Source organism: Acidovorax sp. MR-S7 (assembly GCF_000400995.2).
In the GTDB taxonomy this organism is placed as follows: Bacteria; Pseudomonadota; Gammaproteobacteria; order Burkholderiales; family Burkholderiaceae_C; genus MR-S7.
On sequence record NZ_DF238929.1, the window covers coordinates 1 to 56,511 of the forward strand.

The following is a 56,511-nucleotide window of genomic DNA, read 5'->3' on the forward strand; positions in this document are numbered from 1 at the left end:
GCAAAGCCGCGCCAGCTCTTGCTCGACGCCATCGGAGTGCCGGTCATCAACACAGATTTGTGACAGAGCCAAATAAAAACCGAAAACGGCCGTAGCCTTGCAGCGACGGCGCAAATCATAGTGGGGCCGCGCCCGGCGCGAGGCACCCTACGGCACGAACACCAGCCCCTTGCCGAACACCGCCCGCACCGGTAGCGCCATGCCGGTGGCCTCCAGCGTCTTGCGCCGCAAGCGGGTGAGCTGCGATTCGATGCGGTGAAAGCCGTCCTCCACATCCCCCGCGCCCATTGCATCCACCAGCCCCTGCTTGGTCACCAGGCTGCCCTTGGCCGCAATCAGGTGCCCCACCAGTTCCAGTTCACGGGTAGTGAGTGCAACAGTGCGTAAATTCGGAGCAACCAATTGTGCCGCCATGGCATCCAGGCGCCAAGGAACAACATGACCGGCCGGTGCTGGCGCCTGCGTTGCCTCGCCCCGGCGCAATTGCGAGCGGATCCCGGCCACCAGCTCATGCAGGTCGGTGGGCTTGACGAAATACTGCAGCGCGCCGGCATCCAGCCCGGCGATGCGGCTTTCCAGATCGCCCCGGGCGGTGAGCACCACGGCGGGCACGCCTTGCTGCGCCAGGCGGCGCACCAGGCTCAGGCCGCTTTCACCGGGCAGTCCCAAATCGACGACGACCAGGTCGGCACGCTGCCGCAGCAGGCTTACATAGAAGTCTTCGGCGGATTCGGCACCCCAAGCCTGCATTCCGCTTTTTTCCAGAAAACGGCAGACGTTGGAGCGGATGTCCTCGTCGTCCTCGACCACGGCGACTATGAAATGGGTAGGGGACTGCTGGTGCATGATGGGTTTCAATGACGTCGGGGATTGTCATAGCCGCCCATCTGTAACGCCATGTACAAAAACTCACCAGGACTCACTAAACGGCTGGATTCACCTTTGTTGTCAATGCTGGCCCCGCTGCCTTTGTGGGTGGTGATGTCGGTTTGCGTAGTGGCCCTCTTCCTGCTGGGTCCCACGTTTTTCGTGCAACCCATGCCGAACCTGAAGCTGGGCACGGACTGGCCCATGCAGGTGCTGGAAGACGCCCACGGGCGTATGACGGTGGACGACGTGGCGGCCCTGCCGGACAGCGCCTTCAAAACGCAGCACGCTCCGCTGAACGAGGGCTACAGCCACAAGGTGTATTGGGTGGAGGTGGCTGCGCCTCCCATCCTGCCAGCCGCTGCGGATCCGCTCTGGCTGGAGGTGATGCCTGCCTATCTGGACAAGGTGACGCTCTACCAGCGCCTGGGAGAAACGTGGCGCGCATACGACAGTGGCGACACGGTGCCCCTGTCGCAGCGCGTGCGAGTGCGCCAACTGGTGTTTCCCTTGGTGGCGGATACGTCGTTCATCCTGCGGGTACAGACCCTGAGCGCCACCCAGGTGCATGCCGTGGTGCGGCGCAGCACGGGGCTGATGGCATGGTTGGCCGGAACGGAGTGGGCTGCGGGCGTGCACCTGGGCATCAACCTGCTGCTGTCCCTGCTGATCATTGGCGCGGCACTGGCACTGCGTACGCGCAGCCTCGTGGCCATGGCCGCTTTTTCCACGACGGTACTGCTGCACGGCTTCAATGTGCAGGGCTATGCGCACCTGTGGCTGCCCGATCATCTGTCGCACTGGTCCGACCTGCTGGTGAGTGTGGGAGTGTTCATCCTGCCTGCCACCTTTGCGTGGCAGGTACGTGAGCTGCTGACGCGCGGCACGCGCTGGCGCCGCGTGGATACGGCGCTGCTCGCACTGGCCATAGCCCCGCTGCTGGCGATCGCCAGCATCCCCCTGAATCGCTATCCGCCTTTCGCGGCTTTCGCCATCACGGTGCCGTGGCTCGCCAGCATGCTGGGCACCTGGGTGGCGTGGAACAACCTGCGTCAAAGCGGCCCGTCGGCTGTGCACCTGTTGCTGGCAACGCCCTACAGCCTGTACGCCGTGGTGGGCAGCTATGTGACGGCAACCGCCATGGGCCTGCTGCCCGCCCAGGTCGATACGCGCACTTACTGGCAGCTCATGGCCCTGCTGCTGAACATCCTGATCGCGGTCGCCGTCGGGGCCGACCTGCTGGAACGCTTCCGCCAGTCGATGGCGCAGCGCGCCCAGTTGGTCAAGTCGCTGGAGCAATCGGAGCAATCGCTGGAGGAACGGGTGCGAGAGCGCACCGCCGAACTGCTGCGCACCCAGAATGCGCTGCAGGCGGCACTGCACAGCGAGCGCGAGATGCGCCAGGACCAGCGCCAGTTCTTCAACATGGTGAATCACGAATTCCGCACGCCCCTGGCGGTGATCGACAGCGCGGCCACGGAACAATGGTCCTTCCCCTCCCCCGACCTCGACCCGCAAGTCGAGCGCGCCGCGCAGATCCGCCGTGCGTGCCGGCGCCTGACGACCCTGGTGGACAACTGCCTGGTCAGCGAGCGACTGGACGCCGCGGGCTTCGGGCTGCAGCAAGGCATGGCCTCGGTGCCGGGCCTGGCCGAGGAAGCCGCCCAGCTCGTGCGCTGGTCGCCGCGGCACCACCTGCGGCTGCGCACCCAGGACGCGCCAGCGCAGTGGCCGTGCGATCCCACGCTGGTGCATATCGCCTTGTCCAACCTGGTGGACAACGCGGTCAAGTACGCACAGGCAGGCCAGATCCTCGTAGCCGCAACGCTCAACGCACAAGGCTCGCTGGAGCTGTCGGTTACCGACGAAGGCCCTGGACTGCCCCCCGATGCGGTGCAGCGCATCTTCGACCAGTTCGAACGCGGCCACCGCACCGACCAGGCCCGGGGCTTCGGCCTGAGGCTCTGGGTGGCGCGGCGCGTGGCCCGGCTGCATGGGGGTGACGTGCGCGTGCATTCGGCCCCGGGCCGCGGCACATGTTTCACGCTCACGCTGCCTTAGCAAACTGAAATGGTTTTCAGCTCAACAGCCGCGACGACTTGGGCACATGCGCCATCAGGAACTCCATCTGGTCGGCCAGGATGCGCCGGTTGCGCAGGATGAAGTCCTCCCACAGGCTGGGCACGTAGGGGGTGTACAGCAGCGGCATGTGCGCCTGCTCGGGCGTGCGCGGGCCCTTGCGGTGGTTGCAGGGGCGGCAGGCCGTGACCACGTTCATCCAGTGGTCCACGCCATTGCGGGCGAAGGGCACGATGTGCTCGCGCGTTAGGTCCTGCTCCTGGAAGTGGCCGCCGCAGTAGGCGCAGACGTTGCGGTCGCGCGCGAACAGCTTGCTGTTGGTCAGGCTGGGGCGCAGGTCGAAGGGGTTGATGCCGCACACGCCGCGCGTGCCGATGATGCTGCTCACCGCGACCTGCGACTGCTCGCCGGTGATGGCGTTGTGCCCGCCGCGAAACAGAGCCACCCGTGCGCCCAGCTCCCAGCGCACCTCGCCCGCGGCGTAGTGCGTGACCGCCTGCTCCAGTGAAATCCACGATTGCGGCAGCCCTTGGGCCGACAGCTTCAAGACCTTCACGACACGCCTCCTCTGAGTGGAACGCTGGCGCACAATATACTCTTTTCATGTGAAATAAGCCTCCAGCGCTTGTGCATCAAGCGCTGGCAGCTATAAAACAAGAAGCATTCCATGAAGATATTCCGAGGCCTGCACCACCCTGACGTGGCCCCCGCCTGCGCCCTGACCATCGGCAACTTCGATGGCGTGCACCGCGGCCACCAGGCGATGCTGGCGCTGCTGAACAACGAGGCACGACACCGCGGGGTGCCCAGCTGCGTGCTGACCTTCGAGCCGCACCCGCGCGACTACTTCGCGGGCGCACACAAGCGCCCCGAACTGGCCCCTGCGCGCATCGGCACGCTGCGCGACAAGCTGGCCGAGCTGGCCGGCTGCGGCGTGCAGCAGGCGGTGGTGCTGCCGTTCAACGAGAAGCTGGCGCGGCTGTCGCCCGAGTCCTTCATCGACGACGTGCTGCTGCGCGGCCTGGGCGCGCGCTACGTGCTCGTGGGCGACGACTTCCGCTTCGGGGCGCAGCGCGCGGGCGACTACCGGCTGCTGGACGAGGCCGGGCGCGCGCGTGGCTTCGACGTGGCGCGCATGAACAGCTACGAGGTGCACGGCCTGCGCGTCTCCAGCTCCGCCGTGCGCGAGGCGCTGGGCGCGGGCCGCATGGAGGATGCCGCGGCGCTGCTGGGCCGGCCCTACGCCATCTCTGGCCACGTGGTGCACGGGCGCAAGCTGGGGCGCACGCTGGGCCGCTCGGCCGCCAGCGGCACGCACCAGGACGGCTTTCGCACGCTCAACCTGCGTTTTGCGCACTGGAAGCCTGCCGCCAGCGGCATCTTCGCGGTGCTAGTCCACGGGCTGGATGGCGAGCCCCTGCCCGGCGTGGCCAACCTGGGCGTGCGCCCCTCTCTCGACCCCGACGACGTGAACGGCGGGCGCGTGCTGCTGGAGACGCACTGCCTGGAGTGGCCGGCCCATCTGGGCGCCGAGGGGGCCTACGGTAAAATCGTGCGCGTGGAACTGCTGCACAAACTGCACGACGAGCTGAAATACGACAGCCTGGACGCCCTCACCGCCGGCATTGCCAAGGACTGCGATGACGCGCGTGCGTATTTCGCGGCCACCCGTCGCCAGACCACCCGCGACCGAATTTGACGGGGCTGCCTTCGCCCCCCTCGCCCGCTTTCTGCACCGTTCGCCCCCTTCCAGGTTGTGCGCCTGGAACGCCCTTGATTTGAAGGTTTCCCCATGTCCGACCCAACGCCCAAGAACACCAGCGCCTACCGCGGCACGCTGAACATGCCCGACACATCCTTCCCCATGCGCGGCGACCTGCCCAAACGCGAGCCGGGCTGGGCCAAGGAGTGGGATGAGAAGGGCATCTACAAGCAGCTGCGCGCCGCGCGCCAGGGGGCGACCAAGTTCATCCTGCACGACGGCCCGCCGTACGCGAACGGCCAGCTGCATATCGGCCACGCGGTGAACAAGATCCTCAAGGACATGATCGTCAAGGCGCGCCAGCTCGAAGGCTTCGACGCGCTCTACACCCCCGGCTGGGATTGCCACGGCCTGCCGATCGAGAACGCCATCGAGAAGCTGCACGGCCGCAACCTGCCGCGCGACGAGATGCAGGCCAAGGGCCGCGCCTTCGCCACCGAGCAGATCGCGCAGCAGATGGCGGACTTCAAGCGCCTGGGCGTGCTGGGCGAATGGGACAACCCCTACAAGACCATGAACTACGCGAGCGAGGCCGGCGAGCTGCGCGCGCTGAAAAAAGTGATGGAACGCGGCTTCGTCTACCGCGGCCTCAAGCCCGTGTACTGGTGCTTCGACTGCGCCTCGTCGCTGGCCGAGTTCGAGATCGAGTACCAGGACAAGCAGAGCCAGACGCTGGACGTGATGTTCCCCGCCGCCGATCCGGCCCGGCTCGCCGCCGCCTTCGGCCTGCAGCAACTGGACAAGCCCGCGTTCGTCGTGATCTGGACGACGACCGCGTGGACCATTCCCGCCAACCAGGCGCTCAACGTCAACCCCGAGCTGGAATACAGCCTGGTGGACACCGAGCGCGGCCTGCTCATCGTGGCCAGCGCCCTCGTGGAGCAATGCCTGGAGCGCTGGGGCATCGCGGGCCAGGTCGTCGCCACCGCCAAGGGCGAGAAGCTCGACCACATACCGTTCAAGCACCCGCTGGCCGACATGGACAAGGGCTACGACCGCATCTCGCCCGTGTACCTGGCCGACTACGCCACGGCCGACGACGGCACGGGTATCGTGCACAGCTCGCCCGCCTATGGCGTGGACGACTTCAACTCCTGCGTGGCCAACGGCCTGAAGTACGAGGACATCCTGAACCCCGTGCAGGGCAACGGCACGTATGCGGCCGACTTCCCGCTGTTCGGCGGCCAGCACATCTGGAAAGCCGTGCCGGTCATCATCGACGCGCTCAAGGTCGCGGGCCGCCTGATGGGCACCAAGACCATCACCCACAGCTACCCGCACTGCTGGCGCCACAAGACGCCCGTGATCTACCGCGCCGCCGCGCAATGGTTCGTGCGCATGGACGAGGGTGAAGGCGTGTTCACCGACCCGGCGCAGAAGCCCGCGCAGACGCTGCGCCAGATCGCGCTCGAAGCCATCGAACACACCAGCTTCTATCCCGAGAACGGCAAGTCACGCCTGCGCGACATGATCGCCGGGCGGCCCGACTGGTGCATCTCGCGCCAGCGCTCGTGGGGCGTGCCCATCCCGTTCTTCCTGCACACCGACTCGGGCGAGCTGCACCCGCGCACGATGGAAATCATCGACCAGGCAGCGGAGATTGTCGAAAAGGGCGGCATCGAAGCCTGGAGCCGCGTGACGGCGGAAGAAATCCTGGGCGCAGAAGACGCGAGGCACTACACCAAGAGCACCGACATCCTCGAAGTGTGGTTCGACTCCGGCTCCACCTTCTGGCACGTGATGCGCGGCACGCACGCAGGCATGCACCACGACACGGGCCCCGAGGCCGACCTGTACCTGGAAGGCCACGACCAGCACCGCGGCTGGTTCCACTCCTCGCTGCTGCTGGCCTCGGCCATCTTCGGCCGCGCGCCGTACCGCGGCCTGCTCACGCACGGCTTCACAGTGGACGGCCAGGGCAAGAAGATGAGCAAGTCGCTGGGCAACACCGTCTCGCCGCAGGAGGTGAGCGGCAAGCTGGGAGCGGAGATCATCCGCCTGTGGTGCGCATCGACCGACTATTCGGGCGACCTCGCCATCGACGACAAGATCCTCGCGCGCGTGGTGGACAGCTACCGCCGCATCCGCAACACGCTGCGCTTCCTGCTGGCCAACGTGAGCGACTTCGATCCCGCCAAGGACGCCGTGCCGTTCGAGCAGATGCTGGAGATCGACCGCTACGCGCTCTCGCGCGCCGCGCAGCTCCAGCAGGACATCCTGGCGCACTACAAGGTGTACGAATTCCACCCCGTGGTCGCCAAGCTGCAGCTCTACTGCTCGGAAGACCTGGGCGGCTTCTACCTCGACGTGCTCAAGGACCGCCTCTACACCACCGCGCCCAAGAGCCTCGCGCGCCGCAGCGCCCAGACCGCGCTGCACCAGATCACGCATGCCATGCTGCGCTGGATGGCGCCCTTCCTCTCGTTCACGGCCGAAGAGGCATGGAAGGTGTTCGGCCACTCCAGCTCCATCTACCTGGAAACCTACCAGACCATCCCGACGGAGGGCGATGGGCTGGCCGCCAAGTGGGAGCGCCTGCGCGAGATCCGCGACGCGGTGAACAAGGAGATCGAGGCCGTGCGCACCGCGGGCGCGATCGGCTCGTCGCTGCAGGCCGTGGTGACCCTCGCCGCCGCACCCGAAGACCATGCGCTGCTCGCCAGCCTGGGCGACGACCTGAAGTTCGTGTTCATCGTTTCCGCTATCACATTGGTAGCTGGCAGCGCTCTCCAGATCAGCGTCGCACCCAGTTCCGACACCAAATGCGAGCGCTGCTGGCACTACCGCGCCGACGTGGGTGCGAACACCGAGCACCCCACGCTGTGCGGCCGCTGCGTGAGCAACCTCTACGGCACCGGCGAAAGCCGGGCGCACGCCTGATGGCGCGCGCGGGCAAGGCGGGCAGCATCTGGCCCTGGCTCGGCTGGGCGGTGCTGCTGTTCATCGCGGACCAGTTCACCAAGACGCTGATCCTGGGCTACTACCGCCTGGGCGACGCCACCTACGTCACCAGCTTCTTCAACATCGTGCGCGCCCACAACACGGGCGCGGCGTTCTCGTTCCTGGCCGACGCGGGGGGCTGGCAGCGCTGGCTGTTCACGGCCATCGGCCTGGCAGCGGCTGCGTTCATCCTCTGGCAGCTGCGCGCGCACCCGGGGCAGAAGCTCTTTTGCTTCTCGCTGTCGAGCATCCTCGGCGGCGCCATCGGCAACGTGGTGGACCGGCTGCAGCACGGCTACGTGGTGGACTTCCTGGACTTCCACCTGCGCGGCTGGCACTTCCCCGCCTTCAACGTGGCCGACAGCGCCATCACCGTGGGCGCGGCCTGCCTCATCATCGACGAACTGCTGCGGGTGCGCAGGGCGGGCTAGCCGCCCGCAGGGGGCGATTCAGGGGTATGCTGCAATGTTCTGCGCCGCCAGAGCGGCGCCTCCTCTGAACGCCGTCCATGAAGCATCTGCTCAACCTGCTGGCCGCCATCGCCCTCCTGGTGTGGGGAACCCACTTGGTGCGCACCGGCGTGCTGCGCGTGTTCGGCGCCAACCTGCGCACCATGCTCGCGCGCAGCATGGGCAACCGCTTCACGGCGGCGCTCTCGGGCATGGGGGTGACGGCACTGGTGCAGTCGAGCACGGCCACCTCGCTCATGACCTCGTCGTTCGTGGGCCAGGGGCTCATCACGCTGCCCGCCGCGCTGGCGGTAATGCGCGGGGCCGATGTGGGCACGGCGCTGATGGCGGTGCTGTTCTCGTTCGACCTGTCGTGGCTGTCGCCGCTGTTCATCTTCGTGGGCGTGGTGCTGTTCATCTCGCGCCAGGGCAGCGCCGCCGGGCGCGTGGGAGAGGCCCTCATCGGCCTGGGGCTGATGCTGCTGGCGCTGGAGATGGTGGTGCAGGCCAGCGGCCCCATGCTCGCCTCGCCCGTCATCAAGGCCATGCTGGGCTCGGTGAGCAGCGACATCGTGATGGAGATCATCCTGGGCGCCGCGCTCGCCGTGCTGGCCTATTCCAGCCTGGCCATCGTGCTGCTGATCGCCGCCATGGCGGCCTCCAGCGTGGTACCCCTGGACGTGGCCCTGGGCCTGGTGCTCGGTGCCAACCTGGGCAGCGGCCTGGTGGCGGTGTTCACCACCGCCAAGTCGGCCGTGGAAGTGCGCCAGGTGACGGTGGGCAATCTGGCCTTCAAGGTGATGGGCATCGCCTGCGTGGCGCCGTTCATCGGGCTGTGGCTGACCTACGTGCAGCCGCGCATCCCCAGCACCGCGCATGGCGTGGTGCTGTTCCACCTGGTCTACAACGTGGTCATCAGCGTGGGCTTCATCGGCTTCACGCAGTGGGTGGCGCACGGCGTGGCGCGCCTGCTGCCCCGGCCCGAGGGCGCGCAGGGCCGCCGGCCGCACCACCTGGACCTGTCGGCCCTGTCCACCCCGTCGCTGGCCATCTCGTGCGCGGCGCGCGAGGCGCTCTACCAGGCCGACGTGGTGGAGACCATGCTGACCGGCATGCTCGACGTGATCCGCAAGAACGACCAGCAGCTCGCCGAGCGCCTGCGCAAGATGGACGACGAGGTGGACGAGCTGTACTCCTCCATCAAGTACTACCTCACCAAGATCTCGCGCGAGGCGCTGGGCGAGGAGGAAAGCCGCCGCTGGGCCGACATCATCAGCTTCACCATCAACATGGAGCAGGTGGGCGACATCATCGAGCGCGTGCTGCAGGACATCGAGGAAAAGAAGATCCGCAAGGGCCGCGAATTCTCCGAAGCCGGCATGGCCGAGATCACCGAGCTGCACGAGCGCCTGGTGGGCAACCTGCGGCTGGGCATGAGCGTGTTCCTCAACGGCAGCGTGCGCGACGCGCAGCGCCTGCTGGAGGAGAAGGTGCGCTTCCGCGAGCTGGAGCGCGCCTACGCCGCCACGCACCTGGCGCGCCTGTCGGACAAGACGGTGCAGAGCATGGAAACCAGCTCGCTGCACATCGACCTGATCAGCGACCTCAAGCGCATCAACTCGCACATCAGCTCCATCGCCTACCCCATCCTGGAGACGGCCGGCGTGCTGGCGCCCAGCCGCCTCAAGACGCAGCGCCCGGCATCTCCCGAGCCGCTGGGCGACCACCCCTGAAACGGCGCCTCACGGGCGCTTGGCGTAGCGCTGCGCCAGCACGGCGCAGACCATGAGCTGCATCTGGTGGAAGATCATCAGCGGCAGCACGATCATGCCGGCCGCCTGCGAGGCGAACAGCACCTTGGCCATGGGCACGCCGCTCAGCAGGCTCTTCTTGGAGCCGCAGAAGACGATGGTGATCTCGTCCTCCTTGGAAAAGCCCAGACGCCGCGACACCCAGGTGGTGAAGCCCAGCACCGCCGCCAGCAGCACCGCGCACACGGCCACCAGCCCGGCCAGGGCCGGCAGCGGCAGCATGCGCCACAGGCCGCCGACCACGGCCGCGCTGAACGCGGTGTAGACCACGAGCAGCACCGAGCCCTGGTCCACGAACTTCAGCACCTTCGCGTTGCGCGCGATGAACGGGCCGATCCACGGGCGCAGCAGGTGCCCGGCCACGAAGGGCAGCAGCAGCTGCAACATGATGCGCCCGATGCTGCCCAGCACGTCCTGCTGGGCGCTGCCGGCCTGCGGCAGCACCAGGCCTACCAGCACCGGCGTGAGGACGATGCCCATCAGCGTGGAGGCCGAGGCGCTGCAGATGGCCGCCGCCATGTTGCCCCGCGCCACCGCGGTGAAGGCGATGGCCGACTGCACCGTGGCCGGCAGCACGCACAGGAACAGCACGCCGGTGTACAGCTCGGGCGTCACCAGCGGCTGCAGCACGGGGCGCAGCGCCAGGCCCAGCACCGGGAACAGCACGAAGGTGCTGGCCACTACCAGCAGGTGCAGCCGCCAGTGGCCCAGGCCGGCCAGCACCGCCTCGCGCGAGAGCTTGGCGCCGTGCATGAAGAACAGCAGGGCCACCACGCCCACGGTGGCTTTCTCCAGGAAAGCCGCGGCCATGCCCGAGGCCGGCGCCACGCTGGCCAGCACCACGGTGGCGACGAGCGCGAGGGTGAAGTTGTCGGGAAGCAGGCGGGAGCGGGCCATGGGCAGCAGTCGTGCGAAGGGAAAGGCAGGATTCTAACGAAATAAGCCGCCAGCGCCCGTCCAACAAGCGCAAGCAGCTATTATTTCAGGAGCAACAGGAAACGACCTGCCCTAGTTGCCGTCGAGCACGATGTTCGCCGCGCTGGCCACCTTGGCCCAGCGCGCCGCGTCTTCCGACCAGAACTGCCGCAGCGCCTCCTGCTGCAGCAGGTGCGGCTCCGCGCCCTGGGCCTGCATGGCCGCCACCACGTCGGGCGCGGAGACCAGCGCGGCGAGCGCCTCGCGCAGCCGCTCGGCCACCGCCACGGGCAGTTTCGCGGGCGCGGCCACGCCGAACCAGGCGGTCACGTCGAAGCCGGGCACGCCGGCCTCGACCATGGTGGGCACGTCGGGCAGCGTGCCGCTGCGCTCGCGCGCGGTGACGGCCAGGGCGCGGATGGTGCCGGCCTTGATGTGGGACACCGCCGCCGGCAGGTTGTCGAACATCACGTCCACCTCGCCCGCCAGCAGGGCCGTCATGGCCCCGGCCGCGCCGCGGTAGGGCACGTGGGTGATCTGCGTGCCGGTGAGGCTCTTGTACAGCTCCATGCACAGGTGCAGCGAAGTGCCGTTGCCGTTGGAGCCGTAGTTCAACTGTCCCGGCTGCGCGCGGGCACGCTCGGTGAGCTGCGCCACGCTGCGCACCGGGCTCTTGGCATTGACGAGCAGCACGTTCTGCACGCGGCCGAGCAGCGCCACGGGCTCCAGCTGCGCCGGCTGATAGGGCAGCGACTTGTAGATCGCCGGCCCGATGGTCAGCGGGGGCGAGGCCATCAGCAGCGTGTAGCCGTCGGGCGCGGCGCGCGCCACGTCGGCCGCGCCCAGGTGGCCGCCCACGCCCGGCTTGTTGTCCACGCTGGGCGACCCGGCAGGCCTGCCGGTGCTGGCGCTGCACGGCACGCTGCAGTCGGGCGCGGCGCTGCTGGGCCCGCAGTTCGGCGGCGAGCTGTTCGGCCCCGGCCAGCCCCTGGACGCGCGCCGCCACTTCATCATCGTGCCCGACGCCATCGGCACCGGCCGCTCCAGCAAGCCGTCGGACGGGCTGCGCACGCGCTTTCCGAACTACGGCTACGGCGACATGGTGCGCGCGCAGCACCTGCTGGTGACCGAACGCCTGGGCCTCGCTCGCCTGCGGCTGGTCATCGGCAACTCCATGGGCGGCATGCACACCTGGATGTGGGCGCAGCAGCACCCGGACATGGTGGACATCGCCGTACCCATGGCCTCCCTGCCCACGCCCATGGCGGGCCGCAACTGGATGCTGCGCCGCATGCTGTGCGAATCGATCCGCCAGGACCCGGCATGGCAGGGCGGCGACTATGCCCGGCAGCCGCCCAGCCTGCACTTGGCCGCCACCTTCTTCGCCCTGGCCACCAACGGCGGCGACCTGGCGCTGCAGCACCAGGCGCCCACGCGTGCGCTGGCCGACGCGCTGGTGGACGCGCGCCTGGCCGCCCCGCCCACGGCCGACGCCAACGACATGCTCTACCAATGGGAAGCCTCGGGCGGCTACGATGCCTCGCAGAACCTAGAATCCATCCGCGCCGCCGTGCTCGCCATCCTGTCGGACGATGACGAACGCTACCCGCCCGCGCTGGGCCTGCTGGAGGCTGCCATGACCCGCGTACCGCGCGGCCGCATCCTGCGCATCCCCGCCAGCACCGCCACGGCAGGGCATGCCACCACGGGGCAGGCGCGCTGGTGGAAGCAGGCACTCACCCAACTGCTCGAGGAGACACCGTAACCGCCATGACCGCCGCCTTCAGCGCCATCGCCCCCGCCCTCAAGCTGGCCGACCGCGTCGCCCAGCAGCTGGAGGAACAGATCCGCGCCGGCCGCCTGCATCCCGGCGAGAAGCTGCCCACCGAGGCCGAGCTGGTGCGCCAGCTGGGGGTGAGCCGCACCGTGGTGCGCGAGGCCGTCTCGCGCCTGCATTCGCGCAACCTGGTCGAGCCGCGCCAGGGCAGCGGCGTCTACGTGAAGGCCGCGGGTATCGAGCCGCTGGACCTGGACAGCCTGCGCCAGACGCAGCAGGACGCGGTGATCCAGATCGCCGAGGTGCGCCGCGCGCTGGAGGCCGAGGTGGCCGAGCTGGCCGCGCAGCGCCGCAGCGCGGACGACCTGGGACGCATCCACGCGGCCGTGGCCGCGCTGGCCGAAGCCGTGCGCCAGGGCGGCGACGGCGTGCAGGAGGACGTGGCCTTCCACCGCACCATCGCCCAGGCGGCGCACAACGCATTTCTTCTCAGCACGCTGGATTACCTGGCGCAGTTCCTGCGCGGCGGCACGCGCGTGACGCGGGCCAACGAGGCCCGGCGCGCCGACTTCGCCGAGGCCGTGACGGCCGAGCATGCGCGCATCGTGGCCGCCATCGAGGCCGGCGATGCAGCCGCTGCGCGCCAGGCCGCTGCGGGGCACATGAGCAACGCGATCATCCGCATCCGGCAGGCGGACGCGGGCTTCTGGCAGAACGAGGCCGCCTACCAGCCGTAGAACGCGGCCAGCACCAGCGCCGCCTCGGGCGTGAACGCACCCTGCGCCAGGCGCGCGTGCACCTCGGCATGGGGCAGGCATTCGAAGCGCTCGACCTCGCCGTCCTGGTTGGCGGGCGCCAGGCCTTGCGGCACCGTGGCGCGGAACCAGTCGATGCGCTCGGCCATGTAGCCGATGCCGCCGGCCTCGCCGCTGGGCTGGGCGAAATCCACGTGGCCTCCGTGGGCCAGGCCCTGCAGGGCATCCACGCGCAGGCCGGCCTCCTCCCAGGTTTCGCGTGCCAGGGCCTGCTCCAGGGTGTCGGCGCTGCTCACCATGCCGCCCATCAGCGTGTCCCACATACCGGGGTTGCTGGGCTTGGACAGGGAGCGCTGCTGCACCCACAGGCGCGCGCCGTCGGGCGTGCAGCCCACCAGGTGCACGGCCCGGGTAGCGATGCCCAGCACGCGCACGGCGCCGCGCTCCACGGTGGCGATGCGCCGGCCCTGGCCATCGCACACGGCGAGCTGCTCGTTGCGCCAGGGGCCGCAGCGGCCCGCATCGCGCAGTGCCTGGGCCAGCGCGCCCAGGGCGGCCGTGGCGTCGCCACCGCGCAGCACCCAGGCAGACGCACCCTCACGCTCCTCCATTGATAGCTGCCAGCGCTTATCCAACAAGCGCTGGAGGCCTATTTGACCAAAAACCTCCGCATCCACGGAGCCCACCCGTGCGCCCTCCACCCACAGCGGCAGGCGCACCCGCGACGGGCCGCAACCCGCGCAGGCGCGCGCCGGCGCCACCCAGGCGGGCACGCCCGCGGCAGCGGTCATGGCAAGGTCAGGATGGTCGAGCCGGTGGTCTTGCGCGCTTCCAGGTCGCGGTGCGCCTGCTGCACGTCGCGCAGGCTGTAGCGCTGTGCGATGTGGATCTTCACCTGCCCGCTGGCCACCACGGCGAACAGGTCGTCGGCCATGGCCTGCGTGGATTCGCGCGTGGTGATGTGGCTGAACAGCGTCTGGCGCGTGACGTAGAGCGAGCCCTTGGCGCCCAGCATGCCGGGCGCGAACGGCGGCACGGGGCCGGAGGCGTTGCCGAAGCTGGCCATCAGGCCGAAGGGGCGCAGGCAGTCGAGGGACTTGTCCCAGGTGTCCTTGCCCACACTGTCGTAGACCACCTTCACGCCCTTGCCGCCGGTGATCTCCTTGACGCGGGCGGCGAAGTCCTCGGTGTTGTAGTTGACGGCGTGGGCCGCGCCGTTGGCCAGCGCGAGCTGGCACTTGGCGTCGCTGCCCGCCGTGGCGATCAGCTGCAGCCCTAGCGCCTTGGCCCACTGGCAGGCGATGAGGCCCACGCCGCCCGCGGCCGCGTGGAACAGCACGTGGTCGCCGGGCTGCAGGCCCTGCACGGGCAGCGTTTTCTTGAGCAGGTACTGCGCCGTGAGGCCCTTGAGCATCATCGCCGCGCCGGTCTCGAAGTCGATGGCGTCGGGCAGCTTGCACACGCACTTGGCAGGCATGACGCGCACCTCGCAGTAGCTGCCCGGCGGCTGGCTGGCATAGGCCGCGCGGTCGCCCGCCTTCAGGTGCGTGACGCCCTCGCCCACGGCCTCGACCACGCCGGCGGCTTCCATGCCGATGCCGGCAGGCATGTTCAGGGGATACAGGCCGGTGCGGTGGTACACGTCGATGAAGTTCAGCCCCACCGCGTGGTGGCGGATGCGGATCTCGCCCGGGCCGGGCTCGCCCACCTGCACGTCGACGATCTGGAGTTCCTCGGGGCCACCGTGCTGGCGGATCTGTACGGCGAGGGTCATGGGAGCGGTCTCCTTGTTCAGGGGTGGGTTGGCAACGAGCCGCGATCCTGCCATGTTTCGCCTGCCCCTGCCCCCGGCTCTGACTTCCGTCCTGCCTTACAGTGGCCCCCCCTATGAACCAACGCATCACTCCCGGCACCGCGCTGCTGCTGACCGCCGCGCCGCTGCTGTGGGCCGGCAACGCCGTGGCCGGCCGCCTGCTCCACACGCTGATCCCGCCCGTCACCCTGAACTTCGCGCGCTGGCTGCTGGCCTTCGCGCTGCTGCTGCCCCTGGCCTGGCAGGTGCTGCGCCCCTCCAGCCCGCTATGGCCCCACTGGCGGCGCTATGCGCTGCTGGGGCTGCTGGGCATCGGCAGCTACAACGCGCTGCAGTACATGGCGCTGCAGACCTCCACCCCGCTGAACGTGACCCTGGTGGGCTCGGGCACGCCCGTATGGATGCTGCTGACGGGTGCGCTGTGCTTCGGCGTGCCGGTGTCGCGCCGGCAGGTGGCGGGCGCGCTGCTGTCGGTAGCGGGCGTGCTGCTGGTGCTCAGCCGCGGCAGCTGGGACCAGCTGCTGGCGCTGCGGCTGGTGCCAGGCGACCTGTACATGATGCTGGCGACCATCTCGTGGGCGCTCTACAGCTGGCTGCTGGTGCGCACCAGCGAGCCGGCCGGCGTGCGCGGCGACTGGGCCGCGTTCCTGATGGCGCAGATGGTCTTCGGCCTGCTCTGGTCGGGCGCATTCGCCGCGGGCGAATGGTCGCTGGGCGGCGCCGCGCCCATCGTGTGGGGCTGGCCGCTGGCGGCGGGCCTGGCGTTCATCGCCGTCGGGCCGGCCATCCTGGCCTACCGCTGCTGGGGCATGGGCGTGCAGCGCGCGGGGCCGGTGGCGGGAGGCTTCTTCATCAACCTCACGCCGCTGTTCGCGGCCATGCTGTCCGCCGCGCTGCTCGGCGAGGTGCCCCACCTGTACCACGCGCTGGCGTTCGCGCTCATCGTGGGCGGGATCGTGGTGTCGTCCCGGCGCTGACGAACGACAGGCTCACTGGCCGAGGGGCGCGAGCAGCGCTTCCAGCGCGTCCACCGGCATGGGCCGGCCGAACAGATAGCCCTGGTACACGTCGCAGCCGTGGTCCGAGAGGAAGTCGCGCTGCGCCTCGGTCTCCACGCCCTCAGCCACCACTTCCAGCTCCAGGTTGCGGGCCATGCCCAGGATGGTCTGCACCACCACGTTGTCGCTGTGGCGCTCGCCCAGGTGGTGTACGAAGGAACGGTCGATCTTGAGCCGATGCAGCGGCAGCCGCGTGAGGTAGGCCAGCGACGAGTAGCCGGTACCGAAGTCGTCCACCGCGAAGCGCACGCCCTTGGTGCGCAGCTGGTGCATCTTGGCGATGGAGTCCTGCACGTCCTCCAGCACCAGCGACTCGGTCAACTCCAGCTCCAGCCGGTGCGCTCGCGCGCCGCTCGCCTGCAGCGCCTGGGTGACCAGCTCGACGAAGTCGGCCTGGCGGAACTGGCGCGCGCTCACGTTCACGCTCAGCGACAGCCCGCCGAGGCCCGGCTCCTGCGCCCAGCGCGCGAGGATGGCGCAGGCGCTGCGCAGCACCCAGTGGCCGATGGCGACGATGAGGTCGCTGTCCTCGGCCACGCCGATGAACTGCGCGGGCGGCACCAGGCCGCGCACGGGATGGCGCCAGCGCAGCAGCGCCTCCGCACCCACGATGGCGCCGTCCCGCGTGCATTGCGGCTGCAGGTAGAGCAGGAACTGCCCGGCAGGCAGAGCCGCCTGCAGGTCGGACGCGAGCCGCGCCCGCTCGTTGAGCGCCACCTGCATGCCCGGATCGAAGAAGCACAGCGCGTTGCCGCGCTGGGCCTTGACCTGGTACATGGCGATGTCGGCCTGCTTGAGCACCTCGGCCGCGGTCTGCAGCACCTCGCCGAACAGCGTGGCGCCCATGCTGCAGCTGCCGTGGTGCGTCTGCCGGCCCAGGTGAAAGGGCTGGGCGAGCAGGTGCACGATCTTCTCGCCCACGCGGCGCACCTGCTCGGCGGCGGTGTCGCTGTCGCCGGGCAGGCCCAACAGCATGACCACGAACTCGTCGCCCCCCAGGCGCGCCACCATGTCGCTGCCGCGCACGCAGCCTTCGAGGCGCCGCGCCACCTGCTGCAGCAGCTGGTCGCCCACCTCGTGGCCCATGCTGTCGTTGAGGGTCTTGAAATGGTCCAGGTCGATGAACAGCACCGCGCCCAGCGTGCCCTCGCGCATCTCCGCCGTGCACGCCTGGCCGAGCCGGTCCAGCAGCAGGCGGCGGTTGGGCAGGCCGGTGAGCGGGTCGTAGAAGGCCAGGTTCTCGATCTCGGCGGCGGCGCGGCGCAGGTCGGTGACGTCGTGGTAGACGATGACCAGCCCGCCTTCGGGCGTGGCGCGCTCGGTGAGCTGCAGGTAGCGTCCCGAAGGCAGCCGCTGCTCGAACGTGCCCTGCGCGCTGCGCTGCTGCTGCAGCCGCTGCTCGATCCAGGCGCGCTTGTCCTCGGCGCTCATGCCGGGCAGGTTGTAGTGGACCGTGGTTTCCAGCACGCGGCGAAACGGCAGCCCCACGGCCAGCATTCCTTGCAGCCAGGGAAACATTTCCTCGAAACGCTGGTTCCACTGCACCAGGCAGTGGTCCGCGTCGAGCAGCACGAAGCCGCTGACCATGGAGCTGAGCGCCTGGTCCAGCGTGGCCTTGGAGCGCGCCGCCACCTGGCGCGCGCCATGCATGCGCTGCAGGTACAGCGTGGCGAAGATGCCGGCCAGCACCACCGAGGCACCGAACAGCAGCGCCACCAGGGCCATGGAGCGGGCCTCTTCCTCCCACGCGGCCAGGGCCGCGCCGCGCGGCAGGCTGGCCGTGATCCACAGGTCCGGATAGAGCAAAGGCCGCGCCGACACCATCGCGGGCGCTCCGCTCAGCCGGGCGCTGCCCCCCCAGGAATCGGCGGCGATGCCGCCCGCGTCGCCCAGCGGCGGCCCCGCCGCCTGGGTGCGCTCCACCAGGCTCTGTTGCGCCGCCACGCCGATCAGCATCTCGCCACGCCCACGCTCGAGCGTGACCTCCAGGTCCGACATGCTCAGTCCCTGCATCAGCACCGGCACCAGCGCATCCACGGGCACCTGGGCCAGCGCGAGCAGTTGCGTGCCGTCGCCCAGCCGCAAGGGACGCGCCACGTACAGCACGCGCTCGGAACTCGCGGTGCTGAGCTGCGGCGCGCTCATCGCGAGCGTGGGCACGGTGGGTGCCATGGCCGCAGCCAGAAAGCCCGGGGGCAGCTCCACGGCCTGCGGATCGCCGCGGGGGATGGACGAGGCCAGCAGCCGGCCCTGGCCGTCCAGCAGCGCCACGTAGCGCAGCATCAGGTTCTGGCGCGCGGCGGTGCGCAGCAGCTCGCTGGCCCGTGCCCGGTCGAAATGGTCGCGGTTGCTGGTGGCGAGCTCCAGCAGTTCCTCGGTGGTGGCCAGCAGCACGTCGAACGCCAGCAGCGTGCGGTTCATGCCGGCCTGCGCGCCCGTGACGAAACGCGTGACGCGCGCCTCGCTCTCGCCCAGCGCATCGCCATGCGTGCTCTTGAGCAGCAGGCCCACGGTCGCGCCCAGCGCGAGCAGGAAGAGCCCGACCGCGCTCCAGACGGCTAGGCGGGGACGGGGCAGCGGCGCAAGTCTCATGGAGCGGCTGGCGCGGCGATGCCGCGCGCCGGTCCGATGGTGCGCCGCCAGATGTCGGCGCAGGACGCGCCGCAGCGGCCGATCCAGCGCGGCAGCACCACGGTGTCGAAGATCTCGCGGCGGCGGGCCTCGTCGGGCGCGCGCACGGGCACCAGCGCCATCTCGCCGCGCCGCCCGGTGGTGCACTGCGCGCTGCCGGTGTTGCAGGCCACGCCCTGGGCCGTGTCCTGCTCCGCACTCAGCCACACGGCGGTTTCCAGCTTGGGCAGTTCGGCCTGCAGCAGCGTGCGCAGCTCCTGCGGCAGCGCCTGCCAGGCCGCGCGGTTGGCGCCGAAGATGGCCAGCCCCCAGGTGATGGGCATGGGGTACAGGTGCGTGGTGTGCATGTGCAGCCCCAGGATGTTGCCCGACATGGTGCCCGTCACCGCGCACTCGCTCGCCCCCGCCTTGATGCTCTTGACCATCTCGGAGAACGGCGTGAGCAGCGGCTTGGCGCCCAGCGCGGCCATGAAGTCCCCCTGCGCCGCGGAGGACACGCGCACCTTGCGCCCGCGCAGGTCCGCCAGGCCGCTCAGTGCCTGCTTGCAGAAGACCACCTGCGCCGGATAGACGTAGATCGCCAGCGTCTCGATGCCGTGCTCCTCGCGCAGCGCCTGGTCCAGGTAGGGGCGGAAGGCCTGCAGCGAGGTGCGCAGCGCAGCGAAGTCGGGGTTGAGCCCCGGCAGATCCACCGCCGTGTACTGCGGATACTGCGCCGACAGCGAGCTCATCAGCACCGTGCCGAAGGGCACCACGCCCAGCTGCAGCAGGCGCAGCATTTCCATGCCCGGCACGCCCGCGCGGTCGAAGGGCACCACGTCGGCGCTGAAGCGGCCCTGGCTCAAGCGCGGCAGGTCCCGTGTCCAGAAAGGGGCTTCGAGCTGCGTGTACTGCGTGACGCCGGCCAGCCCGCCCACCACGCGCAGCTTGAAAGGCGCCGCCACGGGAGGCTGCGATGGCGACGCGAGCGCAACGCCGCCGCACAGCAATGCCACGGCGAGCACGCGCGCTAGCCGGCGTGCGGCCGGCCACTCCGTGGAATATCGCAGCACATGCATGAGAGCCCCTTCAGCACCTGCGCGCGCCTTCGCTCAGAACGTGCCGGGATAGGCCCCGCCGTCGGCCAGCACGTTCTGCCCCGTCATGTAGCCGGCCTGCACGCTGCAGAGGAACGCGCAGATGGCGCCGAACTCCTGCGGCGTGCCGTAGCGCCCTGCCGGTATCGCGGCCTGCTGCATGCGGCGCACCTCCTCCACGCTCTTGCCGGTCTTGGCCGCCGCGGCGTTGATGGTGCCGACCAGGCGGTCGGTGTCGAACCGGCCCGGCAGCAGGTTGTTGATGGTGACGCCACGTGCGGCGATGCTGCTGCGCGCCGCGCCAGCCACGAAGCCGGTCAGCCCGCTGCGCGCGCCGTTGGACAGGCCCAGGATGTCGATGGGCGCCTTCACCGCGCTAGAGGTGATGTTGACGATGCGCCCAAAGCCGCGCGCGGCCATGCCGTCCACCGTGGCGCGGATGAGCTCGATGGGGGTGAGCATGTTGGCGTCCACGGCGCGCACCCAGGCGTCGCGGTCCCAGTCGCGGAAATCGCCCGGCGGCGGGCCGCCCGCGTTGGTGACCACGATATCGAAGTCCTTGCCCGGTCCGCCCGCCGCGCCGAACACGGCCGCGCGCCCCTCGGGCGTGGTGATGTCGGCCGCCACGGCGATCACCTGCGGCGCCGCGCCCGCGGCGCGCGCGCCTTCTTCGCGCAGTTGCGCCGCGGTCTGCTGCAGCGCATCGGCGCTGCGCGCATTGACCACCAGGTTCACGCCCTCGCGCACCAGCGCCTCGGCGCAGCCGCGCCCCAGCCCCTTGCTGGCGCCGCAGACCAGCGCCCACTTTCCGGAGATGCCCAGATCCATGCCTTGCTCCTGAAGACTCCCCTGGAGTCTAGTTAACAGTTTGAAACGATCATAGTGGACTGCGGCGCCCGCCGCAGCCCTACCGGGGCCGGGCCATGCGCGTGAACACGAAGATGCCCACGAGGACCAGCCCCGTGCCCGCCGCGATCCAGGGCGTGAACGGCTCATCGAGCAGCCACACGCCCATGAAGATCGTGGACAGCGGCCCGACCATGCTGGCCTGCGCCGCCATGCCTGCGCCGATGCGCTCGATGGCCATCATCACCATCAGCACCGGCGCGGCCGTGCACAGCGTGGCGTTGAGCAGCGACAGCCACAACACCTCGGGCGCCACCACGGCTGCGGCCAGCGGACGCAGCACGATGAACTGCAGCAGGCAGCACAGGCACGCCACGCTGGTCGCCAGCCCCACGAGGCGCAGTGCGCCCAGGCGCCGCACCATCTCGCCGCTGTAGACCAGGTAGACCGCGTAGCTCAGCGCCGACAGGAACACCAATAGCACGCCCCATGCCACGTCGGGCCCCTGCAGGCTGGCCTCGCGTCCGAAGACCAGCAGCACGCCCGCATAGCCGATGCCCATGCCCAGCACCTGCCCCCAGCGCGGCCCCCGGCCGTAGAACAGCCAGCCCAGCAGCAGCACCAATGTGGGGGTGAGGTACTGGATCAGCCGCTCCAGGCTGGCGCTGATGTAGGCCAGCCCCGCGAAATCCAGGAAGCTGGCCAGGTAGTAGCCCGACACGCCCAGCCCCGCCACGCCCAGCCAGTCGCGCCGCGTGAGCGGCGCCCGGCCGCGGCTGGCCCACCACGCCATGGCGGCGAAGATGGGCAGCGCGAACAGCATGCGGTACATGATGAGCGTCACCGCGTCCACGCCATAGCGGTAGGCGAGCTTGACGATGATCGCCTTGCCGCTGAAGGCGATGGCCCCGAAGACGGCCAGCGCCATGCCGGCCGCCAGGGGCTTGCCGGACGCAGGCGCGGGTGCAGAGGAAGTTGGTGGCACGAAAGAAGCGGCGGCCTCGGACACAGGCCACCGGAGAGAACGCAAACGGCGATTATCCGGCTTTGGAGCCCAATCGGCCCGCAACCCTTGCAGGGCAACCACAAGCAGCTACTTTTTTGGAAGCAAAAAAAGGCCGGTCAGGGTTGCCCCTGGCCGGCCGGTTGCGCGGGCCGCGAAGGCCCGCGTGGCGCGTGCGTCAATCCTCGACGAAGGCCTCTTCCCGCTTCTTGCTCACCGCGGGCAGCAGCACGATGACCAGCAGCAGTGCCGCGGCAGCCAGCAGGCCGGCGGAGATGGGACGCGTGACGAACACGCTCCAGTCGCCGCGCGAGAGCAGCAGCGCACGGCGCAGGTTCTCTTCCATCATCGGCCCCAGGATGAAGCCCAGCAGCAGAGGCGCAGGCTCCACGCCCAGCTTGTAGAACAGGTAGCCGATGAAGCCGAAAATACCCACCAGCCACACGTCGAAGGTGTTGTTGTTGGTGGAGTACACGCCGATCGCGCAGAACAGCACGATGGACGGGAACAGCCAGCGGTAGGGCACGGTCAGCAGCTTGATCCACATGCCGATCAGCGGCAGGTTCAGAACCACCAGCATCAGGTTGCCGATCCACATCGAGGCGATCAGGCCCCAGAACAGCTCGGGGTTGCTGGTCATCACCTGCGGGCCCGGCTGGATGTTGTGGATGGTCATGGCGCCCACCATCAGCGCCATCACGGCGTTGGGCGGGATGCCCAGCGTCAGCAGCGGAATGAAGGAGGTCTGCGAACCGGCGTTGTTGGCCGACTCGGGCGCCGCCACGCCGCGGATGTTGCCCTGGCCGAACGGCACTTCGCCGGGCTTGAGCTTGGTCTTCTTCTCGATGGTGTAGGCCGCGAAGGCCGACAGCAGCGCGCCGCCGCCGGGCAGGATGCCCAGCGAAGAGCCCAGCGCCGTGCCGCGCAGCATGGCGGGGAACATGCGCTTGAAGTCCTCAGCCGTGGGGAACAGGCCCTGCACCTTGGCGGTGAACACCTCGCGCTCGTCGTCGGGCTTGGACAGGTTGGCGATGATTTCACCGTAGCCGAACACGCCCATGGCGATCACGACGAAGTTGATGCCGTCGGTCAGTTCGGGGATGTCGAAGCTGTAGCGCGCCACGCCGGAGTTCACGTCCGTGCCCACCAGGCCCAGCAGCAGGCCCAGCACGATCATGCCCACGGCCTTGAGCAGCGAGCCCGAGGCCAGCACCACGGCGCCGATCAGGCCCAGCACCATCAGCGAGAAGTATTCGGCGGGGCCGAACTTGAAGGCCACTTCGGTCAGCGGCGGGGCGAAGGCGGCCAGGATGATGGTGCCCACGCAGCCCGCGAAGAACGAGCCGATGCCGGCGGCCGCGAGCGCGGGGCCTGCACGGCCCTTGCGCGCCATCTGGTAGCCGTCGATCACGGTCACCACCGAGGACGATTCGCCCGGCAGGTTCACCAGGATGGCGGTGGTGGAGCCGCCGTACTGCGCGCCGTAGTAGATGCCGGCCAGCATGATCAGCGCGGCCACGGGCGGCAGCGCGTAGGTGGCCGGCAGCAGCATGGCGATGGTCGCCACGGGGCCCACGCCGGGCAGCACGCCGATCAGCGTGCCCAGCAGACAGCCGATGAAGCAGTAGATCAGGTTCTGGAACGTAAACGCGACGCCAAAACCCATCGAGAGGTGTTCGAACAATTCCATGGTCTAGTCTCCACTCAACCCACGATGAAGCTGGGCCAGACAGGGAACTGCAGATTCAGCGCCCACACGAAAGCCCCGTAGCTGCCAGCAGCCAGGATGGTCGCCAGGACGAACACTTCCTTGAAGTTGAACTGGCTGCCTGCGAGGCTGGCCACGAAGGTCAGCCCATAAATCGCCACGATCAGGCCCATGGCCGGGATGCCGAAGCTGGGCAGGCCCGCGAGCAGCACGCCGAACAGCAGGTTGGCGCCGATGATGAACACGATCTGCTTCCAGGCCCACTTGCCGATCGGATCGCCGTCCACGGTCTCGACCACGGTGGCCTTGAACATGATGACGGCGCCGATGATGGCCAGCAGGACGCCCAGCATCAGCGGGAAGTAGCCGGGGCCCATGCGGGCGCCCGTTCCCACGCTGTAGGTGGTGGCGCCCCAGGCGAACCCACCTCCCACGGCCAGGAACATCAGGCCTGCAAAGAAGTCTTTATGACTCTTGATTTTCACGAATGTCTCCTAAAAGAAACCGACGGACGATTGTCGGGCGCGGCATGCCGCCCCTCTGTGTGGATTCCACCTACAGTCCCGTGCGGGGTTTCCCCTATGGCATGCGCAGGCCGCCGCGTCACTCCAGCGGCGGCGTGGCGGCGATGACTTCTTCGAGCGTGGTCACGCCCTCGGCCGCGCGCAGCGCGCCGGCCAGGCGCAAGGGGCGCATGCCGTCCTGCACGGCCTGGCGGCGCAGCGCGTCGATGGAGGGGGACTGGTTCACCTGGGCCTTGAGGGCCTCGGTCACGGTGAGCAGTTCGTACAGGCCCATGCGGCCGCGAAAGCCCGTCATGCGGCATTCCACGCAGCCCACGGGCCGGTAGGCGCGGTAGCCGCCGTTGATCTTCCAGGGGCGGATCAGGTCGGCCAGCGCCGCGGGGTCGGCTGCCTCGTCCATCTGGCGGCAGTGCTTGCACAGCGTGCGCACCAGGCGCTGCGCCAGCACGCCCAGCACCGTGGCGTTGATGAGGTAGGGCGGCACGCCCAGCTCCATGAGGCGCGTGACGGCGCTGGGCGCGTCGTTCGTGTGCAGGGTGCTGAAGACCAGGTGGCCGGTGAGCGCGGCCTGCACGGCCATGTCGGCGGTGGCGAGGTCGCGGATCTCGCCGACCATGATGATGTCCGGGTCCTGGCGCATGAGCGCGCGCAGCCCCTCGGCGAAGTTGAAGTCGAGCTGCGGCTGCACCTGGGTCTGGTTGAAGCTGGGCTCGATCATCTCGATCGGGTCTTCCACCGTGCTCACGTTGACCTCCTCGGTGGCCACGCGCTTGAGGGTGGAATAGAGCGTGGTGGTCTTGCCCGAGCCCGTGGGGCCGGTCACGAGGATGATGCCGTGCGGCCGCTTGACGAGCGACTCCCAGCGCTGCGCGTCGTGCGGCGAGAAGCCCAGCGCGTCCAGGTCCTTGACGGCGTTGTCGGGGTCGAAGATGCGCATCACCATCTTCTCGCCGAAGGCCGTGGGCAGCGTGGACAGGCGCATTTCCACCTCGTCGCCGCGCGGGTTGCGGGTCTTGATGCGGCCGTCCTGCGGGCGGCGCCTTTCCACCACGTCCATGCGGCCCAGCAGCTTCACGCGCGCCACCATGGCGTTGAGCACGCCCATGGGCATCTGGTAGACGGCGTGCAGCACGCCGTCGATGCGAAAGCGGATCACGCCCTGCTCGCGCCGCGGCTCCAGGTGGATGTCGCTCGCGCGCTGGTCGAAGGCGTACTGCCACAGCCAGTCCACCACCTTGACCACGCCCTGGTCGTTGGCGTCGAGCTGCTTGTTGCTCTTGCCCAGCTCCACCAGCTGCTCGAAGCTGTTGCCGCCAGCGCTGCCGCCGGACTTCTGCGCGGCGCGCACCGACTTGGCCAGCGCATAGAACTCCGCCGTGAAGCGCGTGATGTCCTGCGGGTTGGCCATGACGCGGCGCACCGTGCGCCTGGCCTGGCGCTCCACCTCTTCCACCCAGTCGTACAGGAAGGGCTCGGCCGTGGCCACCACCACCTCCTTGGACGAAACCTGCACGGGCAGCACCTTGTGGCGCTCGGCATAGCTGGCGCTCATGGCGTCGGCCACGCGGCCCACGTCCACCTTGAGCGGGTCGATGCGCAGGAAGTCCAGGCCGCAACGCCGCGCCACGTATTCGGTGAGCATGTCCACGTCCAGCGGCTTGCCGTCGCTGGCGCGCACCATGGCCACGTTGCCCAGGCGCACCAGCGGGTGCTGGCTGCTCTCGGCCTGCGAGCAGCGTGCGATGGTGCGCTGCGCCTGCTCGGCGCTGACCACGCCGTCGGCGCGCAGCCAGTCCACGATGCCGCGCCACTCCAGCGGGCCGGACGGGGCCTGCGGCGTCTTCATGGCTTGGCGACCGGCTTGAACCCGCGCAGCCACTTGGGCGCGGGCAGGTCCCAGCGGGCCTGCAGGCCTTCAGCCCGCGCCAGCAGCTCGGCGCGCTTCGGGCGCGTGGGCGTGCGCTGGGCCAGCACCACGGTGTTGCCCTCGCGCGTGGGTTTGAAGGCCCAGAGCGCGTCCTCGCCGAAGGCCTCGGCCATGCGCGCCAGGCTGCGCTCGTAGCTCGACGAGCGGCCGAAGAGGTTCACGGTCATGCAGCCCTCCTCGGTCAGCAGCGCGCGGCAGTCGGCATAGAAGCCGGCGCTGTCGAGCACGGGCGCGGCGGCCTCGTGGTCGTAGAGGTCGACGGCCAGCGCATCCACCGTGCCGTGCCACTCGGGTTTCTGGATCTCCTGCGCCGCGTCGGCCAGCACCACGCGCTGCATGGGGCCGTCAGGCGGCAGCTTGAACCAGGCGCGGCAGACGGCCTCCACGCGCGGGTTCAGCTCCACCACGGTGCAGCACATGCGCAGCTTCTTGCGGCAGAACTTGGTGATGGCGCCCGCGCCCAGGCCGAGCTGCATGGCGTGGCGCTTCGCGACGCTGGCTGGCTCCACGAACAGCAGCCAGGCCATCATGCGCTGCACGTATTCGAGTTCGAGGGCAAAGGGATCGTCGATGCGCATGGAGCCCTGGATCCAGGGCGTGCCCAGGTGCAGGTGGCGCACCTCGCCATCGTCGGAGACGCTGACTTCGGGCAGTTCGGCGGTGGGGGATTTCTTGCGGATCACGTCAGTCCAAAGCGTGCCATGGCCTCGTGCCAGGCGTTCAGTTTTTTCTCGAAGCTCCACGACGCGTTGGCCGGGCTGGTGGAGGGCAGGCGCAGCGAGGGGATCTCCACCCCCAGGCTGGCACGCACGGCCTTCGCGTGGCGGAAGCTCTCGCCGCCATTGTGGGCGACGGCCGCCAGGTGCGGCGCGCGCGCCAGCAGGCCCTGGAAGTCGTTGACGCGGGCATTGCGGATGCTGGTGTCCAGGCTGCCCTCGCGCTCGCAGGCAGCGTACACGTCCCATATCCCCAGCCCGCGCGCCAGCACCCAGCCGCAGCGGCCGGCGTAGTCGGCGGGCAGCGGGTGCTGCGGCCACAGCGCCGCGAGGATGCGCCAGAAGTGGTTCTGCGGATGACCGTAGTACTGCTGCGCGCGCAGCGAGGCCACGCCGGGAAAGCTGCCCAGCAGCAGCACGCGCGTGCCCTCGCCCACCACGGGCGGCAGGCCCACGAGGCGCGGCTCAAAGGGTGCGTTCATGGGATGAATACTATCAATTGAATAGCTTCTTGCGCTTGTCCATCAAGCGCTGGAGGCCGAAAACACTCATATTCTTCCGGCCAGCCGGGGCAGCGCGGTGCGGGCATTGTCGCGGCATGCGCGAGCCAGCTCCTCCACCGCGATGCCGCGCAGGCCCGCCACCACGGCGCCGATGCGCGGCAGCTCGGCCGGGCTGTTGCGCGCAGGCGGGCGGCCGGCCGCGCGCTCGGCGGCGGTCACGTAGAGCCAGTGGGGCGGGATGTCGGGCGCGTCGGTTTCCAGCACCAGCGCATCCAGCGGCAGCTCGGTGGCCAGGCGGCGCAGCTGCAGCGCGCGGTCGAAGGTGACGGCGCCGCCGAAGCCCAGCTTGAAGCCCATGCCGATGAACGCCTGCGCCTGCTGCAGGCTGCCGTTGAAGGCGTGGGCGATGCCGCCGCGCACGGGCAGCTCGCGCAGGCCCTTGAGCAGCCGGTCGGCCGAGCGGCGCACGTGCAGGATCACCGGCAGGTCGAAGCGGCGCGCGATCTGCAGCTGGGCGCGGTAGAAGCGCTCCTGCCGCGCGGCGTCCAGCCCCTGCACGAAATAGTCGAGGCCGATCTCGCCGACGGCCACGAGGTGCGGGTCGCCGCAGTGGTCCTGCAGCGCCTGCGCCAGCAGATCCAGGTCGCCCTCGCCCGCTTGGCCGGTGAACAGGGGGTGGATGCCCAGCGCGTAGCTGTCGCCATGCCGGTGCGCCAGCGCGCGCACGGCCTGCAGGTTGGAAAGCTCCACCGCGGGCAATACGCAATGCGCCACCCCGGCCGCCCGCGCTGCGGCGCGCACGGCGTCGCGGTCGGGCGCGAACTCGGGGGCGTCGAGGTGGCAGTGGGTGTCGATCCAGCATTCCATCCGGCGCATGATGCCAGCGCGCCGGCGGGGGATCTGTCAGTCGGTCTTGGACACGCGGCAGGTCTTGATGCCCAGCAGCGAGTAGGCCGGGCAGTTGCCAATGGCCCCGGTCAGCAGGGGCACCACGCCCAGCCAGCCCCACCAGCCCACGGTGCCCGTGGCCGCCAGGGCGATCAGCACCAGGCCCACGGCGATGCGCAGGCCGCGGTCGATTCCTCCGACATTGCATTTCATGACAACACTCCTTTGATGAAAAAACGGGGGACCGGGCGTCTCAGGGACAGAAGATGGCCTTGAGCGCGGCGACGAGCTGTTCCACCGCCGGGTCGGCGATGCGGTAGTAGAGGGTTTGCGCGTCGCGCCGGAAGGCCACCAGCCCTTCGTGGCGCATGCGCGCCAGGTGCTGCGACAGCGCCGACTGGCTCAACTCCACCTGCTCCAGCAGCGTGCCGACCGAGGCCTCGCCCAGCTCGATGAGCAGGCACAGCACCAGCAGCCGGTGCTCGTTGCCGACGACGCGCAGCAGTGCCGCCGCGCGGGCCGCGCCCTGTTGCATGAATTCCCGGTCGGAAGCTGTGGCCACCGGCGCTCCTTGTTGCGAAAAATCTAAATTAACTTTTACTAATTTAGTTTTTTCTAAACAAAAAGTCAAACGGCGCCCCGCGCCGTTGTGGACCGCTTATCCCAGCACGCCGGACACCAGCCGCACCACGCGGTCGCAGCGCGCCGCCAGCGACTCGTCGTGCGTCACCATCACGAAGGCCGTGCCGCGCTCGCGTGCCAGGCGCAGCATGAGCTGGAACACGCCGTCGGCCGTGGCGCGGTCCAGGTTGCCGGTGGGTTCGTCGGCCAGCACGCAGGCAGGCTCGGTGACCAGCGCGCGCGCGATCGCCACGCGCTGGCGCTCGCCGCCGGACAGCTCGGCCGGGCGGTGGTGCACGCGCTCGCCCAGGCCCACGGCCTGCAGCATGCGCACGGCGCGCTCGATGCATTGCGCATAGGGCTCGCGGCGGATGCGCAGCGGCATGGCCACGTTGTCCTGCGCGCTGAACTCGGGCAGCAGGTGGTGGAACTGGTAGATGAAGCCCAGGTGCGCGTTGCGCAGCTGCCCCTGCTGCGCGGGCGAGAGCGTATGCAGGTCCTGGCCCTTGAGCGTGACGGTGCCGCTGCTCGGCGCATCGAGCCCGCCCAGCAGGTGCAGCAGCGTGCTCTTGCCCGAGCCCGATGCGCCCACGATGGCGAGCGTCTCGCCCGCACGCACCTGCAGGTCCACGCTCTTGAGCACGCTCACGTCGAGCCGCCCTTCGGTGAAGCGCTTGGACAGGCCCTGGGCCTGCAAAACCACATCGTTTTTCACAGTGTTCATTTCAGTGATCCGTGCGCTGCCCACAAGGCATGAAACCGGCGCAACCCAGGCGAGGGCAGCCGCGCAAGGGCCGCCCCGCCGCGCTGGCGGCGTCCCCCCTCCCGGAGCGCGAAGCGCGCAGAGAGAGGGGGGAAGGCGCGAAGCGCCTCAGGGGGGTGTCACTCATACCGCAGCGCCTCCGCGGGGTTCACGCGGCTGGCGCGCCAGCTCGGGTACAGCGTGGCCACGAAGGCCAGGATCAGGGAGATGACGGCGATGGGCACGATGTCACGGCTTTGCGGGTCGCTGGGCATGCGGCTGATGAGATAAATATCTTTGGGCAGGAAGGTGGTGTGCAGCAGCCGCTCGATGGCGGGCACGATCACGTCTATGTTGTGGGCGATCCCCAGCCCCAGCAGGAGCCCGGCCAGCGTGCCGATCACGCCCACCATCGCGCCCTGCACCACGAACACGCCCATGATGCTGCCGGGGCTCGCGCCCAGTGTGCGCAGGATGGCGATGTCCGCGCGCTTGTCCTGCACCGTCATCACCAGCGTGGAGACGAGGTTGAACGCCGCCACCGCGACGATGAGCGTGAGGATGATGAACATCATGCGTTTTTCGAGCTGCACGGCGGCGAACCAGGTCTTGTTCTGCTGCGTCCAGTCGCGGATCAGCAGGTGGCCCGAGAGGCTGTGCGCGAGCTGCTGCGTGACCTCGGGCGCGGCATGCAGGTCGCGCAGTTTCAGGCGCACGCCGGTCGGCCCCTCCAGGCGGAAGATGCGCTCGGCGTCCTCGTGGTGCAGCAGCACCAGGGCCGAGTCATATTCGTAGTGGCCGGAATTGAACGTGCCCGCCACCGTCATCTGCTTGAGGCGCGGCACCACGCCCGCGGGCGTGACCTGGCCGGCCGGGGCGATCAGCGTCACCGCGTCGCCCGCGCGCACGCCGAGCTGGCGCGCCAGCTCGCTGCCCAGCACCACGCGGAACTCGCCCGGCACCAGGGCCTTGAGGCCCTCTACGTTCTCGGCCGCGAGGTCGGTCACCTCGCCCTCGCGCAGCGGGTCGATGCCGCGCACCAGCGCACCCTTCATGTCCTCGCCGCGCGCCAGCAGCGCCTGCGAGGCAACGAACGGCGCCGCGCCCACCACGTTGGGGTTGGCGCGCGCCTCGGCCAGCGTGCGCTGCAGGTCGGGCAGGGCCGCGCCGTCGGGCGCGAAGATCTCGACGTGCGAAACCACGGAGAGCATGCGGTCGCGCACCTCCTTCTGGAAACCGTTCATCACCGACAGCACGATGATGAGCGCCGCCACGCCGAGCGCGATGCCCAGCATGGACACGCCCGAGATGAAGGAGATGAAGCCATTGCGCCGCGTGGCGCGGCCCGCCCGGGTGTAGCGCCAGCCCAGGGCCAGTTCGTAGGGAATTTGCATGGTGAGGGAAAGAGGGGTGCCGGATTGTGGCATCCGGGACAATAGGCCCCATGTCGGACACTCCCCATTTGCTCATCCCCCTGGCCGCGAGCCATGCCGAGGGATGCGCGCAGGCGATGCAGCGCCTCGCCCTGCCCCACCTGGACGCGCTGCTCGCGCGCCTCACGCCCCTGGAGGCCGACGCCGGAGAAGAAACCGATTTCGCCCCGCCCCACGAGCGCGCCCTGGCCCGCCATCTGAACCTGCCCGGCGCCCCCACGCCCTGGGCCGCCTGGCACGCCCGGCGCCAGGACGGCGCCTGGGCCTTCATCACGCCCTGCCAGTGGCACGTGGGCGCCGACCACGTGACGCTGACCGACCCGGCCGCCCTGCGGCTGGACGAGGCCGACTCGCGCGCGCTGCTCGCCATCCTGGCGCCCTGGTTCGCCGAGGACGGCATCACGCTCGCCTACGACCAGCCCACGCGCTGGCTGGCGCGCGGCGCGGTGTTCGAGGGCCTCGCCACCGCCTCGCTCGACCGCGTGGTGCAGCGCGACGTGCGCGCCTGGCTGCCTGATGCAGGCCAGGCCCGGCTGGTCCACCGCCTGCACAGCGAGATGCAGATGCTGCTCTACACCCACCCGTTCAACGACGCGCGCGCCGCCCGGGGCCTGCCGCCCGTCAACGCCTTCTGGGTGCACGGCGCGGGCGCCCTGCCCCAGCCCCCCGCCCCCGTGGCGCCGCCCGAAGTGCCCACCGCCCTGCGCGACGCCGCGCTGCGCGAGGACTGGCCCGCCTGGACCGCCGCCTGGCAGGCGCTGGACGCCGGCCCCGTCGCCCGCCTGGCCGCGCACGTGGCCGCCGGCGGCACGGCGCGGCTCACGCTCTGCGGCGAGCGCGGCGCGCTGGCGTGGCACGCCGCCCCGCGCGGCCTGCGCCAGAAGATTCAAAGCCTTTTCAAGCCCCAGCGCTTTACCAGCTTGCGCGAGCAGCTATGAAGATAGTAGCTAGAGACATTCCCCCCCGCGCCGCCTGGGCGCTGGAGCAGGCCGGCGTGCACCCGCTGCTGGCGCGCCTGTACGCTGCGCGCGGCATCACCGGCCAGCACGAGCTGGACGACGCCCTCGCCCGCCTGCTGCCGCCCCACACCCTGCGCGGCGCGCGCGAGGCCGCCGCGCTGCTGGCCGACGCCATCGCCCTGGACAAGCGCCTGATGATCGTGGCCGACTACGACTGCGACGGCGCCACCGCCTGCGCCGTGGGCGTGCGGGGCCTGCGGCTGCTGGGCGCGCGGCATGTGGACTACCTCGTACCCGACCGCGTGGTGGACGGCTACGGCCTCACCCCACCCATCGCGCGGCGCGTGGCGCAACAGGGCGCCCAAGTCCTCATCACCGTGGACAACGGCATCGCCAGCTGCGAGGGCGTGGCCGAGGCCAAGGCGCTGGGCCTGGCCGTGCTCGTCACCGACCACCATCTGCCCGGCCCCCAACTCCCCGAGGCCGACGCCATCGTCAACCCCAACCAGCCGGGCTGCACGTTCGAGAGCAAATCCATCGCCGGCGTGGGCGTCATGTTCTACGTGCTCATGCAGCTGCGCGCCGAGCTGCGCGCGCGCGGCGTGTTCGACGCGGCCAGCCAGCCCCGGCTGGAGCCGCTGCTGCCCCTGGTCGCCCTGGGCACCGTGGCCGACGTGGTGCGGCTGGACTGCAACAACCGCCGCCTCGTCGCCCAGGGCCTCAAGCGCATCCGCGCGGGCCAGATGCAGCCGGGCATCCAGGCGCTGTTCGACGCGGCCGGCCGCAAGGCGCCCGCGGCCACCACCTTCGACTTCGGCTTCGCGCTGGGGCCCCGCATCAACGCCGCGGGGCGCCTGGCGGACATGACCATCGGCATCGAGTGCCTGCTGACCGACGACCCCGCGCGCGCCGCCCAGCTCGCGCGCCAGCTCGACGCCATCAACCGCGAGCGCCGCGAGCTGGAGGGCGGCATGCGCGAGCAGGCCATGCTGCTGGCCGAGAGCCTGTTCGAGGAGGGCGACGCGCCGCCGCCCGCCATCAGCGTGTTCGACCCGGACTTCCACGAAGGCGTGGTGGGCATCGTCGCCTCGCGCCTCAAGGACAAGCTGCACCGCCCCAGCTTCGTGTTCGCGGCCAGCAGCGAAGGCGGCAAGCTCAAGGGCTCGGGCCGCTCCATCCCGGGCTTCCACCTGCGCGACGCGCTGGACCTGGTGGTCAAGCGCCACCCCGGCGTGGTGCTGAAGTTCGGCGGCCACGCCATGGCTGCCGGCTGCACCGTGGCGGCGGAACACTACGCCACCTTCGAGCAGGCCTTTGCCCAGGTGGCGCAGGAATGGCTGGACGCCGCCACCCTCACCCGCCGCCTGGAGACCGACGGCCCCCTGGCCCCCGAGTACTGCCGCGCCGAGCTCGTGGACACGCTGCACCGCGAGGTCTGGGGCCAGGGCTTCGCGCCGCCCACCTTCAGCGAGGAGGTGCAGGTGCTGAGCCAGCGCCTCGTGGGCGAGGCCAAGAACCACCTGTCGCTCAAGCTGCTGCACCAGGGCCAGCCGGTGGACGCCATCTGGTTCGGCCACACCGAGCCGCTGCCCGAGCGCGCGCTGCTGGCGTTCCGGCTCGACGTGAACGAGTGGCGCGGCGAGCGGCGGGTGCAGTTCCTGGTGGAAGGGGTGGAGTTCTGATTTCCTGGTGAAATCAGGCTCCAGCGCTTGACCGGCAAGCGCGGGCAGCTATCTTTTCAGAAGCTCTCCCAATCCCCGTCCGCCTGCGCGGGCGCGGCGGCGGGGGCCTTGGCCGGCAACTGCGCCTGCGCGGGCCTGGGCGGCGCCTTGCGGGCGGGCGTCGTCACGCCGGGCGTCGTCACGCGGGGTGTCCCAACGCTGGGCGCCTTGGCCGCAGCGGCCACCGCAGGCCGGGCCGCGGACACGGGCGCGGGCGCAGGCCGGCGCACGGCGGGCGGGGCGCTGGCCACATGGCCCACGTTGAACACCGACACTACCTGCGCCAGCCGCTGCGCCTGCTCGTGCATGGCGGCCGCCGCGGCGGTGGATTGCTCCACCAGCGCGGCGTTCTGCTGCGTCATCTGGTCCAGGTTGGCAACGGCCTGGTTCACCTGCGAGATGCCGTCGCGCTGCTCCGTGGAAGAGGCGGTGATCTCCCCGATCAGGTCGCTCACGCGGCGCACGCTGTGCACGATGTCGTGCATGCTCTGGCCCGCCTGCTCCACCTGGGCCGATCCGGCCTGCACGTTGTCCACGCTGGCGGTGATGAGCTGCTTGATCTCCTTGGCTGCTTCCGCACTGCGCTGCGCCAGGCTGCGCACCTCGCCGGCCACCACCGCGAAGCCCCGGCCCTGCTCGCCCGCGCGCGCCGCTTCCACGGCGGCGTTGAGCGCCAGGATGTTGGTCTGGAACGCGATGCCGTCGATCACGCCGATGATGTCGGCGATCTTGCGGCTGGACTCCGTGATGTGCTGCATGCTGCTCACCACCTGGCCCACCACGTCGCCGCCGCGCTCGGCCGCCTGCGCGGCGTTGGCGGCCAGCTGGTTGGCCTGGCGCGCCGTGTCGGCCGACTGGGTGACGGTGGCGGTGAGCTCTTCCATGCTGGCAGCCGTCTCCTCCAGGTTGGCGGCCGTCTGCTCGGTGCGCGCCGACAGGTCCTGATTGCCGGTGGCGATCTCGCTGGAGGCGGAGGAGACCGATTCCACCCCCGAACGCACCTCGCTCACCACGCCGCGCAGCCGCGCGCCCATGGCCGAGAGTGAGCGCAGCATGTGGCCCAGCTCGTCGCCGCGCTCGTCGTGCACGTCCTGCGTCAGGTCGCCCGCCGCGATGGCATCGGCCATACCCACGGCCCGCCCCAGCGAGCGCGTGATCGAGCGCACGAAGAGCCCCGCCAGCACCACGCCGACGAGCACCACCGCCAACGCGATGGCCGCCCCCACCCAGAGCGCGCGGTGGCGGTGCTGCAGGGCGTCCTGCTTGGCGGCGTCGCGCTGGCGCTCCTGCAGCTGCACGTAGCCGTCCTGCTCGCCCACGTAGCGGGCCACGGCGGGCAGCAGCTTGCTGTCCACGATGTCCACCACGCTGGCGTAGTCGCCGTCGGCGCGCGCCTTGCCGCCGGCGGCGTTGAACTCCAGCACCTGCTTGCGCGCGGCGGCCACGCGCTCGAGCTGGGCGCGGTCCTCCGCCGTGAAGGCGCGCTCGTCGATCTGCTTCTGGACGGCGCTGATGGCCTGGATGCCCTCCTTGGACTGCTGGCGCATGCGCTCGGCCAGGGCCTCGTCGGGCACCCGCAGCGCCATGACGGCCTGCTCGACGGCCAGCGCCGACAGGCCCTTCCAGCGCAGGGCCAGGCTGATGCGGTCCTCGTTGGCCTGCACGATGCGCGCGGCCTCGTCGTCGAGGTGGACCAGGTAGGCCAGCAGGCCGCCCAGCAGCGCCAGCATGGAGAGCATCAGCCCCAGGATGAGGGCCCACAGCTTGCGGGCGACCGGCATATCGTTGAGATTCATGGCGCGTTCACTTGTGCGGAAAAAGAGGGGAAAAGAGCCGTTGGTGCGAGGGGGCGTAGCTTCTCACCTGCGCACATTTCCTCACAGATTCTTGTGCCGCCCGGCGCCTTCCGTGCCGTAACCACAACGCCCTCCCCGTCAAAAGGTGCGTCCTACAATGGCCCGGTGACCATCCCACTGAACGCCGACCTGCACTGCCACTCCGTCGTCTCCGACGGCACCCTCACCCCCGAGGAACTGGCCGCGCGCGCCCACGCGGGCGGCGTCGCGCTCTGGGCGCTGACCGACCACGACGAGATCGGCGGCCAGCACCGCGCCGCCGCCGCCGCGAACGCGCTGGGCATGGACTACCTCACGGGCGTGGAGATCTCCGTCACCTTCGCCGACACCACGGTGCACATCGTGGGCCTGGGCTTCGACGCCGACGACGCGCAGCTCGCGCAGGGACTGGCCGACACGCGCGGCGGCCGCGGCGGGCGGGCGCAGGAGATCGCGCACCAGCTGGCCGGGGCCGGCATCCCCGGCGCCTACGAAGGCGCGCTGCGCTACGCGGGCAACCCGGAGCTGATCTCGCGCACGCACTTCGCGCGCTTTCTCGTCGAAACCGGCGCCTGCCACGACACGGCGGAGGTCTTTCGCCGCTATCTCACCGAAGGCAAGCCCGGCTTCGTGCCGCACCGCTGGGCCACGCTGGGCAATGCGGTGCGCTGGATCACCGAGGCGGGCGGCATGGCCGTGATCGCCCACCCCGCGCGCTACAAGTTCAGCGCCAACGAGGAATACGCGCTGTTCACCGAGTTCAAGCAGCACGGCGGCCTGGGCGTGGAGGTGGTCACCGGCAGCCACACGCCCGCCGAATACCCCGTCTACGCCGCCATGGCGCGCGAATTCGGCCTGGCCGCCTCGCGCGGCAGCGACTTCCACAGCCCGGACGAATCCCACGTCGACCTGGGCGCCCTGCCGCCCCTGCCCTCGGGGCTCACGCCCGTCTGGGAGCAGCTGGCCGGACGCATCCAGCGCGCATAGTTCCCACCATGGCCCAGTACTTCGAAGCCCACCCCGACAACCCGCAGCCGCGCCTGCTCAAGCAGGCCGCCGGCCTGCTCGCCGGCGGCGGCCTGCTGGCCGTGCCCACCGACTCCAGCTACGCGCTGGTCTGCCAGCTCGACGACAAGCAGGCCGTGGACCGGCTGCGCCGCGTGCGCCAGATCGACGAGAAGCACCACCTCACGCTGCTGTGCCGCGACCTGTCGGAGCTGGCCAGCTACGCCCATGTGGACAACCGGCAGTACCGCCTGCTCAAGCTGGCCACGCCGGGGCCCTACACCTTCATCCTGGACGCGACCAAGGAAGTGCCGCGCCGCGTGAGCCACCCGCAGCGCAAGACCATCGGCCTGCGCGTGCCCGACCGCAAGGGCCTGCAGATGCTGCTGGAGCTGCACGGCGCGCCGCTGCTGGCCACCACGCTGATCCCGGCGGGCGAGACCGATCCCCTGAACGACCCGCACGACATCCGCGAGCGCTACGAGCGCCTGGTCGACGGCATCGTGGATGCCGGCGCCTGCCCCCTGGAACCCACCACGGTGCTGGACCTCACGCCCATGGGCACGGGCGGCGAGCCGGTGGTGGTGCGCGAGGGGCGCGGCAGCCTGCAGGCGCTGGGCCTTTAAGCCAAATCGGACTCCAGCGCTTATCCAGCAAGCGCAACCAGCTCTTATTTCAGTAGCAACTGGCCGGCGGCGGGTGCATCGTCGTCGTCCAGCTTGAACGCGCCCACGGCCTGCTGCAGGTCGCCGGCGCGCTCCTTCAGCGCGGCGGCGGCGTGCGCAGCCTGCTGCACCAGGGCGGCGTTGTGCTGGGTGGCGCCGTCCATGTGGGCCACAGCCTGGTTCACATGGCCGATGCCGTCGCTCTGCTCCTCCAGCGCGTGCGAGATCTCGCCCAGCAGGCCGCTCACCTGGCCCACGGACTGCACGATTTCCTGCATGGTCTGCCCGGCCTGGCCCACGAGGCCGGCGCCGCTTTGCACCTGCTCCACGGACTGCTGGATCAGCGCCTTGATCTCGCGCGCCGCCACGGCGCTGCGCTGCGCCAGGTTGCGCACCTCGCTGGCCACCACCGCGAAGCCCCGGCCCTGCTCGCCTGCGCGCGCGGCCTCCACGGCCGCGTTGAGCGCCAGGATGTTGGTCTGGAACGCGATGCCCTCGATGACCTGGATGATGTCCACGATCTTGCGCGAGCTGGCGCTGATCGCGTCCATGGTCTGCACCACCTCGCCCACCACGGTGCCGCCGCGGCTGGCGGTGTGCGACGCGTTCACCGCCAGGCCGCTGGCCGAGCGCGCGCGGTCCGCGTTCTGGCGCACGGTGGCCGTGAGCTGCTCCATGCTGGCTGCCGTCTGCGTGAGGGCGGACACCTGCTCCTCGGTGCGGCGCGACAGGTCCACGTTGCCCGCCTCGATCTCGCCGGACGACACGCCGATGGCGTCGGCCGACTGCTTGATGCGCCCGACCAGCTCGGTCAGCGTGTCCTCCATGGTGCCCAGGGCGCCCAGCAGGCGGCCGAAGTCGCCGCCCAGCTCGGAGCTGAACTCCTGGCTCAGGTCGCCCGAGGCCACCGTCTCGGCGATCAGGATGGCCTGCGACAGCGGCTGCACGATGCCGCGGCGCAGCGACCACAGCGACAGCAGCGCCACCGCCACGGCGGCGCCCCCCAGGATCCAGACCCAGAGGACGGCCGCGCCCGCCCCGCCCGCCGGCTGCGCCAGCCCCCACAGAGCCACGGCCATGAGTGCGCACACCCACACCGCCAGCGACCCGAACGCCAGCGTGAGGCGCACTCCAATCGTCATCCGGTCCATACCCTTGGTCTCCTGTCGTATTCGTTTTTCCTGTTGCAATTGGCAACAATCCGGGCGATGCTAACAAGCTTTGGCGGAGCCTGCAGTGCGTAATTCCCACGTCTGAGACAATCGGCGGCGTGGACCTTTCCAATCTCATCCAAACCGTACTCATCTACGCGCTGCCCGTGCTGTTCGCCATCACGGTGCATGAAGCGGCCCACGGCTACGCGGCCCGGCACTTCGGCGACAACACCGCGCTGATGATGGGGCGCATCACGCTCAACCCCCTCAAGCACATCGACCCGGTCGGCACCATCCTGATGCCGCTGCTGCTCTATTTCGCCACGTCCGGCGCCTTCCTGTTCGGCTACGCCAAGCCCGTGCCGGTGAACTTCGGCCACCTGCGCAATCCCAAGCGCGACATGATCTGGGTGGCGCTGGCGGGGCCCGCGTCCAACTTCGTGCAGGCCATCGCCTGGGCGCTGCTGCTGGTGGCGCTGGTGGCCTTCGGGGTCGGCGAGCGGTTCTTCCTGGAGATGGCCCGCGCGGGCATCCTGGTGAACCTGGTCATGTGGGCCTTCAACCTGTTTCCGCTGCCGCCGCTGGACGGCGGCCGCATCCTCGCCGGCCTGCTGCCCTGGCGGCAGGCGCAGTGGCTCGCGCGCATCGAGCCCTACGGCTTCTTCATCGTGCTGGCGCTGGTGGTGGCTGGCATCGTGGGCACGCTCTGGCTGCGCCCGCTGATGTCGCTGGGCTATGCTGCCATCGACCTGCTGATCTCCCCTCTCACCGCTTTGCTTCGATAAATGTCCACCACGCGCTTTCTCACCGGAATCACCCCTTCGGGCACGCCGCACCTGGGCAACTACGCGGGCATGATGCGCCCGGCCATCGCCGCCACCCGCACGCCGGGGGTAGAGAACTTCTATTTCCTGGCCGACTACCACGCCCTCATCAAGTGCCAGGAGCCCGAGCGCGTGCACCGCTCCACGCTGGAGATCGCCGCGAGCTGGCTGGCCGCGGGCCTGGACCCGCAGCAGGTGACGTTCTACCGCCAGTCCGACATCCCCGAGATTCCCGAGCTGACCTGGTTCCTCACCTGCGTGACCGGCAAGGGGGTGCTCAACCGCGCCCATGCCTACAAGGCGGCGCAGGACAAGAACCACGAGGCCGGCCGCGACGGCGACGACGGCGTGAGTGCGGGCCTGTTCATGTACCCCGTGCTCATGGGCGCCGACATCCTGCTGTTCAACGCCCACAAGGTGCCCGTGGGCCGCGACCAGATCCAGCACATCGAGATGGCGCGCGACATGGCCGCGAGCTTCAACCACCTCTACGGCGAGCACTTCACGCTGCCCGAGGCGGCGATCGAGGACAGCGTGGCCACGCTGGCGGGCCTGGACGGCCGCAAGATGAGCAAGAGCTACGACAACACCATCCCGCTGTTCGCGCCGCGCGAGCAGCTGAAGAAGCTCATCGGCGCCATCGTCACCGACTCGCGCGCGCCCGGCGAGCCCAAGCAGGTCGAGGGCTCGGCCCTGTTCCAGATGTACCAGGCCTTCGCCACGCCCGGCGAAACCGCCGCCATGCGCCAGGCGTTCGCAGGCGGCATCGCCTGGGGCGAGGCCAAGCAGCAGCTGTTCGACTGCATCGACCGCGAGATCACGCCCATGCGCGCGCGCTACGACGACCTGATGGCCCACCCGGAGAAGGTGGAGGCCCAGTTGCAGATCGGCGCCGAGCGCGCCCGCGCCATCGCCCGCCCCTTCCTGCAGCAGCTACGCACCGCCGTGGGCCTGCGCCCGCTGACCGCGCAGCCCCAGGCCGCGAAGGCCGGCAAGGCGGACAGGGCGCAGCTGCCCTCGTTCAAGCAGTACCGCGAGGCGGACGGCAAGTTCTACTTCAAGCTCGTGGCCGCCGACGGCCGCCTGCTGCTGCAAAGCACGGGCTTCGACGCGCCGCGCGACGCGGGCCAGGCCATCGCCCGGCTGCAAAAGGAAGCGGGCGCCCTGCAGGCCCTGGCGCCCCACCTCGCGCCCGTGGAAGGCGCAGGCCCCGAGGAGGCCGCCGCCGCCCTGCGCGCCCTGGCGGCCGCGGCGGAGTGACCTGCTACTTTTTCAATAGCTACCCGCGCTTTCCTGGAAAGCGCCAGAGGCCAAAAACGTACCAACGAAAGGGGAGTCATGCGCATAGCGGCTTTGGACGACGATACGCTCCAGCTTGAACTCTTCACCCATGCCCTCACGGACATGGGCCACGTCTGCCGCACCTACACCACCGGCGCGGCGCTGCTCAAGGACCTGCGGCGCGAGACCTTCGACCTGCTGATCGTGGACTGGCACCTGCCCGACACCACCGGCCCCGAGATCGTGGGCTGGGTGCGCGAGCACGTCGGCGCCGACCTGCCCATCCTCTTCGTCACCAACCGCCAGGAGGAGCGCGACATCGTGCAGGGCCTGGCCTGCGGCGCCGACGACTTCATGGCCAAGCCCGTGCGCGTGGGCGAGCTGTCCGCCCGCGTGGGCGCCCTGCTGCGCCGTGCCTACCCGGCCGCCACCAACCACGTGCTGGAGTTCGGCCCCTACCGCTTCCTGCCCGAAACGCGCACGCTGGAGATGAACGGCGCGCCCGTGGAGCTCAAGACGCGCGAATACGAGCTGGCGCTGTTCCTGTTCCAGAACATGGGTCGCCTGCTCTCGCGCGACCACCTGCGCGAAATCATCTGGGGCCAGAGCGCCGAGGTCATCTCGCGCTCGCTCGACACCCACATCTCGCGCCTGCGCACGCTGCTCGACCTGCGGCCCGCCAACGGCTACATGATCACGGCCGTGTACGGCGTGGGCTACCGCTTCGAAGCCGTGAAGCCGCCCGAGGACGAGCCCGCCGCCGGCGCCACCCTACCGTAGGCCGAGGACAACGACATGGCTACTTTCCACCGCCGATGGGCCCACGGATGCCGCGCGGCATCCCTCGCGCTGGCGCTCGCCGCCTGCGGGTTCGCGCACGCCGGGGGCGACTTCGTGGAGCACCGCGTGCAGCCCGGCGACACGCTGGAGGCCCTCTCCGCCCAGTACCTGGGCTCTCCGCGCCTGTGGCAGCGCCTGCAGGCGCACAACCAGGTGGGCAACCCGCGCCACCTGCAGCCCGGCACGGTACTGCGCATCCCCGCCGAACTGCTGCCCATGGGCTCGGCCCGCGTGAGCTTCGTGCAGGGCGACGCCCGCGTCCTCCTGCCCGGCGCCGCCGACCCGGTGGCGCTGCAGACCGGCCAGGACCTGCCCGAGGGCGCGCGCGTGCAGGTGCCCGCCGACGGGTTCATCAACGTGCGCCTGAGCGACGGCACCATGATCCGCGTGCAGGCCGACTCCGACGTGCGGCTGCAGCAGTTGCGCCGGCGCGGCCGCGCGGGCGACGCGCAGTCGGTGCTGGAGCTGCAGCGCGGCAGCGTCGAATCCACGGTGCCTCCCAGCCAGGGCGGCGCGCGCCGCTTCGAGATCCGCACGCCCATGGCCTCGACCAGCGTGCGCGGTACCCGCTTCGCCGTGCAGCTGCAGGGCGACGGCCGCACGCTGGCCGCCGTCACGGAAGGCACGGTGGCCGTCGACCAGCGCCAGGCCGCGCGGGCCGCGGGCACTTCCCCGACCCAGGTGCGCGGCGGCCAGGGCGTGGCCGTGTCGGCGGACGGCACCGTGGGCGCGCCGCAGGCCCTGCTGCCCGCGCCCGACCTGTCGGCATTGCCGGCCTCGGTGCACGATGCCGACTTCCTGTCCTTGGCGCTCACCCCCGTGGCCGGCGCGGTGGCCTACCAGGTGCAGGTGGCGCGCGACGCCGACCTCACTGAAGTGCTGCGCAGCGGCACCTTCCCCACGCCGGCCCTGCGCCTGCGCGCCGTGGAAGACGGCCACTACCACATCGCGGTGCGCGCCGTGGATGCCACAGGCCTGCCCGGCCTGCCGGCGCGGCGAGCCATCACCGTCAAGGCGCACCCCGTGCCTCCTCTGTACCAGGCACCAGCGGCGGGCGGCACACTTTCACACACGCAAGGCGCGCTGGCGTGCACTGCCGTCGTGGGCGTGGCGCGCTACCGCATCCAGGTGGCGCAGGACGAAAACTTCGCAGCCCCCGTGCTCGACACCACCGCGCCGGACTGCGGCGCGCAGGTGGCCGCGCTCGCGCCCGGCCGCTACCACTGGCGCGTGGCGAGCATCCGCGAGCTGCCCGGCGGCGCGCAGGACCAGGGCCCGTACGCCCTGCCCCAGGCGTTCACGGTGGCCGACAACCCCGCAGCGCTGAGCGCCGCCGCATTGAGCACGGGCGGCGACGACCAGCCCGGCCTGCACCTGCGCTGGCCGGCGGAGCCGGGCCAGAGCTTCCGCGTGCAGGTCTCGGCCAGCGAGGACTTCTCCGCGCCACTGGTGGACGAACGGCTGGAGGCGCCCGCCTGGTCGTCCACCACCCTGCCGCCGGGCGCCTATTTCGTGCGCATCCAGACCCGCGACCCCTCGGGGCTGGAGAGCGACTTCTCCACCCCGCGCCAGGTGCGCGCGCAGCCCCCGGTGCGCTCGGGCGCGGGCCTGCCCGTCACCGCAGCGGACGGCCGCCCGCTGTCGCGCCCCTGAGCTCCATGAGCGCCCGCCCGGCCGCCGCGAGAGCCGCTCGCGCCGCAGCGCGGTGCGCGGGAGCCGGCCGGTGAGCCCGGCCATCGTGCAGGCACGCAGCCGGGCCGGCCTGCGCCGCGAATGGCTGGTGCTGTCCGCCCTGCTGCTGGGCCTGGTGGCCTGGCTGTGCGCCAGCGACGGCCTGCGCCGCCTCGACCACCTGGTGCAGGACGCGGGCATGCGCCTGCACGCGCTGCCGGCGCACCCGGACATCGCCATCGTCGCCATCGACGACCGCAGCATCGAGGCCATCGGCCGGTGGCCCTGGCGCCGCGCACTGCACGCGCAGCTGGTGCGGCAGATTTCCGAGCAATCGCCCCGCGCCCTGGGCCTGGACATCCTGTTCGGCGAGGAAGACCCCGACTACCCCGGCGACGACCTGCTGCTGGCCCGCGCGCTGGAAAGCAACGGCCACGCCGTGCTGCCCGTGGCGCGGCGCGGCCAGGGCGGCACCGCCGACCTGCCGCTGCCCGCGCTGCACCAGGCGGCCTCAGCCCTGGGCCACGTGCAGGTGCAAGTGGATTCCGACGGCGTGGCGCGCGGCCTGTTCAGGCTCGAAGGCCCCACATCGGCGCCCTGGCCGCACTTCAGTACGGCCATGCTGTGCGCCGCGGACTCCACCCGCCCGCAATGCGCAGCCTCCACGGACGCGGGCACAGGGCCCTGGGTACGGCAGGACCCGCAGATCCTGGCCTTCGCGCGCGGCCAGCCGGCGTTCGCCACTTATTCCTACATCGACGTGCTGACAGGCCAGGCGCCCGCCAACGCCCTGCGCGACAAATACGTGCTCGTGGGCGCCACGGCCACCGGCCTGGGCGACATGTTCGCGGCGCCCGTGGCCTCGCGCTCCGAGCGCATCGCCGGCGTGGAGCTGATCGCCCATGCGCTCAACGCCGAGCTGGCGCAGTCGCGCATCCAGCCCGCCCCGCTGGCCTGGAACCTGGCCTTCAACCTCGCGCCGGTGGCGCTGGCGCTGCTGGGCATCCTGCTGCTGGGACCGCTGGCGGGCCTGATGTCCTGCGCCGCCTGGTTCGCCGGCACCCTGGCCGCCGCCATGCTGGCGCCGGGCCTGGCAGGCTGGCAGCTCGCCGCCGCACCGGCACTGGCCGGCGTGGCGCTGGTCTATCCGCTGTGGAGCTGGCGTCGCCTCAGCGCCGCCGCGCATTTCCTGCAGCTGGAGATGCAGGAGCTGCAGCGCGTCGGCCTGTCGCCGCTGCCCGAACAGCCCGAGCGTCCGCTGCTGCGCGGCGACGTGCTGGAGCGGCGCATCCAGGCCGTGGAGGACGCCACCCGGCGGCTGCGCAAGCTGCACCACTTCGTGAGCAACAGCCTGCAGCACCTGCCCTCGCCCACCTTCGTGTGCGACGCCGGCGGCCGGGTGACCCTGGCCAACGAAGCGGCGCTGCGCTACTGCCCGCAGCCCCCGCTGGGCCTGCCCATCACGCGGGTGCTGTCGGACCTGGTGCAGTCCGAAACGGGAGCGCTGCTGCTGCCCCGGGACGCGCGCCAGCTGGCCTCCATGCCGCCGCAGCAGGAAGCGCGCGACGCCCAGGGGCGCCACCTGCTCATGCTGTGCAAACCCTTCGCGGACGACGACAGCACGCTCTGGCTGACCACGCTCGTGGACCTGACGGACATGCGCCGCGCCCAGGCCCAGCGCGACCAGGCGCTGCACTTCATCTCTCACGACATCCGCGCGCCCATCGCCTCCATCCTCACCCTGCTGGAGATGCAGCGCGCATTTCCGGGCAGGATGGCGCAGCCGGATCTGCTGGCCCGCATCGACCGCTATGCCCAGTCCTCGCTGACCATGGCGCAGAGCTTCGTGCGCCTGGCCAGCGCCCAGGCCGATACCTACCACCACGCCCCATTCGACCTGGCCGCCGCGCTGGAGGAGGCCGTGGACGATGCCTGGGCCAGCGCGCACAAGCGCGGCGTGCGGGTCCAGCTCGCCCCCGGGCCTGCCCATGCCGCCTGCCTGGGCGACCGCAACCTCGTGTGCCGCGCCATCGGCAACGTGCTGGGCAACGCCATCAAGTTCAGCCCCGCGGGGGGCACCGTGCACTGCGCGCTGCAGGCCCAGGCCCCCTGCTGGGTGGTATCCGTGCGCGACGAAGGCCCCGGCATCGCGCAGGAACTGCAGGCCGACCTGTTCCAGCCCTTCAAGCGCCTGCACGGAGAAAGCCACCCCGACATCGGCGGCGTGGGCCTGGGCCTGGCGTTGGTGCACACCGTGGTCCAGCGGCACGGCGGCCGCGTGGAGGTGCGCAGCGAGGGCGGCAAGGGGGCCGAGTTCCGGCTGGTGCTGCCGCAGGCGGATGCGCCGGAAGCCGAAAGAGACGCCTGAGCGCCAGGCCCAATTGGCGCCTCCCTCCTACATCCACCGGCCACCCCGAAAGCCAGCATAGGCACCTCTGCGCCTTGCGCTCGGGCCCAAGGCGTTCCTTGCGATGGAGCGAGAGCGTACACATGGCTGCTGCTGACAAGGCTGACAAGGGCAAGGCCCCCACATCGACCCGCACCCTGTGGAAGGGGGCGATCAGTTTCGGGCTCGTGCACATCCCGGTGGGCCTGTACTCCGCCACGGCCAATTCAGGGATCGATTTCGACTGGCTCGACAAACGGTCCATGGAGCCCGTGGGCTACAAGCGGGTGAACAAGGCCACGGGCAAGGAAGTGGCGGCCGCAGACATCGTCCGCGGCGTCGCGTTCGAGGAGGGCCGGTATGTCGTGCTCTCCCCGGAGGAGATTGCCGCGGCCTTTCCCAAGACCACGCAGACCATCGAGATCGAAACCTTCATCGACGCGGATGAAATCCCGTTCGTGTACCTCGAGCGCCCCTACTACACCGCACCGCTCAAGCGCGGCGAAAAGGTCTATGCCCTGCTGCGGGAAGCCCTGCGCAAGAGCAACAAGGTGGGGATCGCGAAGGTGGTGATCCAGTCCAAGCAGCACCTGGCGGTGCTCATCCCCTGCGGCCGCGCGCTCATCCTGAACCTGCTGCGCTGGGGCGGCGAGATCCGCTCGTTCGAGCAACTCGATCTTCCCCCGCAGGACGCCAAGGCGGCCGGGATCAAGGACGCGGAGCTGGCGATGGCGATGCAGCTGATCGACGACATGACGCAGACCTGGAACGCGGACCAGTTCCGCAATTCGTTCGCCGAAGAGATCCACAAGCTCGTCGAGACCAAGGCCGCTGCGGGAGAGATCACCCAGGTGGCCAAGGTGGCGGAGACCGAACGGGCACCCGCAGGCGCGGAGGTGCTGGACCTCACCGCGCTGCTCAAGCGCAGCCTGGCCGGCAAGCCCGCGCCCCGCCCCACGCGCGCAAAAGCGGCGCCTGCGCCGCCCGCAGCCAAGTCTGCGGCGCCGCGAAAGCCTGCCTCCAAGCCTGCTGCCAAGACCTCGCCGCGCAAGAGCGCTTCGGCCAAGGAGGCCCAGCAGACATCGCGCCGCCGCGCGGCCCCATGAGGGGACAGGCCCATGAAAGACACCCTGGCGCCCTACAGGAAGAAGCGCGACTTCACCGTCACGCCGGAACCTGCGCAGGGAGGCCGGCCGGGCGGGAGTGCTTTGCAGTACGTGATCCAAAAGCATTGGGCCAGCCGGCTGCACTATGACCTGCGCCTTGAAATCGGCCGTGCCATGAAGAGCTGGGCGGTGCCCAAGGGGCCCAGCTACGACCCTGCCGACAAGCGCATGGCCGTGCAGGTGGAAGACCATCCGCTCTCGTACAACGATTTTGAGGGCCAGATCCCGGCCAAACAGTACGGCGCCGGGCGCGTCATCATCTGGGACCGGGGATATTGGGTGCCCATCGGCGATCCGGAGGAAGGCTATCGCCAGGGCAGGCTGAAATTCACGCTCCATGGACACAAGCTGCAGGGGCGCTGGACCCTGGTGCGCATGCACGGCCGGGGCGACGAGAAGCAGCCCGCCTGGCTGTTCATCAAGGAGCGCGACGGGTTGGAGCACCCTGCCAGCGAATTCGACGTGGTGCAGGCCCTGCCCGACAGCGTCGCATCCGCCCCACCACTGGCCGTCCCGGCCCCGCAAGCCGATGCACCTGCGAAGGAGCCGCCGCGGGCACGCCTTCCCCCCACGCTTGCGCCCCAGCTGGCCACCCTCGTGGAAGCGCCGCCGCACGACGCGGAGCAATGGGTATGGGAGCTGAAGTTCGACGGCTACCGCGTGCTGGCGCATATCGCCTCCGGCCAGGTGCGCCTCGTCACCCGCAACGGAAACGACTGGACTTCACGCATGCCTGCCATTGCCCGGGCCATGGCCGCACTGCCGCTGCGTTCGGGCTGGATCGACGGGGAGGTGCTGGTGCTCGACAGCAAGGGCATCCCCGATTTCCAGGCATTGCAGAACGCTTTCGACCAGCGCTCGACCGCCAACCTCGTCTTCTATGCCTTCGACCTGCCCTATGCGGACGGACGGGACCTACGCGGACTGCCCCTCGTCGAGCGGCGGAAAATGCTCCAGGCGGCCATCGAGGGCACAACGACGGACGAGGTGCGTTTCAGCGAAGCCTTCGAGGCCCAGCCGGGTGCGCTGGTGCTTTCCGCCTGCCGGCTGGGCTTCGAGGGCATCATCGGCAAGCGCAAGAACAGTGCGTATACCTCCCACCGCAGCACCGACTGGATCAAGCTCAAGTGCAGCCACCGCCAGGAGTTCGTCATCGGCGGCTACACCGACCCGCAAGGCTCGCGCACAGGCTTCGGCTCGCTGCTGCTGGGCGTCCATGATTCGAAGGGCGTGCTGCGCCATGCCGGCAATGTCGGCTCCGGATTCAGCGAGCATGTGCTGGCGGAACTGCTGCGCAAGCTGCAAACGCTGCGGGCCGAGGAAGCGCCTTTCCGCCTGCCCCCCACCCTGGGCCGCAAGGCCCACTGGGTGGAGCCCCGGCTCGTGGCCGAGGTGTCCTTTGCCGGGTGGACGAAGGAAGGCAAGGTGCGCCACGCCGTCTTCCGCGGCCTGCGCGATGACAAGGGCACCCGCGTTATTCCTTTGACACCGTATGTGTGTCACCTGCTGGCAGCCCTGCCGCGCCGCAATGACTTTGTTTTCTCCAGCGCTACCGCCGCCGGGGGCTGCATCGTCATTCCGCGCAATCCGCACCATGACGCCTGTGCCGTGGCCGGTATCGACGCCCTGACAGTGCACGGCCTGCGCCGCAGTTTCAAGAGCCTCACTGAGTGGTTGGAAATCCCCGCAGGGGTCGTCGCCCAAATCATGGGCCACAAGCCCAGCGCAACCGCTGAAAAGCACTACACCGTGCGCCCGCTGGACCTGCTGCGCGTGCACCACGAGCGCATCGAGGCCTGGATTCTGGAACAGGCCGGGGTTGTGTTTGATTCCAAGGCCGCGCCCGGGGCACTGCGTGCGGTGGTGTAACGTATAATTCACAGCGCCCATGTTTGAAGTTCAGACCTACCTGAGCCCCAACGGGCAAGACCCATACGCGCAATGGCTTGCCGCGCTGGCAGACAGACAAGCAAGGGCTCGTGTGCTGGTGCGAGTGGGCCGCATGGCTGCTGGCAACTTTGGGGACTGCAAACCCATTGCCGAGGGGGTTTGGGAACTGCGCATTGATTGGGGTCCGGGCTACCGCGTGTATTACGCCCAAGCCGGAAAGCGCCTTGTGTTGCTGCTGGCAGGTGGCGACAAGCGCACCCAGCAATCGGACATTACCGCAGCCCTTGCGAACTGGCGCGACTGGCAACAGCGAAGGAAACCGACATGACCGCAAACAAGCAACCCGCAAGCCGCCCGCATGATGCCGCCGTGGTGGAACTGCTGAAGGCAGACCCCGACTTTGCCAATGAGTATCTGGCCGCTGCATTGGAAGAAGCCGACGAACCCGGTGGACAAACTGCGCTGCTGGCCGCCCTGCGCCATGTGGCCGAAGCGCAAGGCATGGCCGCAGTGGCAGAGCGTGCGGGTATACCGCGAGAAAGCCTTTACCGTGCGCTGGGGCCCAAAGGAAACCCCACAGTGAAAACGCTACTGGCCGTGCTGGGCGCCGCTGGCCTGCATTTGGCTGTGACGCGGCAGGACGGCGCGCACGCCTGACCGCTTCGCCCGAGCTAGGCAGGGCCGCAAGCCTGTTGAAAAGTCTGACACCTTCACATACCTAGTGGGGCACCAACTGGAGGCTGCATTTGAAAGGGTGCGCATGACCAACGAAAACACCAGGCCGCCTTCAGTGGCGCGCAGAGGCACTATTTCTGCATATAACCCCGCACTATTCGCTCACATGGTTCAGCACGAAGCGACATGGAACACGGCCGCTGTGGTCCTAGGTTTGGATAGCAAAATCAAGCAGGGACGAGGGTGGATTGCGCGGGGATGGCCCGACAAACTCAGTTACGGGATGGTTGCACGCTTGCAGCACCCTCGTGAACCAGACCGCGAAAATGCGTTGCGTTTTGGCTTGATGCGGGACTGCATTCAAAACAAGATTCCGCATCACAGGCCGGCACGGCTCGTCATAGTTCAAGGCGAGTTGCGTATGACGGACCCCATACAACCCATCTATTCAACTCCCGTCCCGGAGAGCGACAAGCAACATGCTTTCAAAATTGACTGGAACGCCATGCGAGACTGGTTAGCACAACACAGCATAGAGCCTTCCGAACTATTAACTGCGTGGTTTGCTGCGAACGGGGCTCAGTCGTTGTTCAAGTTGGGGAACGCCAACGCTGAAGCCACACCGCCCGCCCCTAGTGAAAACAGTATCAGCAGTCCAACTGCCTGGACAGTTCGCAGGCCCCAGCGATTCAGAGGGTATGGCGAGCCCTTGTATCTTTTGCTTGCCGCTGCATACCGTGAAGGCAGGCCTCGCCCGACTGCCCGCGATGTGCTGGAGGCCTGGCGCAACAACAAACCCGCCGCACTTGCGAAAGTGCTGCAGGACGGGTTCGATTATTACGACGCCGGAGGCGACACGAAACCAGCCAACCTTGAAGCAATCCGCAAGGCAATCGGAAGGATGACAAGCGCCCGGTAAGCGCCCGTTAGGGCCGATAAGCGCCCGCCTGAGCCGACAAGCTAGGGGAAATCTACACCCCCGAAAAATCATCGCTGCATCCCAACTTTTTGGAGTGCAAAGCGATGCAAACCAGCCCCGCCGAACACAGCGCCGACACCCGCCGCGCTGCAACTGAGCCCCAGCAGTTCCCGCCGCTTGAACTGGTCAACCGCCCCACGGTTCCAACCGAACAGGCCGCCCATTATTTGCTGCGCCGCCCCCAGACTTTGAGGGGCTGGGCATGCGCTGAAACCTTTCCCGATGGCCTGCGCCCGGTGCGCCTGCAAGGGCGCTTGTGCTGGCCTGTGGCTGGCATCCGCGCTGCACTGGGGCTGACCCAATGAGCGCCGCCATCAACCGCCTGTGGCTGGCACTGTGGTGCGCAGCCCCATCCCGCTGGTTTCAACGCTGGAGGGCTGCAAAATGAAAACGCCCGAGCCTTCCAAAGAAAACCCGAGCGCCCCGAACAGCGCACAGTTTAAAGGCACCAGCAACCCGCGTCACCTTCGCTTTCTCACATCGCTCCTGCATGGTTCTCGCAGCCGAGAGGAAGCCGACCAAATTGCAGGGTGCAGCAACTCCCCCCAGTTGGTGCGCAGTTTGAGAAAGCTGGGGCTTGAGCTGCCATGCAGGCGCCTGCGCCGTATAGACCGTGACGGCAAAAAATGCGCCCCAGGCATCTATTCCCTGACGAACGCAGACCGCCAAAAGGTTCTCGCATTTTTTGCCAAGTCTTCGCCTGCGAAGGATGCCCGCCATGATGACTGAGCGCGAAGCACGCAAAATTGCAGAGCGTGCGTTCCGGCGCGCGTACTCCCAGGCGGCCTACCGTGCTTCACAAGCACAAGTGCAGGGCAAAGACCTGCGAAAGTGGGCAGACGAGTGTCTTGAGTGGCGCAGTGCGTATGACACCAAGCATCCCCCGAAATGGGCGGCCGCGGGGTGTTTTCCTCCCTGCCCCGACCTGGAGGCCCGCCGCGCTCAGATTGCCGACCTTGTGAGCAGCGCCAGCGCAAAGTTTGAACCCTTGGACTTCCCGGACCAAGTGGAGCAGGCAAGAGCATCGAACGAGCCCCGGTACAAGCTACTGGGAGGCAATGAGCTGCGCAACCTGCCGCCGCTGGCGTGGCGTGTGCGTGGTGTGTTGCCTGCCGTGGGGCTTGCCGCGCTGTATGGGCCGAGCGCATCCGGTAAATCATTCCTGGCCTTCGACATGGCAGCAGCCATTGCCGAAGGGCAAGACTGGTTTGGCTGCCGGGTAGAGGCCGCGCCTGTTGTGTATGCCGCGCTGGAGGGTGAAGCAGGGTTCAAGCTGCGTGCCCAAGCGTGGGAAACAAGCCGGGGCCGCACGCTGCCCGATGGGCTGCGCATGATGCTGCAATCATTCAAGCTCACCGAGGCGCAGGACGTTATCGACCTTGCCGCTGTGGTGCCTCCTGGCGCGATTGTGTTTGTGGACACGCTGAACCGGGCAGCGCCGACTTCAGACGAGAACAGTTCGCGCGATATGGGCGAAATCCTGGAAGCCGCCAAACGCTTGCAAGCCGTGACAGGCTGTCTTGTGGTCCTGATTCACCACACCGGCAAGGACAGCACGCGGGGGTTGCGCGGGCACAGTTCGCTATTCGCCGCTATGGACGCAGCTATTGAGGTCTCTCGCGATGGCGACCGCCGGGAATGGAAGGTTGCGAAATCCAAGGACGGGAAGGACGGAATCGCACACCAGTTCAAGCTGCAAGTGGAAACGCTGGGGGCGGAGGAAACTGGCGAGGCCATCACTTCGTGCGTAGTGCTGTGTGACACCGCTAACCAGGACGTGCGGACTGTGAAGCTGCCCCAGGGTGGCAATCAGCGGGTGATTCTTGATGCCCTGCGCCCCATGTTCAGTGCGGGCGAAACAGGCAAGCCCGGAGCGCCGCCCTTTCACCCCTGTATCGAACTGGAGGCCGCAATATCCGCAGGGGCTGCAAGACTTACATGCGCCACGGACCGGCGTGCCACACGTACCAGAGAGGCAATCACCGGATTGGTGGCACGAGGGGTGATGGGTTGCAGCGATGGGTGGCTGTGGCTTGCTTAAGGCCGCAACCGAAATTCACCGTTTTCCCCGTTTTCGGTGGGTTCCGTAACCGAAATGCACCGCCCCCCTTATAAGAGGGGGGTGGGTTCGGTGGCCGGGAGGCAGATTTTTGTTGCGCTGGACTGAGGAACAATAGTTAGAAGAGACTGCTGCTAATCCGAAGCCCCGGTATCGACGCATCTGTCCAAGTCGCTCCTAGCTGATGCGAGCCGCTTTGCTGAGTCCGCAAGATACTCTGAAGTGGTTTCAGAAGCAGAGTGGTTGTTGGGAAAGCGAACAAACATCTCAAAGGCAAATATCGCCTTCCCCATCGCCGTTTCCATCGCTGACGTGCTCTTATCGAAGCACTCGTTGAATTTGAACTCACCAACCTCACGTCTGACAGCCTGCATCTGGGAAATGGGTTGTGCAAGGGCGATGCGGGACGTCATGCCAGCGAGGTTCAGGGCATCATCCCACTTGCGCAGCATCGATAGGACCTTGTCTTTATGCTCGTTCAGTTGCTTCACACGAAGCGCTTTTTTCTCTGCCTCTTGTTGCCTCTGCAACTCTTGTCGGGCTACCTCCGCTTTTCTCTGATTCGTTTTATAGACGTTAAACCCGACTGATAACGCAATCAGGACCACCAATGCACTCAAGATGTGAAGCAAGCCAAATCCCTTTTGGCGTCTGAATGTCAACATACCCCGCCCCTCGAACGATCAATAAACCGTATCGTAATGTTTCTTCGAGGCCAGCGGCATGTAGCCGGTCAAAGGCTACTGTTGTGTGACCGGTCCCGTGCGGCGGGGGACCCTGGAAGCTTGTCTAATTCATGCGGGGACGGAGAGGCGCAATGAACACTCAATTTCAAATTGTGAAACTCGATAAGCCAGCTTGACGGCGCGAAACTTGTGACTTCTGGCTACATGGTGGCTACATGAAGGGAAAAAGAAAAACCCCGCTACCAAAGCGATAGCGGGGTTTCCTTTGTACTGGCGGAGAGGGTGGGATTCGAACCCACGGTACGCTTGCACGTACGCCTGATTTCGAGTCAGGTACATTCGACCACTCTGCCACCTCTCCTGTGTGTCGAAGCCCGCAATTCTAGCAGCAAATTTCAGGCAGCCAGCACGGCCTGCCCGCCCATGTAAGGCCGCAGCACCTCGGGCACGGTGATGCTGCCGTCCTGGTTCTGGTAGTTCTCCAGCACCGCCACCAGCGTGCGGCCCACGGCGAGGCCAGAGCCGTTGAGGGTGTGCACGAGTTCGTTCTTGCCCTGGGCGTTCTTGAAGCGCGCCTGCAGGCGGCGTGCCTGGAAGGCCTCGCAGTTGCTCACGGAGCTGATCTCGCGGTAGGTGTTCTGCGCGGGCAGCCAGACTTCCAGGTCGTAGGTCTTGGCAGCACCGAAGCCCATGTCGCCCGTGCACAGGCACACCACACGGTAGGGCAGCCCGAGCTTTTGCAGGACGGCCTCGGCGTGGCGCGTCATCTCTTCCAGTGCGTCGTAGCTCTTGTCGGGGTGCACGATCTGCACCATCTCGACCTTGTCGAACTGGTGCTGGCGGATCATGCCGCGCGTGTCGCGGCCGTAGCTGCCGGCCTCGGAGCGGAAGCACGGCGTGTGGGCCGTGAGGCGGATGGGCAGCTCGGATTCGGGCACCACCACGTCGCGCACGAAGTTGGTGAGCGGCACTTCGCTCGTGGGAATGAGGTAGAGCGCCGAATGGTCGGGCACGGGCTCGCCGTCCTGGCCGCCCTTCTTGGCGGCGAACAGGTCGCCCTCGAACTTGGGCAGCTGGCCGGTACCCTTGAGCGACTCGGCGTTGACCGCATAGGGCACGTAGCACTCGGTGTAGCCGTGCTCCTGCGTCTGCACGTCGAGCATGAACTGCGAGAGGGCCCGGTGCAGGCGGGCGATCGGCCCTTTCATCACGGTGAAGCGCGAGCCCGAGAGCTTCACGCCCATGTCGAAGTCCAGGCCCAGGGGCTCGCCCAGGTCGACGTGGTCCTTGACGGCAAAGCCGAATGCGCCGGGCGTGCCCCAGCGGCGCACTTCCACGTTGCCGGTTTCGTCCGGCCCCACAGGAACGCTCTCGTGCGGCAGGTTGGGCACGGCGGCCAGCATGGCCTGCAGCTCGGCCTGGATCTGCTCCAGGCGGGCGGCGGAGCCGTCCAGCTCGGCCTTGAGGGCGGCGACCTGGGCCTTGGCGGCCTCGGCGGCGTCCTTCTCGCCATTGCCCATGAGCGCGCCGATCTGCTTGGAGAGCTGGTTGCGCTGCGACTGCAGCTCCTCGGTGCGCGTCTGGATCGTCTTGCGTTCGGATTCCAGGGACTGGAAGGCCTCCACGTTCAGGAAGGCCTGGGGCTTCTTGCGGGCTTCCAGGCGGGCGATCGCCGATGCGAGGTCTTTGCGGAGGAGGAGGATGTCGAGCATAGCCTTTGATTTTAGGGCCCGGCCGTCGATAACATGGGAAGCAGGAGGCAAGCCATGTTCTTCGTGTTTGGCCCTTCGGGGCAGATGTACCGCGGCGGGCCGGACAAGCTGGCACAGGTAGCGCCCGTGCGCCGCGTGCAGCGCCCGCAGGCATTGCGCACGCGCCCCCTGGATGCGGACGCACCTGCGGCGCCCGAGCCGCCGCCGCCGCCACCACCCGCGCAGCCCCGCCCGCTGCGCCTGCTGGAGGCCGTTTCGGCCTACGTGCAGACCGAACTGGGCCCGGCCCAGCCGCGCCAGCCCCTGTCGCGCGTGGGCGACGTGATGACGCGCGGCTCGCTCGGCATCGCGCCCGAGACGCGCGTGAACGACGCCTGGCAGACGCTGGCGGAGCACCGCATCGCCCAGGCCCCGGTGGTGAACGCGCAGGGCCAGGTGGTGGGGCTGCTGCTGCGCGCCGACATGGCACCGCTGGACCTGCTGCCCGAGCCCGGCGCGGTGAAGCAGGCCATCGAACTCGCGCGCCGCCCCGTGTCCGAGGTGATGGTGAGCCCCGTGCCGACAGTGACGGCCGATACCGAGCTGCGCTACGTGGCCAACGTGCTGCTGGAGACGGACCTGCCCGGCCTGCCCGTGACGGACGAGCGCGGCCAGCTCGCGGGCTTCATCTCGCGCACGGACATCCTGCGCGCCGTGGCCGCCGACCCGCCATTGGACCTGTGGAGCTGAGTGCTATTGAATAAATAGCTGTCAGCGCTTGTCAGATAAGCGCTGGAGCCTGATTCCTTATAAATCCGTCGCGTCGTCCGGCGTGACCACCGTGTCCGGCACGCGGCTGGCGAGCACCTTGTCGATGGTCTTGCCGTCCATGTCCACCACCTCGAAGCGCCAGCCGCCCCACTGCACGGTGTCGGTCACGCTGGGCAGCTTGCCGGTGAGCAGCATCAGCATGCCGCTCAGCGTGTGGTAGCGGCCGCGCTCTTCCTCGGGCACGCTCGCCAGGTTCAGGCGGTCCTTCAGCTCGGGCACGGGGATGTGGCCGTCGAGCAGCCAGGAGCCGTCCTCGCGCTCCACGGCCCAGGAGGTCTCGGGGTCGCGCGGCTGGAATTCGCCGATGATGGCCTCGATGATGTCCTGCACGGTGACGATGCCCTGCACCTCGCCGTATTCGTCGATGACGAAGGCCATGTGCACGTCCGACTGGCGGAAGTCGTGCAGCAGCTCCATGGCGTTGATGGTCTCGGGCACGTACAGCGCGGCCTGCAGGGGCTGCGCCATCAGCTCGCGGCCCTGCGCTTCCTCGCGCACCGCGTGCGCCAGCCACTGGCGGGCGCTGAGCACTCCCAGGATGTTCTCCATGCCGCCGCGCACCACGGGAAAGCGCGCGTGGTTGGATTCCTCGATGAGCCGCAGGTTCTCCTCGAACGAGTCCTGCACGTCCAGCGCCACCACGTCTGCGCGCGGCACCATGAGCGAGCCGATCTGCCGGTCGTCCAGGCGGAACACGTTGCGCACCATCTGGTGCTCGTGCGACTCGATCACGCCCGCGCTCGTGCCCTCGGCCAGCACGGCGTGGATCTCGTCCTCGGTCACGGTGGAGGGGTTCTCCTTCACGCCCAGCAGGCGCAGCAGCGCCCGCGTGGACAGCGACAGCAGCTGCACGAACGGCTTGGTGGCCATGGCCAGCCAGTTGATCGGGCGGGCCACCAGGCGCGCCAGCGTCTCGGGGTGGCTCTGGCCCAGGCGCTTGGGCACGAGCTCGCCCACGACGATGGAGAAGTAGGTGATGAGCACCACCACCAGGCCCGTGGCGGCGTAGCCCGCGGCCTTGGCCTCCACGCCCAGGCCGATGAGCCAATCGCCCAGCGGCTTGGCCAGCGCCGATTCGCCCACGATGCCGTTGAGCACGCCGATGGAGGTGATGCCGATCTGGATGGTGGAGAGAAAGCGCGTAGGGTCCTCGCCCAGCTTGGCGGCGGCGATGGCGCCGCTATCGCCCTCATCGATCAGCTTCTGCAGGCGCGCCTTGCGTGCCGAAACCAGTGCCAGCTCGGACATGGCGAACAGTCCATTGAGCAGGATGAGGGCGAACAGTATTGCTATTTCCATAAGTGGGAAGCCCGTGGCGCTCCCGTGGTGTGAAGATGCAGAAATTGTAA

51 protein-coding genes and 1 tRNA gene are annotated in these 56,511 nt (G+C 69.0%); 26 read left to right on the forward strand and 26 right to left on the reverse strand.

What is annotated here, in order from left to right; translation table 11 throughout:
* Positions 1-147: 147 nt before the first annotated feature.
* Positions 148-846, reverse strand: coding sequence for a response regulator transcription factor (locus AVS7_RS12445; protein ID WP_020228729.1), 699 nt, complete (start codon positions 844-846; stop codon positions 148-150).
* A 105-nt stretch (positions 847-951) separates the two neighbouring features.
* Between AVS7_RS12445 and AVS7_RS12450 the strand changes: the two genes are divergently transcribed.
* Entirely contained in the window at positions 952-2,928 is a 1,977-nt protein-coding gene (locus tag AVS7_RS12450; RefSeq protein WP_020228730.1) for an ATP-binding protein, read from the forward strand.
* A gap of 16 nt (positions 2,929-2,944) precedes the next feature.
* Here AVS7_RS12450 and AVS7_RS12455 read toward each other — a convergent pair whose 3' ends face one another.
* Complete coding sequence (locus AVS7_RS12455; RefSeq protein ID WP_020228731.1) at positions 2,945-3,502, reverse strand: HNH endonuclease; 558 nt, start codon at positions 3,500-3,502, stop codon at positions 2,945-2,947.
* Between the two features lie 111 nt (positions 3,503-3,613).
* Between AVS7_RS12455 and AVS7_RS12460 the strand changes: the two genes are divergently transcribed.
* The 4 genes from AVS7_RS12460 to AVS7_RS12475 all read left to right on the forward strand — a co-directional run bounded on the left by AVS7_RS12460 (position 3,614) and on the right by AVS7_RS12475 (position 9,830).
* On the forward strand, positions 3,614-4,645 hold the full coding sequence (locus AVS7_RS12460) for a bifunctional riboflavin kinase/FAD synthetase (RefSeq protein WP_020228732.1): 1,032 nt from the start codon (positions 3,614-3,616) through the stop codon (positions 4,643-4,645).
* Positions 4,646-4,738: 93 nt separating this feature from the next.
* Positions 4,739-7,588 (forward strand): isoleucine--tRNA ligase, encoded by a 2,850-nt coding sequence (ileS, locus tag AVS7_RS12465; RefSeq protein ID WP_020228733.1) that lies wholly within the window; start codon positions 4,739-4,741, stop codon positions 7,586-7,588.
* A complete protein-coding gene (gene lspA, locus AVS7_RS12470) occupies positions 7,588-8,079 on the forward strand; it encodes a signal peptidase II (protein ID WP_020228734.1) in 492 nt (163 codons plus the stop codon). Before ileS ends, lspA begins: the two co-directional genes overlap by 1 nt.
* 77 nt (positions 8,080-8,156) lie before the next feature.
* Complete coding sequence (locus tag AVS7_RS12475) at positions 8,157-9,830, forward strand: Na/Pi cotransporter family protein (RefSeq protein ID WP_020228735.1); 1,674 nt, start codon at positions 8,157-8,159, stop codon at positions 9,828-9,830.
* 9 nt (positions 9,831-9,839) lie between these two features.
* On the opposite strand, the gene AVS7_RS12480 is transcribed toward AVS7_RS12475, so the two are convergent.
* Together AVS7_RS12480 and AVS7_RS12485 are read right to left on the reverse strand one after the other, a co-directional pair.
* On the reverse strand, positions 9,840-10,805 hold the full coding sequence (locus AVS7_RS12480; RefSeq protein ID WP_020228736.1) for a bile acid:sodium symporter family protein: 966 nt from the start codon (positions 10,803-10,805) through the stop codon (positions 9,840-9,842).
* 111 nt (positions 10,806-10,916) lie between these two features.
* Positions 10,917-11,699: a tripartite tricarboxylate transporter substrate binding protein gene (locus AVS7_RS12485; protein WP_020228737.1), complete on the reverse strand. Its 783-nt coding sequence runs from the start codon at positions 11,697-11,699 to the stop codon at positions 10,917-10,919.
* On the opposite strand from AVS7_RS12485, the gene AVS7_RS12490 reads away from it, so the two are divergent.
* Both AVS7_RS12490 and AVS7_RS12495 read left to right on the forward strand, forming a co-directional pair.
* Positions 11,692-12,588, forward strand: coding sequence for an alpha/beta fold hydrolase (locus AVS7_RS12490; protein WP_020228738.1), 897 nt, complete (start codon positions 11,692-11,694; stop codon positions 12,586-12,588). The two genes, AVS7_RS12485 and AVS7_RS12490, sit on opposite strands and share 8 nt — an antisense overlap.
* Before the next feature lie 5 nt (positions 12,589-12,593).
* Complete coding sequence (locus AVS7_RS12495; protein ID WP_020228739.1) at positions 12,594-13,337, forward strand: FadR/GntR family transcriptional regulator; 744 nt, start codon at positions 12,594-12,596, stop codon at positions 13,335-13,337.
* On the opposite strand, the gene AVS7_RS12500 is transcribed toward AVS7_RS12495, so the two are convergent.
* Both AVS7_RS12500 and AVS7_RS12505 read right to left on the reverse strand, forming a co-directional pair.
* Positions 13,325-14,146, reverse strand: coding sequence for an NUDIX domain-containing protein (locus tag AVS7_RS12500; protein ID WP_024001482.1), 822 nt, complete (start codon positions 14,144-14,146; stop codon positions 13,325-13,327). The genes AVS7_RS12495 and AVS7_RS12500 overlap by 13 nt on opposite strands.
* Positions 14,143-15,129 (reverse strand): quinone oxidoreductase, encoded by a 987-nt coding sequence (locus tag AVS7_RS12505; protein ID WP_020228741.1) that lies wholly within the window; start codon positions 15,127-15,129, stop codon positions 14,143-14,145. Before AVS7_RS12505 ends, AVS7_RS12500 begins: the two co-directional genes overlap by 4 nt.
* Positions 15,130-15,242: 113 nt before the next feature.
* Between AVS7_RS12505 and AVS7_RS12510 the strand changes: the two genes are divergently transcribed.
* A complete protein-coding gene (locus tag AVS7_RS12510; RefSeq protein ID WP_020228742.1) occupies positions 15,243-16,145 on the forward strand; it encodes a DMT family transporter in 903 nt (300 codons plus the stop codon).
* 12 nt (positions 16,146-16,157) lie between these two features.
* Here the strand turns inward: AVS7_RS12510 and AVS7_RS12515 are convergent, their stop codons facing one another.
* The 14 genes from AVS7_RS12515 to AVS7_RS12580 all read right to left on the reverse strand — a co-directional run bounded on the left by AVS7_RS12515 (position 16,158) and on the right by AVS7_RS12580 (position 30,805).
* Positions 16,158-18,818 carry an EAL domain-containing protein gene (locus AVS7_RS12515; RefSeq protein WP_020228743.1) on the reverse strand — a complete coding sequence of 887 codons (2,661 nt, stop codon included), beginning with the start codon at positions 18,816-18,818 and terminating at the stop codon, positions 16,158-16,160.
* Positions 18,815-19,915, reverse strand: coding sequence for a TRAP transporter substrate-binding protein (locus tag AVS7_RS12520; RefSeq protein WP_020228744.1), 1,101 nt, complete (start codon positions 19,913-19,915; stop codon positions 18,815-18,817). The genes AVS7_RS12515 and AVS7_RS12520 overlap by 4 nt, the downstream gene beginning before the upstream one ends.
* A gap of 33 nt (positions 19,916-19,948) precedes the next feature.
* Positions 19,949-20,761 (reverse strand): SDR family oxidoreductase, encoded by an 813-nt coding sequence (locus tag AVS7_RS12525; RefSeq protein ID WP_020228745.1) that lies wholly within the window; start codon positions 20,759-20,761, stop codon positions 19,949-19,951.
* A 79-nt stretch (positions 20,762-20,840) separates the two neighbouring features.
* A complete protein-coding gene (locus AVS7_RS12530; protein ID WP_020228746.1) occupies positions 20,841-21,707 on the reverse strand; it encodes a DMT family transporter in 867 nt (288 codons plus the stop codon).
* Positions 21,708-21,960: 253 nt separating this feature from the next.
* Entirely contained in the window at positions 21,961-23,472 is a 1,512-nt protein-coding gene (locus tag AVS7_RS12535) for a tripartite tricarboxylate transporter permease (protein ID WP_024001483.1), read from the reverse strand.
* Between the two features lie 14 nt (positions 23,473-23,486).
* Positions 23,487-23,975 carry a tripartite tricarboxylate transporter TctB family protein gene (locus tag AVS7_RS12540; RefSeq protein WP_024001484.1) on the reverse strand — a complete coding sequence of 163 codons (489 nt, stop codon included), beginning with the start codon at positions 23,973-23,975 and terminating at the stop codon, positions 23,487-23,489.
* A 118-nt stretch (positions 23,976-24,093) separates the two neighbouring features.
* The gene (locus AVS7_RS12545; protein ID WP_020228749.1) at positions 24,094-25,860 is read right to left on the reverse strand and encodes a GspE/PulE family protein; all 1,767 of its coding nucleotides are present in this window, start codon (positions 25,858-25,860) and stop codon (positions 24,094-24,096) included.
* Entirely contained in the window at positions 25,857-26,624 is a 768-nt protein-coding gene (locus AVS7_RS12550) for a spermidine synthase (protein ID WP_020228750.1), read from the reverse strand. The genes AVS7_RS12545 and AVS7_RS12550 overlap by 4 nt, the downstream gene beginning before the upstream one ends.
* Positions 26,621-27,139 carry a DNA-deoxyinosine glycosylase gene (locus tag AVS7_RS12555; protein ID WP_020228751.1) on the reverse strand — a complete coding sequence of 173 codons (519 nt, stop codon included), beginning with the start codon at positions 27,137-27,139 and terminating at the stop codon, positions 26,621-26,623. The genes AVS7_RS12550 and AVS7_RS12555 overlap by 4 nt, the downstream gene beginning before the upstream one ends.
* 66 nt (positions 27,140-27,205) lie before the next feature.
* Positions 27,206-28,027: a TatD family hydrolase gene (locus tag AVS7_RS12560; protein ID WP_020228752.1), complete on the reverse strand. Its 822-nt coding sequence runs from the start codon at positions 28,025-28,027 to the stop codon at positions 27,206-27,208.
* A 36-nt stretch (positions 28,028-28,063) separates the two neighbouring features.
* Positions 28,064-28,261, reverse strand: coding sequence for a DUF2892 domain-containing protein (locus AVS7_RS12565; protein ID WP_020228753.1), 198 nt, complete (start codon positions 28,259-28,261; stop codon positions 28,064-28,066).
* A 40-nt stretch (positions 28,262-28,301) separates the two neighbouring features.
* The gene (locus AVS7_RS12570; RefSeq protein WP_020228754.1) at positions 28,302-28,583 is read right to left on the reverse strand and encodes a helix-turn-helix transcriptional regulator; all 282 of its coding nucleotides are present in this window, start codon (positions 28,581-28,583) and stop codon (positions 28,302-28,304) included.
* 123 nt (positions 28,584-28,706) lie between these two features.
* Entirely contained in the window at positions 28,707-29,393 is a 687-nt protein-coding gene (lolD, locus tag AVS7_RS12575; protein ID WP_024001488.1) for a lipoprotein-releasing ABC transporter ATP-binding protein LolD, read from the reverse strand.
* Between the two features lie 158 nt (positions 29,394-29,551).
* Entirely contained in the window at positions 29,552-30,805 is a 1,254-nt protein-coding gene (locus AVS7_RS12580; RefSeq protein ID WP_020228756.1) for a lipoprotein-releasing ABC transporter permease subunit, read from the reverse strand.
* A 50-nt stretch (positions 30,806-30,855) separates the two neighbouring features.
* Between AVS7_RS12580 and AVS7_RS12585 the strand changes: the two genes are divergently transcribed.
* Together AVS7_RS12585 and recJ are read left to right on the forward strand one after the other, a co-directional pair.
* Positions 30,856-31,782: a hypothetical protein gene (locus AVS7_RS12585; protein WP_024001490.1), complete on the forward strand. Its 927-nt coding sequence runs from the start codon at positions 30,856-30,858 to the stop codon at positions 31,780-31,782.
* Positions 31,779-33,485 carry a single-stranded-DNA-specific exonuclease RecJ gene (gene recJ, locus AVS7_RS12590; RefSeq protein WP_024001491.1) on the forward strand — a complete coding sequence of 569 codons (1,707 nt, stop codon included), beginning with the start codon at positions 31,779-31,781 and terminating at the stop codon, positions 33,483-33,485. Before AVS7_RS12585 ends, recJ begins: the two co-directional genes overlap by 4 nt.
* A 56-nt stretch (positions 33,486-33,541) precedes the next feature.
* On the opposite strand, the gene AVS7_RS12595 is transcribed toward recJ, so the two are convergent.
* The gene (locus AVS7_RS12595; RefSeq protein ID WP_024001492.1) at positions 33,542-35,320 is read right to left on the reverse strand and encodes a methyl-accepting chemotaxis protein; all 1,779 of its coding nucleotides are present in this window, start codon (positions 35,318-35,320) and stop codon (positions 33,542-33,544) included.
* 165 nt (positions 35,321-35,485) lie between these two features.
* Here AVS7_RS12595 and AVS7_RS12600 point away from each other — a divergent pair, with 165 nt between their 5' ends.
* The gene (locus AVS7_RS12600; protein ID WP_020228760.1) at positions 35,486-36,346 is read left to right on the forward strand and encodes a 3',5'-nucleoside bisphosphate phosphatase; all 861 of its coding nucleotides are present in this window, start codon (positions 35,486-35,488) and stop codon (positions 36,344-36,346) included.
* A gap of 8 nt (positions 36,347-36,354) precedes the next feature.
* Positions 36,355-36,990: an L-threonylcarbamoyladenylate synthase gene (locus tag AVS7_RS12605; protein ID WP_020228761.1), complete on the forward strand. Its 636-nt coding sequence runs from the start codon at positions 36,355-36,357 to the stop codon at positions 36,988-36,990.
* A 44-nt stretch (positions 36,991-37,034) separates the two neighbouring features.
* Here the strand turns inward: AVS7_RS12605 and AVS7_RS12610 are convergent, their stop codons facing one another.
* Complete coding sequence (locus AVS7_RS12610; protein WP_024001493.1) at positions 37,035-38,180, reverse strand: methyl-accepting chemotaxis protein; 1,146 nt, start codon at positions 38,178-38,180, stop codon at positions 37,035-37,037.
* A gap of 119 nt (positions 38,181-38,299) precedes the next feature.
* Between AVS7_RS12610 and AVS7_RS12615 the strand changes: the two genes are divergently transcribed.
* The 13 genes from AVS7_RS12615 to AVS7_RS12655 all read left to right on the forward strand — a co-directional run bounded on the left by AVS7_RS12615 (position 38,300) and on the right by AVS7_RS12655 (position 51,936).
* The gene (locus AVS7_RS12615; RefSeq protein ID WP_020228763.1) at positions 38,300-38,968 is read left to right on the forward strand and encodes a site-2 protease family protein; all 669 of its coding nucleotides are present in this window, start codon (positions 38,300-38,302) and stop codon (positions 38,966-38,968) included.
* Positions 38,969-40,267, forward strand: coding sequence for a tryptophan--tRNA ligase (locus AVS7_RS12620; RefSeq protein WP_020228764.1), 1,299 nt, complete (start codon positions 38,969-38,971; stop codon positions 40,265-40,267). It abuts the gene before it with no gap.
* A 78-nt stretch (positions 40,268-40,345) separates the two neighbouring features.
* Entirely contained in the window at positions 40,346-41,068 is a 723-nt protein-coding gene (locus AVS7_RS12625) for a response regulator transcription factor (protein WP_024001494.1), read from the forward strand.
* A 15-nt stretch (positions 41,069-41,083) separates the two neighbouring features.
* Positions 41,084-42,781 (forward strand): FecR domain-containing protein, encoded by a 1,698-nt coding sequence (locus AVS7_RS12630; RefSeq protein WP_020228766.1) that lies wholly within the window; start codon positions 41,084-41,086, stop codon positions 42,779-42,781.
* 70 nt (positions 42,782-42,851) lie between these two features.
* A complete protein-coding gene (locus AVS7_RS12635) occupies positions 42,852-45,167 on the forward strand; it encodes a CHASE2 domain-containing protein (RefSeq protein ID WP_020228767.1) in 2,316 nt (771 codons plus the stop codon).
* A 122-nt stretch (positions 45,168-45,289) separates the two neighbouring features.
* Positions 45,290-46,291, forward strand: a complete 1,002-nt coding sequence (locus tag AVS7_RS12640; protein ID WP_020228768.1) for a Ku protein — start codon at positions 45,290-45,292, stop codon at positions 46,289-46,291.
* 12 nt (positions 46,292-46,303) lie between these two features.
* On the forward strand, positions 46,304-48,220 hold the full coding sequence (ligD, locus tag AVS7_RS12645; protein WP_020228769.1) for a non-homologous end-joining DNA ligase: 1,917 nt from the start codon (positions 46,304-46,306) through the stop codon (positions 48,218-48,220).
* Between the two features lie 19 nt (positions 48,221-48,239).
* Positions 48,240-48,569, forward strand: coding sequence for a type II toxin-antitoxin system RelE/ParE family toxin (locus AVS7_RS23815; RefSeq protein ID WP_024001496.1), 330 nt, complete (start codon positions 48,240-48,242; stop codon positions 48,567-48,569).
* The gene (locus AVS7_RS12650) at positions 48,566-48,898 is read left to right on the forward strand and encodes an addiction module antidote protein (protein WP_020228770.1); all 333 of its coding nucleotides are present in this window, start codon (positions 48,566-48,568) and stop codon (positions 48,896-48,898) included. Before AVS7_RS23815 ends, AVS7_RS12650 begins: the two co-directional genes overlap by 4 nt.
* 103 nt (positions 48,899-49,001) lie before the next feature.
* Positions 49,002-49,835 carry a nuclear transport factor 2 family protein gene (locus tag AVS7_RS24435; RefSeq protein ID WP_144425099.1) on the forward strand — a complete coding sequence of 278 codons (834 nt, stop codon included), beginning with the start codon at positions 49,002-49,004 and terminating at the stop codon, positions 49,833-49,835.
* Positions 49,836-49,939: 104 nt separating this feature from the next.
* A complete protein-coding gene (locus AVS7_RS23820; RefSeq protein WP_024001498.1) occupies positions 49,940-50,200 on the forward strand; it encodes a hypothetical protein in 261 nt (86 codons plus the stop codon).
* Positions 50,201-50,279: 79 nt separating this feature from the next.
* Positions 50,280-50,624 carry a hypothetical protein gene (locus AVS7_RS23825; RefSeq protein WP_082176503.1) on the forward strand — a complete coding sequence of 115 codons (345 nt, stop codon included), beginning with the start codon at positions 50,280-50,282 and terminating at the stop codon, positions 50,622-50,624.
* Entirely contained in the window at positions 50,614-51,936 is a 1,323-nt protein-coding gene (locus tag AVS7_RS12655; protein WP_020228771.1) for a helicase RepA family protein, read from the forward strand. The genes AVS7_RS23825 and AVS7_RS12655 overlap by 11 nt, the downstream gene beginning before the upstream one ends.
* A gap of 152 nt (positions 51,937-52,088) precedes the next feature.
* On the opposite strand, the gene AVS7_RS12660 is transcribed toward AVS7_RS12655, so the two are convergent.
* The 3 genes from AVS7_RS12660 to serS form a co-directional block, all read right to left on the reverse strand.
* Positions 52,089-52,619 carry a type II secretion system protein gene (locus tag AVS7_RS12660; RefSeq protein ID WP_024001500.1) on the reverse strand — a complete coding sequence of 177 codons (531 nt, stop codon included), beginning with the start codon at positions 52,617-52,619 and terminating at the stop codon, positions 52,089-52,091.
* Positions 52,620-52,911: 292 nt separating this feature from the next.
* Positions 52,912-53,001, reverse strand: a tRNA-Ser gene (locus AVS7_RS12665).
* A 34-nt stretch (positions 53,002-53,035) separates the two neighbouring features.
* Positions 53,036-54,352, reverse strand: a complete 1,317-nt coding sequence (gene serS / locus AVS7_RS12670; protein ID WP_020228774.1) for a serine--tRNA ligase — start codon at positions 54,350-54,352, stop codon at positions 53,036-53,038.
* A 54-nt stretch (positions 54,353-54,406) separates the two neighbouring features.
* Between serS and AVS7_RS12675 the strand changes: the two genes are divergently transcribed.
* Positions 54,407-55,081 carry an HPP family protein gene (locus AVS7_RS12675; protein WP_020228775.1) on the forward strand — a complete coding sequence of 225 codons (675 nt, stop codon included), beginning with the start codon at positions 54,407-54,409 and terminating at the stop codon, positions 55,079-55,081.
* A gap of 57 nt (positions 55,082-55,138) precedes the next feature.
* Here AVS7_RS12675 and AVS7_RS12680 read toward each other — a convergent pair whose 3' ends face one another.
* Positions 55,139-56,461, reverse strand: coding sequence for a hemolysin family protein (locus AVS7_RS12680; protein WP_024001501.1), 1,323 nt, complete (start codon positions 56,459-56,461; stop codon positions 55,139-55,141).
* Between the last annotated feature and the right edge of the window lie 50 nt (positions 56,462-56,511).

Excerpts from the sequence above, each read along its gene's own strand:
- AVS7_RS12445 (WP_020228729.1), bottom strand. The coding sequence starts at position 846 with ATGCACCAGCAGTCCCCTACCCATTTCATAGTCGCCGTGGTCGAGGAC.
- AVS7_RS12450 (WP_020228730.1), top strand. The coding sequence starts at position 952 with ATGCTGGCCCCGCTGCCTTTGTGGGTGGTGATGTCGGTTTGCGTAGTG.
- AVS7_RS12460 (WP_020228732.1), top strand. The coding sequence starts at position 3,614 with ATGAAGATATTCCGAGGCCTGCACCACCCTGACGTGGCCCCCGCCTGC.
- ileS (WP_020228733.1), top strand. The coding sequence starts at position 4,739 with ATGTCCGACCCAACGCCCAAGAACACCAGCGCCTACCGCGGCACGCTG.
- lspA (WP_020228734.1), top strand. The coding sequence starts at position 7,588 with ATGGCGCGCGCGGGCAAGGCGGGCAGCATCTGGCCCTGGCTCGGCTGG.
- AVS7_RS12475 (WP_020228735.1), top strand. The coding sequence starts at position 8,157 with ATGAAGCATCTGCTCAACCTGCTGGCCGCCATCGCCCTCCTGGTGTGG.
- AVS7_RS12480 (WP_020228736.1), bottom strand. The coding sequence starts at position 10,805 with ATGGCCCGCTCCCGCCTGCTTCCCGACAACTTCACCCTCGCGCTCGTC.
- AVS7_RS12495 (WP_020228739.1), top strand. The coding sequence starts at position 12,594 with ATGACCGCCGCCTTCAGCGCCATCGCCCCCGCCCTCAAGCTGGCCGAC.
- AVS7_RS12500 (WP_024001482.1), bottom strand. The coding sequence starts at position 14,146 with ATGACCGCTGCCGCGGGCGTGCCCGCCTGGGTGGCGCCGGCGCGCGCC.
- AVS7_RS12505 (WP_020228741.1), bottom strand. The coding sequence starts at position 15,129 with ATGACCCTCGCCGTACAGATCCGCCAGCACGGTGGCCCCGAGGAACTC.
- AVS7_RS12510 (WP_020228742.1), top strand. The coding sequence starts at position 15,243 with ATGAACCAACGCATCACTCCCGGCACCGCGCTGCTGCTGACCGCCGCG.
- AVS7_RS12515 (WP_020228743.1), bottom strand. The coding sequence starts at position 18,818 with ATGAGACTTGCGCCGCTGCCCCGTCCCCGCCTAGCCGTCTGGAGCGCG.
- AVS7_RS12520 (WP_020228744.1), bottom strand. The coding sequence starts at position 19,915 with ATGCATGTGCTGCGATATTCCACGGAGTGGCCGGCCGCACGCCGGCTA.
- AVS7_RS12525 (WP_020228745.1), bottom strand. The coding sequence starts at position 20,761 with ATGGATCTGGGCATCTCCGGAAAGTGGGCGCTGGTCTGCGGCGCCAGC.
- AVS7_RS12530 (WP_020228746.1), bottom strand. The coding sequence starts at position 21,707 with ATGGCGCTGGCCGTCTTCGGGGCCATCGCCTTCAGCGGCAAGGCGATC.
- AVS7_RS12535 (WP_024001483.1), bottom strand. The coding sequence starts at position 23,472 with ATGGAATTGTTCGAACACCTCTCGATGGGTTTTGGCGTCGCGTTTACG.
- AVS7_RS12545 (WP_020228749.1), bottom strand. The coding sequence starts at position 25,860 with ATGAAGACGCCGCAGGCCCCGTCCGGCCCGCTGGAGTGGCGCGGCATC.
- AVS7_RS12555 (WP_020228751.1), bottom strand. The coding sequence starts at position 27,139 with ATGAACGCACCCTTTGAGCCGCGCCTCGTGGGCCTGCCGCCCGTGGTG.
- AVS7_RS12560 (WP_020228752.1), bottom strand. The coding sequence starts at position 28,027 with ATGGAATGCTGGATCGACACCCACTGCCACCTCGACGCCCCCGAGTTC.
- AVS7_RS12565 (WP_020228753.1), bottom strand. The coding sequence starts at position 28,261 with ATGAAATGCAATGTCGGAGGAATCGACCGCGGCCTGCGCATCGCCGTG.
- AVS7_RS12570 (WP_020228754.1), bottom strand. The coding sequence starts at position 28,583 with ATGCAACAGGGCGCGGCCCGCGCGGCGGCACTGCTGCGCGTCGTCGGC.
- lolD (WP_024001488.1), bottom strand. The coding sequence starts at position 29,393 with ATGAACACTGTGAAAAACGATGTGGTTTTGCAGGCCCAGGGCCTGTCC.
- AVS7_RS12580 (WP_020228756.1), bottom strand. The coding sequence starts at position 30,805 with ATGCAAATTCCCTACGAACTGGCCCTGGGCTGGCGCTACACCCGGGCG.
- AVS7_RS12585 (WP_024001490.1), top strand. The coding sequence starts at position 30,856 with ATGTCGGACACTCCCCATTTGCTCATCCCCCTGGCCGCGAGCCATGCC.
- recJ (WP_024001491.1), top strand. The coding sequence starts at position 31,779 with ATGAAGATAGTAGCTAGAGACATTCCCCCCCGCGCCGCCTGGGCGCTG.
- AVS7_RS12595 (WP_024001492.1), bottom strand. The coding sequence starts at position 35,320 with ATGAATCTCAACGATATGCCGGTCGCCCGCAAGCTGTGGGCCCTCATC.
- AVS7_RS12605 (WP_020228761.1), top strand. The coding sequence starts at position 36,355 with ATGGCCCAGTACTTCGAAGCCCACCCCGACAACCCGCAGCCGCGCCTG.
- AVS7_RS12610 (WP_024001493.1), bottom strand. The coding sequence starts at position 38,180 with ATGGACCGGATGACGATTGGAGTGCGCCTCACGCTGGCGTTCGGGTCG.
- AVS7_RS12620 (WP_020228764.1), top strand. The coding sequence starts at position 38,969 with ATGTCCACCACGCGCTTTCTCACCGGAATCACCCCTTCGGGCACGCCG.
- AVS7_RS12625 (WP_024001494.1), top strand. The coding sequence starts at position 40,346 with ATGCGCATAGCGGCTTTGGACGACGATACGCTCCAGCTTGAACTCTTC.
- AVS7_RS12630 (WP_020228766.1), top strand. The coding sequence starts at position 41,084 with ATGGCTACTTTCCACCGCCGATGGGCCCACGGATGCCGCGCGGCATCC.
- AVS7_RS12640 (WP_020228768.1), top strand. The coding sequence starts at position 45,290 with ATGGCTGCTGCTGACAAGGCTGACAAGGGCAAGGCCCCCACATCGACC.
- ligD (WP_020228769.1), top strand. The coding sequence starts at position 46,304 with ATGAAAGACACCCTGGCGCCCTACAGGAAGAAGCGCGACTTCACCGTC.
- AVS7_RS23815 (WP_024001496.1), top strand. The coding sequence starts at position 48,240 with ATGTTTGAAGTTCAGACCTACCTGAGCCCCAACGGGCAAGACCCATAC.
- AVS7_RS12650 (WP_020228770.1), top strand. The coding sequence starts at position 48,566 with ATGACCGCAAACAAGCAACCCGCAAGCCGCCCGCATGATGCCGCCGTG.
- AVS7_RS24435 (WP_144425099.1), top strand. The coding sequence starts at position 49,002 with ATGACCAACGAAAACACCAGGCCGCCTTCAGTGGCGCGCAGAGGCACT.
- AVS7_RS23820 (WP_024001498.1), top strand. The coding sequence starts at position 49,940 with ATGCAAACCAGCCCCGCCGAACACAGCGCCGACACCCGCCGCGCTGCA.
- AVS7_RS23825 (WP_082176503.1), top strand. The coding sequence starts at position 50,280 with ATGAAAACGCCCGAGCCTTCCAAAGAAAACCCGAGCGCCCCGAACAGC.
- AVS7_RS12655 (WP_020228771.1), top strand. The coding sequence starts at position 50,614 with ATGATGACTGAGCGCGAAGCACGCAAAATTGCAGAGCGTGCGTTCCGG.
- AVS7_RS12660 (WP_024001500.1), bottom strand. The coding sequence starts at position 52,619 with ATGTTGACATTCAGACGCCAAAAGGGATTTGGCTTGCTTCACATCTTG.
- serS (WP_020228774.1), bottom strand. The coding sequence starts at position 54,352 with ATGCTCGACATCCTCCTCCTCCGCAAAGACCTCGCATCGGCGATCGCC.
- AVS7_RS12675 (WP_020228775.1), top strand. The coding sequence starts at position 54,407 with ATGTTCTTCGTGTTTGGCCCTTCGGGGCAGATGTACCGCGGCGGGCCG.
- AVS7_RS12680 (WP_024001501.1), bottom strand. The coding sequence starts at position 56,461 with ATGGAAATAGCAATACTGTTCGCCCTCATCCTGCTCAATGGACTGTTC.